Genomic DNA, 57,671 nt, shown 5'->3' on the forward strand with positions numbered 1-57,671 from the left:
TTGAGACTCATTGGCGTTCAGATTCTGCGAATTAATGAAGGATTCCAATGCGTCGCGGATGTCCTGCCAAAGCGCGTCGAGCTCAGCGGAGATCGCTTCGAGGGTCTCGAGGGCGGCCGTACGCGGCAGGCGCGAGATGATCTCCTGGTAGGCAAGCTGGATCCTGCCCCAGTTGCCGGGTACGCCTTCCTCAATGCCGGTCTCGATCATCTTGACGATGTCGCGGCGAATGATGGTGATCTTTTCACGTGCCACTCGTACGGCGCGACGCTCGGCGCGCGTCTGTTCGGCGAGCTCCTTGAACTCTGCGGCACGGGCAACCAGCGGCGACAGGTCAAAGCCGTAGGCCTGCTCGATTGAGCCCCCCTCCCCTTTCCGGGCAAAGCGCTTGCCGTTCGGGCTGTCGCGGCGGATGATCAGGCCGCACTCGACGAGGTTGGCGAGATGCCGGCGCAGCGTTGCCGGCGACATGCCGTTGGCACGCGCAATGAGCTGCTCATTCGACGGCCACACGACCAGCTGGCTCGCGCCGGAAAGCTCCGCGTCGGGGTGAAACGACAGCAGCGCGTCCAAGATCGCGAGTCCCCTGTCGGTTGCTCCAATCGCATTGCGCGCTTCCTTAATATCCCTGAAAACCTGCCACTTTTGCACRCTGGMAGTGCTGGCGACGTCCTTTGCCGCCATTTGCGCTGCAAGCATGCCGAGCGACAGCGACCGCCGCCCGAACGGCGTCGTTGCCAAATGCGTCTGCATCTTTCCCTCACCTACGTTGAGGCAAAAGAAACCTGCTCGCCAAAACGACGCACCGAGCCACCAGGACTCTTGACAGCGATTCGTGGATTTGCGATTCTCAGTGTTGCTACACGATCTGAGAAGGCTTCCGCGGCGGTGACGTTTCGGGGGCCTTTTCTTTTGCCGGCTACTGCTCCTTCAAACCAGTTTCACGGAATTCATCGTAGAGCGCCTGCAGGCGCTGCTGGATGAATGCTCCAAATTGCGGGTTCACGCGCTTGTCGAATGTGAGGACAAGCCGCCTGTCATTTTCCGATATCGAGACCGGCTTCGTGCCGTCCGGCGCAGTCCAGCTGGCCGGAACCGCCCGCGCCTTCACGGTGGCGAGCAGCTTGTGGACGGCGTTGAAGCGCTCGTCGCTCGACATCGAGGAAAATTCACTGTCGCCAATCAGCTTGCCGACGCGGCCGCGCTTCGCGCGGTCCTCAAGCATGTCGGCAAGCTCGGCCCAACGCTGCCGGCCGATCGACGGAGCCGAGCCGATGGCCTCGATGATGTCAGCCGGCACCCGCTTGACCAGGGCGATCATGCGCGAGAGCGCCGCCTTGTCGACGCCGAGCGCCGCCATGATCACGTCGCGCGAAAAGCCCCTCTCCTCCAGTCGCAGCGCAAAATAGCAGCGTTCGATGTAGCTCAGGTCCTGGCGGCTGTTGTTTTCCTGGCCCTGGCTGACGACGAGCTCCTCATCGCTGAGCTCGCGTACAACTGCCTTGACCTGCAGGCCCAGCTTTCGCACCGCGGAGAGACGACGGTGACCATAAGCAAGCTGGTAGCGGCCGGCCTCCGTCGGGTGCGGGCGCACGAGGATCGGGACCAGCTGGCCGTTCTCACGGATTTGCTGCACCAGCGCGTCCTGCTGCGCCGGATCGACGCCAAGGCGATCGACGACGATGGCGCTGTCGATCGTCGCCGGATCGAGCTCGACCACGACATGCCCCTGGCTCAGCTTTCGTTCGATTTCCTCGGCCCGCGTGGCACGCGAATTGATTGCTTCAAGCGACTGCGAGATCGCGCCGACCGGCGTCGACGGCGTAAGGTTAAGCCCAAGCAAAGGCCGCTCCAGCTGGCGCGGCTGCGGCTGCTGCACCTCGGCCGGTGCCGGGTCGGTGTTGGCGATCTCGAAAAGGTGCTTGCGCGCCATCTCTACTTCCGTTTCCAGGTCTTGCGGATCAGGTCTTCGATCTCCTCGTTGACCTTCGTCAGCGACTCCAGGGCGCGGTCATAGGTGCCGCGCGTGAACTGTGAGCGGTCCACTTCGTAAAGCGTCTGCTTGGTCAGCCCCGCATCCGAAATTGCGGTCGACTTCAGCATGGCGTTCTCGAGCACGCGGTTGCCGAAGATCGAGCGCATAAAGCCGGCCATCTGCGTCTGCGGCCCGTCGTTTGGCTCGAAGCGCGTGATCAGGTAGCGCATCCAGTCGTAGTCGGTATCGCCGCCCGCATCCTCCACCACCGCCAGGAGGTCGGAGGTCATGTGCAGGAACTGCGACATCGACATCACGTCGAGCATCTGAGGATGCACGGTGATCAGCACAGCGGTTGCCGCGCAGAGCGCCGACAGGGTCAGGAAACCGAGCTGCGGCGGACAGTCGATCACGACGATGTCGTAGGCGCTTTCGATGGCCGACAGCGCCTCGCCAAGCCGGCTGAAGAAGATCGTTTCCTGTGCACGGTCGGCGAGAACCTTTGCCGTCTCGTGCTCGAATTCCTGCAGTTCGAGATTACCGGGAATGACGTGCAGGCCGGGCGTGTAGGTCGCGCGGACGATCTCGGTGATGCTGCGGCGCTGGGGTCCATAGCGCAGCGCGCCGTAGATGGTGTCGCCGGGCGCGACGTCGAGCTCAGGTTGGTGGCCGAACATTGCCGAAAGGCTCGCCTGCGGATCGAGGTCGATCGCCAGCACGCGGTAGCCGCGCAGCGCCAGGTACTGGGCAAGGTGCGCCGATGTCGTCGTCTTGGCGCTGCCGCCCTTGAAGTTCATCACCGAAACGACCTGCAGCTTTTCCCCCGGCATACGGTGACGCACATATTTACGCATGCCGCCGGCGTCGAGCACCTGGCGGATAGCGTTGATGTCATCAACCGAATAGAGACGGCGGCCATTGGCCTGCGGCTGGGGCCCGTGCCCGTCCSCCACGATCTGGCGCAGATAGCCTTCGTGGATACCGATGAAGCTTGCAGCCTCACTTGGCGTGAACAGGCGCATGCTCTTCTGCGCGGTCGGCGGGAAGATGCGCTGCTGGTGCGCCTGCAGCTGCCGCGACAACTCAGCGGCGTCCGAGGCGATCATCTTCCGCAGATTTGGCGGGCTTGCCTCCGCGAAATTTGTCATATCCAACATGCCAACTTCGATCCGCGCTTTTTTTGCGAAAATTCTAGAAAATGCGCAGATGAAGATGCGGTGATTCTGCCCCTGGGGCAAACCCTTTTTCGTTAACGGAAAGTTAACGCCAATTTCGCGCTAAGGGCAGAGATTCATCCATGGAAACGGTCGCGAATACGAGCTCGTTGTACACGTACAACGTCCCCTCCCCTACTCCGAATAAGCGAAGGCCGGGAATTTCTCTCCCGGCCTTTGGTCAATCAACCCTTGGGGACGTGTTACGCGCCGAATCCGCGTGCAACCACCCGCGCCAGCCTCTCCGAGAACGCGCGTGGATCGACCGGCTTGTCGCCGTCGAGTATGCGCGCTTCATCGAAGAGCAGGTGTGCCACGTCCTGACGGAATGCGAGGTCGCCTTCGCCCTGCGCCGCCAGCTTGCGGATGCGCTCGTTGCGCGGGTTGATCTCGAGTATCGGCTTGGAGGCGGTTTCCAGACGACCGGCAGCACTCAGCAGCCGCTCGATCTGCCGGTCCGGTCCGTGCTCCGGCGCCACCAGACAGACTGCGCTTTCCGTGAGGCGGTCGGAGGCACGGACGTCGATGACGGCATCGCCCAGCGTCGACTTCATGAAGGCGATGAAGGTTGCCATCTCCGGCGTCATTTCTTCCTTCGGCTTTTCATCGCTGTCGGGCAGCGGGATGTCCTTGAGATCAGCCGTGCCCTGCGTCACCGATTTGAACGGCTTGCCCTCGAAGAAAGGCGCCGTCGAGACCCAAAAACTGTCGACCGGATCTGTCAGCAGCAGCACCTCGATACCACGCGCCTTGAAGCCCTCAAGCTGCGGCGAAGATTCAAGCCGCGCGCGGTCGTCGCCGGTCATATAGTAGATGGCCTTCTGGCCTTCCTTCATCCCGCCGACGTAATCGGCAAGACTGCGCCAGCCGTCCCCTGACGTCGTGGTGTGGAAGCGCGAGAGCTTCAGCAGCTGCTCCTTGCGATCCCAATCTTCGTAGAGGCCTTCCTTGATGACCGCGCCGAAGTTTTCCCAGATCTTCGTGAAGGTATCCGCGTCGTTCTCGGCCATCTTGGCAAGGTCGCCGAGGATGCGGTTGGTCACGCCCTTGCGGATCGCAGCGAGCAGGGGGCTCTCCTGGATCATCTCGCGCGACAAGTTGAGCGGCAGATCTGCCGAGTCCACAAGACCGCGCACGAAGCGCAGGTAGCGCGGCAGGATGTCGGCCTCGTCGGTGATGAAGACGCGGCGCACGTACAACTTCATGCGGCCCTTGCGGTCGGGATCGAACAGGTCGAACGGCCGCATGCTCGGGATAAAGGCGAGGACATTGTATTCCTGCCGGCCCTCGGCGCGGAAATGGATCGTCGCGGCAGGTTCGTCGAAATTGCCGGAAACGCTCTTATAGAAGTCGGTGTATTCCTCCGGCTTTACCTCGGTTTTCGAACGCACCCACAGGGCGCTGCCGTCTGCCACTTCGCGTTTTTCGCCGTCCGGCTTGTCGATCAGCGAAATCGGGACGGGAACGTGGCCGGACTGGTTCTTGATCAGCCGCTCGAGCTGGTACGGCTGCGTATATTCCTTGGCGTCCTCCATGAGGTGGAGGACGACACGTGTGCCGCGGGTAGGCGCCTCATCGAGTGCAACCTGTGCCACTTCATAGGAACCCTTGCCGTCCGACGTCCAGCGCCAGGCTTCCTGGGCGCCGGCGAGGCGGGTAAAGACCTCGACTTTCTCCGCCACCATGAATGCCGAATAGAAGCCGACGCCGAACTGGCCAATCAGTTCAGCGCCCTCGCCGGCCTTTGCCGCTTCAATCCGCTCCATGAACGCCTTGGTGCCGGAACGTGCGATCGTGCCGAGTGCCTCTACAAGGTCAGCGCGGCTCATGCCGATGCCGTTATCCTCGATGGCCAGCACCTTCGTGTCCGGATTCGCAACGACCGTGATGCCAAGCTTCGGATCGTCAGCGAGCAATTCGGGCCGGGCTATCGCCTCGTAGCGCAGCTTCTCGCAGGCATCGGCTGCGTTGGAAATCAACTCGCGCAGAAAGACGTCCCGATCCGAATAGACGGAGTGGACCATCATGTGCAGGAGACGCGCGACGTCCGCTTCAAATGATAGCGTTTCGGGCTCTTTGATTTCAGTGGTCATTCAAACACCTGAACTGTTTTCATCTGCGAAATGGCGCGCTCCAACACGCTCACCACCCCGCGCAAGTCGACCTGTGGAGCTTGCTGCCGGAGGCAGCAGCCCCGCCGTCAGGAAGGGGAGTTGTACACGTACAACTACTCCAGAGTGCCCGGAACCAATGCATGGCATAGCCCCCCGGCGAGCTTGAGCTAATTGGTCCCCAGCGCCGTTTCAAGTGCCACAAAACGTTGTAAACGCGCTCCATTCGCTGGGGAAGGGCGCGTGGCCGAACTCAATCGGTGGGGAAGGTGAGGACGACCCTGGTGCCGCCGTCTGCAACGACCTCGAGTGAACCATCAAGTTGCGCAACGAAGCCGTCAATGAGCCGCCTTCCCATGCCCTTCCGGTCGCCACTGGTGTCGTAGCCGTCACCGTCATCAACGACGGTGAGCTTCGCGCCGTCGCCTTCGCTGGTCAGTTTGACCTCAAGCCGCCCTGTCTCGCGCTCCCGGAACGCATGCTTGAACGCGTTGGAAACCACCTCATTGAGGAAGAGTCCCACGGGCAAGGCGCGGTCGCGCGAGATACTAATCGGCTCAAACGAGGTCGCCACATCAACGGCGCCGGGAAATCCGGCAGCGACCTCATTGACCAGCCGTTCAAGATAGCGCGCAAGGTCGAGCCGGTCGAACTGGTCGTTCCCGTAGATTTGCTCGTGCACCGCCACCATGGCGCCGATGCGACGCGCAAGATCGTCCTTGCTATCCTTCGGCATCGGCTGCAGCCGGATGAGTGAAGATACGGCCTGAAGATTGTTTTTCACGCGGTGATGAATCTCGCGCAGCAGGAACTCATTGTGCTCGAGCGCCTGGACGAGCTGCTTGCTGCGTGCTGCGTCCGCGCGCAACAGATGGATGATCCAGCCAACGCCGAGTACAAGCAAGCCGAGCATGGGCAGACCGACGGCCAGCCCGATCCGCAGGCTCGACCAGAAGAAGCGGAGAGCCTCAGACTTCGCGATTCCGGTCGTGGCAATCAGCGGCCAGCTTGCCACCTTTCGAAAACCCACAACACGCGGGATGCCATCCGTTGCCGAGGACGTGCTGTGATAGAAGCCGGCGTCTCCTCCCACAAGCTCCGTGAACAGGCGCGAGGTGCCTAGATTGATTGCTTGCGGCAGCTGCGGGTAGCGCGCGACAATCCAGCCGTCGGGACGGACGATCGCGACTGAGGAATCGGGGCCGAGGTCCATCGTTGCCCAATATTCACCCATGGTCCGCGTGGGGATCGCAATGCTGGCCGCTCCGTGAAACTCGCCATCGCGTGAGATGCGCCGGGCGACGACGAAAACTTGCTCGCCGCTCAGCCGCTCCTCTAGCTGCGCTGAGATGAAAAAGGCGGCCCCGTCGCGAAGGTGCTGGAAGTACTCGCGATCGGAAACGTCGATGCCAATCGCTTCCGCCATGCTCGACATTCGCAGCTGCCCGGTCTCGTCGTAAACGGAATACTGGAATCCATCCGGAAGGTCGGAGACGGCGTCGCGCAGATTGGCAATCGTTCCGGGAGAGGCCCGTATCGGATCCGGGCCAATGACGGCATCGATACGGCGCAGCGCCTGATCGCTCGCCTCCATCAGCCACTCCATGTGAGCGGCAACCACCTGCGCCGAAGACTTGGCGCGCGCTTCACTTAGTTCGATCGCGGCATTGTAGCTCTGCCAGATCATCAGCGCGCCGAGGATCGAAATGCCTGCGAGCATGATGACAGCGAGCCATATGGCTGCGATAGGGGCCCTGATCAGGTCGCCCAGGCTTCTTTTCTGCCTTTCCTCAATAAGCAGCGCCAACCGTTCCCCCTCATGCTACCCGGTTAGGGTGAGGGGAGGTTAGCGTGAAATGTCTGCAGAGTCTTGCATCTTTAGGAACAGGAACCGTAGCGCTCAGGAACCCTCGCCCGGCTGTCTGAGCCAGCCAGCGCCAAGCTTGACCTTGGCATTGTCGCCTACGTCGGGCCGCCCTGCTCCGACTGCCGCGGCGAACAATTTCACGTAGCTGACGACAGTGCCGGGGCTGTCCCAGTACTGGGCATCTTTCGGTGAGACCTTCAGCACCCTGATGTCAGGATCTTCCGGACTGTCCCACCAAGCCTTGGCCGGAGTTGACCAAAGTTCCCGTATCTTCTCGCGGTCGTTGGACACATGCGCGATGCCGGTGACGGCGACGTATTTCTGATCACCCGCATCGGCGAAGGCGAGCGCGACGTGCGGCTCAGCCTCAATCTCGTCGTCCTTGTGGCTCTTCACGTCCGTCAGGAAATAGATCGCGTTGGCGTCCCGATCAACGTGCGCCGCCATTGGGCGGGAGCGAATGTCTTCGCCTTCGCGTGTTGAAAGCATGCAGAAGCCGATCTTTTGCATCAGTTCCCACACGCGGTCGGTATCTTCACTTGTCATCTTGTCGTCCTTTCGCGCCCCCAAACACGAACAGGGAGACGGCGGAGTTGTTCCGCAGTTCGTGGCCGGGAGAATAAGATGAAGAAGTGGATGCCGCTCAGGCTACAGTAACGACGAGTGCGGTGCATGGACCATCGCCTATGCGACGGTACCAATGGGGCATGGAGGAATCGAACGAGATGGAGTCGCCCGCCTCCAACTCGTGCTCCTCGCCATCTACGGTAACCGCGATCGTTCCAGCGATCACATAGAGGATTTCTTCCGAACCGTGCTGGTGCGGATCGGTTTCAGGAGCACCGACCGGAAATTCAGCGACGAACGCTTCCATCTTGCGATCGGTGAGGGGGAAGTTGAGGCTCTCAAACAGATAGCTGGGATCAGGCGCGTTCGCAGGGATCGGCAGCTTCAGCCGTTCGGAATGCCGTGTCACTGCCACGCGCGGGCCGCTGCGGCTGAAGAAGTGATTGAGCTCGACGCCGAAAACCAGCGCGATGCGCGTCAGTGTCGGTAGTGTTGGAAAAAGCTGACCGCGCTCGATCTTCGACAACATCGCCGGCGACATTCCGGTGTGCTCGCCGAGCTGCACGAGCCCCATCTTCTTCTTGAGTCTAAGCGTGCGGATGCGGGGGCCGATCCGGTAGCGTTCAAGCTCTGATGTCAGGGTCTCGGAAAGCACGCAACAAATCTCCTTTCGCTCAGCGACAATGTAGGAAAGCGTCTTTTCTTCTCAAGAGAAACCTCTCGAATGTCACGACAACGTGAATTGAGCGAAAATCTTTTTGCTCCAGATGAAAGACCTCGGGAGCGCCCCATCAGCAAAGGAGCACTGACATGAACATGAAGTCCCCAATCGCCGCCGCCCTTATCGGCCTGGCCTACGTCCTTCCTGCCCAAGCGCAGGACAAGGACATCGTCGACACCGCTGTCGCAGCTGGCGACTTCAAGACGCTCGCCGCGGCGCTGGATGCCGCAGGCCTCGTGGAAACCCTGAAAGAGGAGGGGCCTTTCACCGTTTTCGCGCCGACCGACGCTGCTTTTGCCAAGCTCCCTGCCGGAACTGTCGAGGATCTGCTGAAGCCCGAGAACAAGGACAAGTTGGCAGCGATCCTCACCTATCACGTCGTTTCAGGCAAAGTGATGGCATCTGACGTCGTCGGCCTCGACGAAGCCAAGACCGTCAACGGCAAGTCGGTCGACATTGAGGTCGAAGGCAACAGCGTCAAGGTGAACGATGCCAATGTGACGGCGACGGACATCGCCGCCAGCAACGGCGTCATCCACGTCATCGACACGGTCATCCTCCCGCCGGAAGGCTGATCCAGTAGGGGAGGGGAGGAGAGGCGAGAAGAGGGGAGGGGGCCGCGGCTGCCTCCTTCCTTCTGCGACCAGCTAACGAAGGGCTTGGAACAACCTGCGGACGAGAAGGTTACCCGGCCATGGAGAAAGAAAACTCACGCCTTGGCAAAGGCATTGGCACGCTCGCCGTCATCGCCCTCATTGCAGCGAGCATTGTCGGCATCTTCCACGTCGGCATGTCCGACGACACCGGCAAGACGATCGTTGCTGTGCCGGTCAATATTCCCAACTAGCCAACGAAGGGGAACTGCCATCCCCCTTAGGGGTTGTCGGTCAAAGGAGCACGCCATGAACGACAACAACGAGTGGATGCATCCGCACACCGCGAACGAAGAACTGGTTCGCTATCTCGTCGAGAACTCAGATTTATCGCCGCTGCAGGCGAAAGATCTCGTCGCGAAATACGGTACGGATCGCGAGAAGCTAATTGAGGTAGCACGCACCATGAAGGCCGAGGGCTAGACCCGTCAGGCCGCCTGCAGACCCTGGCGCGCGAGCGCTGAGATCAGGTCAGTCTGCGTGACGATACCGACGATCTGCTCGCCATCTAGTACCGGAACCGCATCGTCGCGATCACCAGCAAGCAGCGGTAGCAGGGCTGCAACCGGCGCGTCGGCATGCACCGGGCGCGGCGTCTTCATTATTTCTGCGGCACACACGGCGCGCTTGCGCTGCGCCCAGGCCGGCAAGAACCCCGACTTGCCATTGGTCTGCACCTTCCTGCCCATCGCTCCCTCGATCAGGTCGAGCTGGAAGATCACGCCGCGGTAGTGCCCGTTCTCTACCACCGGCAGGGATGTGAACCCGCGTTCCATGAAGATTTCGGCGATCTTTTGCAGCGAGGTATCCGGGCTCACCGTCACGAGGTCACGCGACATGATGTCGGCCGCGCGCTGCGGCTTGATCCGGTGGCTTGCGGCCTTCATCTCCGCAACCAGCCGCGCAAGATCCTCGACGCCGAGATTCAACGACTGCCGGTAGCGGGCGAGAATTTCGGCAAGCTCCTCTTCACTGAGACCCAGCCGCGCTTGTGGTGCTGGATCATGTGTGCCGACCTTGTTTGCCTCGTTGAACTGGCGAAGCGGATAGCGGCGGCCGGTCAGCGGCGCATAGATCGCCGCAATGCAAACGAGAACGAGCGTGCCTAGTGCGACGGGCACGAATGCATAGCCGAAGCCGAGCGGCAGGATCTTCTCAGCGCCGATTGCTACCATCATTGCCACGGCACCGCCGGGCGGATGAGTCGCGCGGCAGATCGCCATCGTCACGATCGCGGCAGCAACCGCCAGCGGCACGCTCAAAGCGTGCTCCGGTACCAGATGACAAACGGCAATCGCCGTCAGCGCCGAGACGGTATTACCGAGGATCGCCGGCCAGGGCTGGGCCAGCGGGCTGTTCGGCGCAGCAAACAGGAGCACCGAACTCGAGCCAAACGGCGCGACCAGGTAGACGCCGAGCCACATGTCGCCGGAGAGCAGCATCGCGAGCCCCACGGTCGCCGCAATGCCGATCAGCGCGCCAATCCCTGCACGAACACCTTCGCGCAACGGCACGGCTGCACCCGGCCCAAGGGCCTTCAGATACTGTCGGGCGGAAAGGCTCGGGAAGCGACGCATTCGGTACCGGCGTTCCTGCGCAAGCGCGCAGCAGAAATATAAATCTTGTGGCGGTTTGACGTCTTCTACCAGCGACGAGCGGAATTGGAAGTGTCTCACTGCTCAATCGGCGGGCCAGGCCGGAAAGCTATTCCTCCCCGGTTGACAATGGTGCGGAACCGGTCAGCCTTTGAGCTGACAAGCTTGGGAGGAAGGCATGTCGGCGGAGGAGAGCTACGACTTCATCATCGTTGGCGCGGGCACGGCAGGATGCGTGCTCGCGAACCGGCTGACGGCCGACGGGCGCACCCGGGTTCTCCTGCTCGAGGCCGGAGGATCCGACAACTACCACTGGGTTCATATCCCGGTTGGCTATCTCTACTGCATCGGGAACCCGCGCACTGACTGGCTGATGAAGACGGCGTCTGAGCCCGGCCTCAACGGCCGGTCGCTGGTCTATCCGCGCGGCAAGGTCCTCGGCGGCTGCTCCTCCGTCAACGGCATGATCTACATGCGCGGTCAGGCGGCGGATTATGACGGCTGGCGCCAGATGGGAAATGTCGGCTGGGGCTGGGATGACGTTCTTCCCTATTTCATCCGCTCCGAAGACCACCATGCCGGCAAGAACCAATTCCACGGCACAGGTGGTGAGTGGAAGGTGACCAAGCAGCGCCTGCGCTGGGACATTCTGGAAGCCGTGCAGGAAGGTGCGAAGGAGTTCGGCATCATGCCGCGCTCCGATTTCAACGACGGCAACAACGAAGGCTCCGGCTTCTTCGAGGTCAACCAGAACAAGGGCATCCGCTGGAACACTGCCAAGGGCTTCCTCCGTCCGGCGTTGAAGCGTCCGAACCTGCGGCTCATCACCAATGCACTGACCGAGCGACTGCTGCTCGACGGCCGGCGTGTATTTGGCGTGCGCTTTCGCGTCGGCGATACGATCAATGAGGCGAGGGCGAATGCAGAAGTCATCCTCTGTGCAGGCGCGATCAACTCGCCGAAGCTGCTGGAGCTGTCGGGCATTGGCCGCCCGGACGTCATCCAGTCAATCGGCGTCGAGGTTGTCCACGAAAGCCCGGAGGTCGGCGAAAACCTGCAGGACCATCTGCAGATCCGCACCGTGTACAAGGTCAACGGCACGCTGACCCTCAACACGCTGTTCAACAGCCCACTTGGGAAGGCACGCATCGGCTTGCACTATGCGTTGATGCGCGCCGGCCCGATGTCGATGGCCCCTAGCCAGTTCGGCATGTTCACCAAGTCCGATCCGGCGCTCGAAACGCCCGATCTCGAATATCACGTTCAGCCGCTCTCGACGGACCGGCTCGGCGATCCGCTGCATCGCTATCCTGCGATCACCGTGTCGGTGTGCAACCTGCGGCCAGAAAGCCGTGGCAGCGTTCATGCGCAGACTGCGGCGCCGGCCGAACAGCCGCTAATCAAACTGAACTACCTGTCTGCCCAGCGCGACAAGGACGTAGCGCTTGCATCGGTCCGACAGGCGCGGCGCATCATGACGGCGAAGGCGCTCGCGCGTTTCAATCCCGAAGAAGTGCTGCCGGGACTGTCCATCGACAGGGATGACGAACTGCTGCAGGTAATCGGCAACATCGCAACCACCATCTTCCACCCGGTCGGCACCTGCCGGATGGGCGTAGATAACGAGGCGGTCGTGGATCCGCGCCTCAGGCTGCGCGGACTCGGCGGGTTGCGCATCGTCGATGCCTCGATCATGCCGAAGATAACTTCGGGCAACACCGCATCACCCGTGGTAATGATAGCCGAAAAGGCGGCCGACATGATCCGGGAAGACTATCGTGCTGCATAACCGACGGCATTCGATTGCCAGAGCCACAAACGTGAATTGTGGAAGGTGGCAGCAAACTTCTGGAAATTCTGCCTTGCATTGGCAGGGCAAATCAAGATTGTTATAAAACGTTACAATTCCGCCGGTGGGGGATGGACCGGCCAAGGGGAGGCACAGCGTGGACAGTACAATCCTCGCGTTCCTGATACAGGATGGCGTGACCAGTGGTGCGATCTATGCGCTGCTGGGGCTCTCGCTCGTCCTCGTATTTGCAGTGACGCGCGTCATCTTCATTCCGCAAGGGGAGTTCGTCGCCTACGGGGCGCTGACTTTGGCCGTGCTTGACGTCGGCCGGATCCCCGGGACGTTGCCGCTGCTGATGGGGCTCGGCATTGCCGCGTTTGTCTTCGACCTTGCCTCATTCCGGCAAAGCTTTCGACCGCAGCACCTCATCACCAGCGCGCTGGTGAACCTCGTGCTTCCCGCCATCGTTTACGGACTTGTGGTCACGGTGCTGCCGATGCAGCCGGGGCCGATTGTGCGCGCGCTGCTTGCGATCCTGATCATCGCGCCGATGGGGCTCTACATTTACCGCGTTGCCTTCCGGCCGCTGGCGAACGCGTCAGTGCTCGTGCTCCTGATCACCTCGGTCGGCGTGCACCTTGCCATGATGGGCCTTGGCCTGTTCGCCTTCGGCGCTGAGGGCCTGCGCGCCCAGCCTCTGATGCGTGGCAGCTTCTCCCTCGGCTTCCTTCCAATCCCGGCGCAGAGTCTCTGGATCTATGGCGCGACGATCGCGGCGATGGTCGGACTCTACATCTTCTTCGAGCGCACCATCCTCGGCAAAGCGCTGCGCGCCACTGCCGTAAACCGGCTCGGTGCCCGTCTCGTCGGCGTGCGCACGAACCTCACCGGCGGAACGGCCTTCGTCCTTGCCTCGACCATCGGCGCCATCTCAGGAGTCCTGATCGCGCCGATCACGACGATCTACTACGACACCGGCTTCCTCATCGGCCTCAAGGGTTTCGTCGCAGCGATCATCGGCGGCCTTTCCAGCTTCCCGGTCACGGCGGTGGCGGCGATCGGCGTCGGGCTCGTCGAGGCGTTCGCCTCGTTCTTCGCCAGCAACTTCAAGGAGATCATCGTTTTCTCGCTGCTCATTCCGGTGCTGATCTGGCGCTCGCTGACCACCGATCCGCATGAGGATGAATGACATGAAGGGTCTGAACATCACGCTCCCGGGGCTGGTCGCGATTGTCCTGCTGGCGGTAATTCCGCTGCTGCCCGTGCCGCCATTCATCATCACGCTGATGGACAATGTCGGCCTTGCCTCGCTGGTGGCAATCGGCCTCGTCCTGCTCACTGGCGTCGGCGGTCTCACCTCGTTCGGCCAGGCTGCCTTCTGCGGCTTCGGCGCCTATACGACGGCGCTGCTGACGACGAGCTACGGACTTTCGCCGTGGCTGACGCTGCCGGTATCGCTCGCGGTCGGCGCGCTGATCGCGCTGCCCCTCGGCCTCATCACCATGCGACTGTCGGGCCACTACCTGCCGCTCGGCACCATCGCATGGGGCATCGCCATCTACTACCTGTTCGGGCAGCTCGACTTCCTCGGCCGCTACGATGGCATCACCGGCATCCCGCCGCTGCAGATCGCGGGCTATCGCTTCCTCGACACCACGTCGATGTACTACGTGATCTGGGCGTTCGTGCTGATCTTTGCTTTTGGCGCGCGCAACCTGCTGGACTCCCGCGTCGGACGCGGCATCCGCGCTCTTCGTGGCGGCTCGGCGGCAGCAGAAGCCTTCGGCGTCAACACAGCGCGGGCAAAGCTTACGGTCTTCATCTTCGCAGCCATCGCCGCCTCGCTGTCAGGCTGGCTCTACGCCCACCTGCAGCGCACGGTGAACCCGACCCCATTCGGTCTCAACATGGGCATCGAGTACCTGCTGATGGCAGTCCTCGGCGGCGCCGGGCACATCTGGGGCGCGATCTTCGGCGCCGGTATCGTCCTTGCCCTCAAGGAACTCCTTCAGCGCTACCTGCCCTGGCTGGTCGGCCACAGCGGCAACTTCGAGGCGGTGTTCTTCGGCATCCTGCTGGTGATGATGTTGCAGTTCGCCCGCGACGGCCTCTGGTCCTTCGTGCTGCGCCTCTTGCCGGCGAGTGCTCCGAAGCCGAAGGCACAGCCCGGTACCGAAAGCCTGCCGAAGCGGGACATGCCGGCGCCCGGCACGCCGCTTGTCACGCTCGAAAAGGCGCGCAAGCAGTTTGGTGGGCTTGTTGCCGTCAACGACGTCAGCTTCGAGATCGGAGCCGGCGAGATCATCGGCTTGATCGGCCCGAACGGCGCTGGCAAGAGCACGACCTTCGACCTCATCACCGGGGTTACAAGCCTCAGCACCGGCCAGATCCGCATCAGCGGCCGTCCGGCAGGCGTGCATCGCCCCGGCGATGTCGCGCGGCAGGGCATCGCCCGCACCTTCCAGCACGCCAAGATCTTCCCTGACATGACGGCGCTGGAGAACGCGGCCCTTGGCGCACACCTGCGCGGCAGCGCAGGCGTGCTGCGCAGCTTCCTGCATCTTGAGCGCGGCGAAGAGGCCAAGCTTCTCGCCGAAGCCGACCGTCAGCTTGAGCGCGTCGGCCTTTCCGAGGTGCGCGACCGCCCTGCCGGCGACCTTCCGCTCGGTCAGCTGCGCATCCTCGAGATTGCACGAGCTCTCGCCCTCGATCCAAACCTGGTGCTGCTCGATGAACCGGCTGCTGGCCTGCGCCACGGCGAGAAGCAGCAGCTTGCCGAACTGCTGCGTAAGCTGCGCTCCGAAGGCGTCGCGATCCTGCTCGTCGAGCACGACATGAGCTTCGTCATGGAACTCGTCGACCGGCTGGTSGTGCTCGATTTCGGCACCGTGATCGCAAGGGGCGATCCGCATCAGGTGCGAAACGATCCCGCCGTGATTGCAGCCTATCTCGGAGGTGTCGCATGACCGCCCCGCTCCTGCAGCTGAAGGACATCCGCGTTTCTTACGGCCGTGCCGAGGTCGTCCACGGCATCTCGCTGGAAGTGGCATCTGGCTCGATCGTCTCCGTTATCGGCGCCAATGGCGCCGGCAAGACGACACTGCTCAACGCCACCATGGGCGTGATCCCGAGCAGCGGCACCATCCTCTATCGCGGCACTCCGGTGCCGCATTCGGTGGAAGGACGCGTGCAAGCCGGCATGTGCCTCGTGCCCGAGCGGCGCGAGCTGTTCACGACAATGTCCGTTGAAGACAACCTTGCACTCGGCGGCTTCCTGCGCACGGCAGACGAGCGCAGGGAAACGCTGGAGGATGTCTACAAGCGCTTCCCCCGCCTCAAGGAACGCCGCACGCAGATTGCCGGCACGCTTTCGGGAGGCGAGCGGCAGATGCTGGCGCTCGGTCGCGCGCTGATGAGCCGGCCCAAGCTGCTGCTCCTCGATGAACCGAGCCTTGGCCTTGCGCCGAAGATCGTCGCTGAAATCCTCGGAATCGTCTCGGAATTGCGCTCAACGGGTGTTTCGATCCTGCTGGTCGAGCAAAACGCGCGTGCGGCGCTCGAAATCTCCGACGAAGCCTATCTCGTCGAGCTGGGCGAGGTACGCCGTTCGGGCAAGGCAGCCCAAATGGCTGCTGATCCGGAACTGGTCGAAAGCTATCTCGGCGGCGGGCACTGAGCCCGCCTCGTTCCTTCATCAGGATAATGCCAAATGAAAAAAGGCCCGGGGTGATCCGGGCCTTTCTGCATCAACGCAGCTTTGATTATTTGATGAGATCGAAGCTGCCGTCGTTCTTCGGCGAGGCCGAGAGCAGCACGACTGCGCGGTCGTCGAGACCGAAGTGGTTGTCGGCGCTGAACTCGAACACGCCCTGGCTGGCCGGGAAGGGGCCGCCGCTCTCGATCGCGTCGCGCAGAGCATCACGGAACTCCTGGGTGCCCGGCTGCGCCTTCTGCTTCGCGATCGGGATCGCGCGCTTGAGGACAGCCATCGCGTCATGGACGTGTGCACCGAACTGAGTGCGGGTGCCCGCGCCGAACTTGGCCTCATAGGCAGTCACATAGGCGACGCCTTCTTCCTTGGTTTCGGAGGAGTCGTCCTGCAGCTCAGCAACCATTACCGGACCCGAGGCGAACACGGTGTTCTTGGCGGCCTCGCCAGCAATGCGCAGGAAGTCGAAAGTCACCGCGCCGTGCGTCTGGTAGATCGTGCCTTCAAAGCCGCGCTCGCGCAGCGCCAGCTGCGGCAGCGCCGCACCGGTGCCCGATGCGCCGACGAAGATCGCGTCCGGCTGAGCCGCGACCAGCTTGAGCACCTGGCCCGAAACCGACGTGTCCGGGCGCGCATAGCGCTCCTCCGCAATCAGTTCGAGACCGTACTCGGCGCCGATCGCCTTGAACTGGTTGACCCAGAGGTCACCGTAGGAGTCGGAGAAGCCGATATAGCCGACCTTCTTCACGCCATCGGCCTGCATCTTCTTGAACAGGTTGCGAGCGATCAGGCCGGCGTCCTGCGGCATGACGAAGGTGTACTTCGTTGCCGCGACATTAGGCGGAATCGGCGAGCAGGCGAGGTGTGGGATGCCGACTTCGTTGGCGACATTCGAGATCGCGATCGAGCCCGGGGTCAGCGCCGAGCCGACAATGACGTCCACCTTGTCGTCATTGGCGAAGCGGCGTGCGTTGGTCGTGGCGATGGACGGATCACCAGCGTCATCCAGCACGATCACGTTAAGCTTCTCGCCGTCGATCTCGCTCGGCCACAGCTCGACCGAGTTCTTGAGCGGAATGCCGAGCGCCGCACCGGAACCGGTCGACGAAACCGTCACGCCAATGGTAATGTCGGCCAGCGCCATGCCGCTCATCATGGTCGTGAGCATTGCCGCAGCCGCAAGGCGGCCGATTATCTTGTTCATGAGTTCCTCCCAGAATACCCAGCAAACGATACCGATTGCTGTTTGTTATCTTGCATATCTTTCTAAGGCGAAGTCAATCGCCGTCGTACGGCCTTGATCTCGCTCAAAGACCACGGCTATTTCAAGTGCCATCGGAGCCGATGCAAAACTAGTACCAGATGGTATAACTACAGTGGTTTCGATCGCTTGATTGGTGTCCCGCAAGGGAGTAGGGAGCTGCCTTTGGGGAACTGACGAGCGATTTCATGACCAACGCGTATCGACCGGGTATGAATTTCTGGAAACATATTTCGGATGAAAGCCGCGCAGCAGGGTCAGAGCGACTTGCTCGCATCGTCAAGGAGAACCTCGACGAGCTGGTCGGGAAATTCTACGACAGCTTCCTCGCCCATGAGGAAGGCAAGGCATTCCTCAACCACTCGGTCGTCACGAACCGCCTTCACAAATCGCTGCGAAACTGGCTGATCGAACTCGTCAGCGTCGACCCGATGGGGGACATGACGGAGTTCGACGCCCGCCAGGTCAAGGTCGGTGAGGTCCACGCACGTCTGAAGATTCCAAACCATCTGGTGATGGAAGGCATGACGCTGCTGAAGAGCGAGATTGCGATCAAGATCGCCGAGTTGGACATCGACCGCCGCTCCATCGCAGAGGCGATCATCCTGCTCGACGAATTGATCGACTATGCGATGCGTCACATGTCGGCGGCATTCCTGTCCGACACGAGCCGCCGCATTCAGACCGACGAGGCGTTCCGCCTGTTCTCGCTTGGCCAGGACGTCCATCTCGAGCGCGAAACTCAACGCGCCGCTCTGATGGAGTGGAGCCAGCAGGTGCTGTTCAACCTCTTCAGCAACGACTGCGGCGAGGTGACGAAGCTAGCCAACTCGCCGTTCGGCCTGTGGGTTCGCCACCGCGGTGCGATCCTGTTCCAGGGAGCGCCGCAGCTCGACGCCATCCAGAACCTGATGCACACGATCGATGACGAGGTGCTGAGCAAGGTCAGCGACGACCGGCCGGCCGGCGTTGCTGCGCTGCAGGTGCGGATCGAAGAGATCAAGTATCACCTCAACGACCTGTTCAACGCCGCGTCCAATGTGGAAAACGGCCGCGATCCGCTTACACGTACCCTCAATCGCCGCTTCCTGCCCTCGGTGCTCGGACGCGAGGTTGGTCTCGCCAAGCGAGAGAACCAGCCGCTCAGCGTCCTGATGATCGACATCGACCACTTCAAAACGATTAATGATGTTCACGGCCACCAGGCCGGCGACTCCGTGCTCAGCCACGTGGCGGAGATCCTCCTCAACACGGTACGCCCGAGCGACTTCGTGTTCCGCTACGGCGGAGAGGAGTTCTTGATCGTTCTGGTCGAGGCAACGGAGGAACAGGCGTTCGTCATCGGCGAGCGTATTCGCGCCCGTGTTGAAGAAAAGGCAGCTACCGTGATCGACCGCCCGGCTATTCCGGTGACGATTTCTGTTGGCGTAGCGGCCTTCGAGGGCCACCCGGATTATCAGTATCTGATCAATGCCGCCGACAACGCCCTCTATGTCGCGAAAAACGGCGGCCGCAATCGCGTCGCGGCTGCCTGACGGCAGCCGCCCCGCTACCCTCAGGCCATTGTGATCCTGATCAGGATCACGAACATGATGGCGGTAAAGCAGATTGCCGCCAGCGTCAGCGTCGGCACGAAACCGATGGACGAGATCCCGGTAGCGGCAGCAACGACGGCCAGAACCAGGACGACGAGGGACAACAGAACTCGGAACATTTAGCGACTCCTTTTATTGCAGCGCTTATGCCCGGGTTGCAGTGCAAAAAACAGGGCGACAAACTGTCTGCCCTGTGGATGTCCCTTGCATCCGACCTTCTTGTATACAATGCGCTTGCCAGTTACAGCTGCCCCGGTATGATCCGCTGGGCATGCCGGAAGCAACGTCCACCCAGGTCTGTTCTTCCAAGGCCTGTTTAAGTCACTGCGCCGACGGGGAGGGGACGTGCGAGACAAGACTGATTGGCTGCAGTCCGTACTGATCATCATTACGGGCATCATCGGCGCGTTCCAGATTGGCAAGGTCGCAATCGCCATTCCGCTCCTGCGCGAGGACCTGGGGCTGAGCCTGTTTGCCGCGTCCTGGGTAGCTGGCGCCTATGCTGCGCTCGGCGTTGTCGGTGGCATGGCGGCTGGTTTCGTATTCTCCTATTTTCCCCTGCGCCATGTCATCATTTTCGGTCTGCTTCTTATTTCCGGCGGCAGTTTCATGGGCGCGGCAGCGTCTGACGCGACCATTTTGATCTCCAGCCGCGTCATCGAGGGCATTGGCTTCCTCGGCGTCGTCATCGCCTGTCCGACGCTGCTGCGCAGCATGGTGACCCCGCGCACGCAGCAGATCGTCTTCGCCTTCTGGGCCGCCTACATGCCGGTCGGTGCCGCCGTCATGATCCTGCTTGGCCCGGCGCTGATGCAGGGAGACTGGCGATGGCTGTGGACCCTCAACGGAATTGTTGCCGCGGCGCATGCCGTGCTGATCTTCGCATTGCGCCCGAAAGAAGCGGTTGCCGTCGCGCGACGCGCGAGCCCTACGCTTGGCGATATCGCGGCCGTGTTCAAGGCAGGCACCCCGGTCCTGCTCGCCTTCACCTTCGCATTGTATACGATCCAGTACTTTGCGCTGACGACGTTCCTGCCCACGTTCCTCATCGAAAAGATGGGGCTATCGCTGGAGGCTGCCGGTACGGTCTCCGCACTGGCCGTGGTCGCGAACGCCATCGGCAACATTTCAGCGGGTTTCATCCTGCGCATGGGTGCGCCGCTGTGGAGCATCTTCGCGGTCGTCTTCACGACGATCGGTGTCTGCGGCGTCGCAATCTTCCATCCGTCGTCGCCGGTGGAGGTCTCCGTCACAGCCGCCGGTCTCTGCCTCGGCCTCGCGGCATTAATGCCCTCATCGATCCTCGTCACCATGCCGCGGCTGCTTTCCTCTAACCAGCAGCTCGCGCTCGCGCTCGGAATCGTCCAGCAGGCCTCCTCGATCGGCCAGCTCGGCGGCCCGGCGCTGCTTGCCTTCTGGACCGAGTGGCAGGGCTGGGACGGGGTTCCCTATCTTTTTGTGCTGATCGCGGCATGCGGGTTGACGATTGCCATGGTCGCCAGGAAGGCCCTGCGTTAAAGGCTCACTCCGCAACTGGACACGATCCGCGGCCCGGCAAACGCGGATCGTTTTCGCATGTTGTCCGTTAGCGCAAGGACGACCGGCGTATTTTTGGCGCCGGTGCATGCCCAAGGAGAACAAAGATGATGAAACGCTATCTGGCTGCAGCCGCCATCCTCCCCGCGATGTTCGCCGCGCCTCAGCTCGCATCTGCCGCTGACCTCGTGAACTACGGTGTTGTCGAAGCCCCGCAGGTGCAGGACCGGGATGGCGTGAAGATCGGCTATCTGGATTGCCGCGTGGGTGGTGGCGCAGGCTATGTTCTGGGATCCGCGAAGGAACTCGACTGCGTCTTCCAGTCTACAATCGGCAGCCGCGCGACCGAGCACTATGTCGGCACCATCCGCAAGGTCGGCATCGACGTCGGCTTCACCACCGAAGGACGTTTGATCTGGGCAGTCTTTGCCCCAACTGCCGGCTATCATCAAGGCTCACTCGCCGGCCTCTATTCGGGTGCCACGGTTGAAGCGACCGCTGGTGTCGGTGTGGGTGCAAACGTACTCGTAGGCGGGACCGAAGGTTCGGTCCACCTGCAGACCATCAGCGCGACTGGTCAAATAGGCCTCAACGCGGCAGCAACCGGCACCTCTGTCACTCTGAGCGCGGTCAACTGACCGGGGTAAAAACTAGGGTAACCAACGGGCGGCTTCGGCCGCCCTTTTTCATTGAGGCTTTCGAAGACGGACTGAACGACTGCCAGGTCCACGAGGGAACCTGACAGCCGTTCAGTGCGGACGGTTAGGCTTCTTATTATGGGTGGCGGGCCCTTCATAGGGTCCCGCCGGCAAGCACCCGGAGAACCACCTGAACGGGCGGGTTCAGGCAGAAGTTCCACGAGTACTATCAGGATACCCGCTGCGGGTGGCTTGCGGCTTGCCGCTGCGGGGCATTCGCAAATAGTCTTGCGACAATCCGATGGATTGTCCCGGCTGGCCTACCGGGATCCATGCAATTCGCGTATGCTCAGATACCCACCTGCCAGCCGCCATAAATCTCATCGAGGAAATTGCAGGCCTGCCCCAGCAGGAAAATCTTCATCGAAACACACTCCCATGCAGGCTTCACAGCCGCTTTCGACGGAAATTCCTGTTCCTCTTAGCGCCAAAACTGCGCGAACAAAAATTGCATTTTGCTTTGATCTTATGAGCAAAAGTTATAGTTCCGATACGGGACAAGTCACCGAAGTTGACCGCGTGCTTCAGAGAGGCCCTACGATCATCGGCGTCGAACTGCCGCGCCACGTCATCCGGTAGACCGCGCCCTGCCGCACCGCCTGTATGGCCGCAGGCCTCAGCGCGACGATGCAGATGCCACCGGGCTTTCTCACCGATGGATAGATGATGCCATTGAGGCCCGACGCACGAGCCTTTGCCGCCAGCGCATTCCCGACCGGATAGGCGCTCGCCTTGTCCAGCCCTAGTGCTGGATGGTCGGGCCGCTGGCGCAGATCAAGGAACTCACCCGCCAGGCTGCAGAACATCTCGGCATATTCGACGGTGGCGTTGAAGTCGCCGGCATCCGCCAAGGCGTTCGTCAGGTGGAAGCCGACTTCCGCCAGGCACGTCTCCACATCGAGCGCTGCATACCATGCGCCGCGGTTGGGTCCGTTGAAGCGGTTCGGCTGTTGCGGCTTGGCATACGCAAAGGACGCATTAATGAAGTGCGCGTGCGGCACGTCGTAGACGAGTTCATTGGCGGCGAGGTCCGAGATGCCGCGCTCCTGCGCGATCATCCGCGTGCTTGTCGCCTGCTCGATCTCAGCCAGCAGGTCGAGTTCGTCATCACTGTCGACGAGGGATTTAAGCACCGCCTCGCGCAGCCGGGCGGTAGTGACCAGCCGGACCGTCTTCGGGAACGCTTCCGTGACGACCGGGATGCCGTCGATATCCAATCAGAGCCCTCCGCGCACCGCATCGACATAGCGGCGCACGTCGAGCATCTGCGGGATGCCGCCCTTGATCATGGAATCGAGCGGACTCATCCGCGCAAACAGCGGCGCCTTGTTCTCCAGCTTGATCCAGCGATCGGCCATGTCGTCGGCAAACAGCAGATGCAGCCCCTTGTAGATGCCCACCAGCGCGGAAATGCGGGTCAGCTGGTCCTGGCTTAGCGACTTGGGCTTTGCCTCCTGCTTCATCCGCTCCCACGTGCTGATTGAAACGTCAAGCAGGGCAGCCGCCTGCTGGCCAGTAAGGCCCCACACGTCGGCCAGCCGTCGATAGGCCTTGAGCGCCACCGCCGATAACCGGGCCCGGTCAGCGAGGCTGGAGAAATCCTGCCGTTCGGTCTCTGGGGCAATGTGCTGCAAGGCAACGGACATTTCCGCCTCCGTCATTTGATAGTAGATATCCATATCATATGAGGGAGAAATGTCGAGTTACAAGTGGCGCACCGGGGCTGGCTCGATAATAGATGCCGCCGCGCTATGTTGCACACGTACAACCGGAGCATGCCATGAATTTCCTCACCATAGGGCCGGAAGATGCTGAAATGACTGTGCTTCTTGCCCATGGCGCCGGCGCGCCGATGGACTCGACGAGCATGAATGCGGCAGCCGAGGCGCTTGCCGCCGAAGGCTTTCGCGTTGCCCGCTTCGAGTTCGCCTATATGGCCGCTCGGCGCGACGGCGTGCGCAAGCCACCGCCGAAGGCAGAACTCGTCATGGACGAATACCGCCATGCGGTCGAAGATCTTGGGACACGGACGCCGCTTATCATCGGGGGCAAGTCGATGGGCGGTCGGGTCGCCTCGATGGTCGCGGACGAACTGCAAAAGGCTGGCCAGATCGCGGGGCTGCTCTGCCTCGGCTATCCGTTCCATCCGCCCGAAAAGCCCAATCAGCTGCGCACCGCCCACCTCGAACATCTCGCAACGCCTACGCTGATTTGCCAGGGGACGCGGGATCCGTTCGGTACCCGCGAAGAAGTCGCCACCTACAAGCTCTCAAAAGCCATCGAGATCCTGTGGCTGGAGGATGGCGACCATGACCTCAAGCCGCGGAAAAAGATCTCCGGTTTCAGCACTGCAGACCACCTGAAGACGTTCGCAGCGGCCGTCCGCGACTGGTCGCGGCGCATCGGCGCGGGATGAAGATCGCGACCTTCAACATCAACGGCATCAACCGCCGGCTGGGGAACCTGACGGCGTGGGTGAAAGAATCCCATCCTGACATTGTCTGCCTGCAAGAGTTGAAGGCAGCCGACGAAGCCTTCCCCGAAGGCGACCTCAAGAAACTGGGCTACGACTGCGCGTGGGTCGGCCAGCCGAGCTGGAACGGCGTCGCGATCCTGTCGCGGCTGGGAGAACCGGTCGTCACCCGGACCTCTCTGCCGGGAGATCCCGCCGACACGCACGCGCGCTACATCGAGGCGGCGGTTGCCGGTATCCTGATCGCTTCGATCTACGCGCCGAATGGCAATCCGCAGCCGGGCCCGAAATTCACCTACAAGCTTGCCTGGCTGGAGCGGCTAAGAAAACACGCGACAGCGCTTCGCAAGACGGGCGCTCCGGTCATCCTCGCCGGCGACTTCAATGTCGTGCCCACCGACTTCGACATCTACCCGACCAAATCCATGGACGATAACGCGCTGATCCAGCCGGAATCGCGCGCGGCGTTTCGCAGGCTCATCGGCCGAACCTGGACCGATGCACTGCGCCACCTCTACCCGGACGAGAAGATCTACACCTTCTGGGACTACAAGCGCCTGCGCTGGCAGCGCGACGCCGGCATGCGCCTCGACCATTTCCTGCTGAGCCGCAATCTTGTTGACCGGCTCGCGGACGGCGGCGTCGACCGTGACGTTCGGGGGAGGGAAGGGGCGAGCGATCACGCCCCTGCCTGGATCAGGCTGCGCCGTGTCTGATCAGTGGCGCGCGACGAGGTGCCCGCCGCCGATGTCGACCAGCTCGACGCGCTCCGGGCCCTCGCCGACCTTCCACACCGGGCTCGGGATCTCGCCCGAAAGCCGCAGGCTCGGCTCGCGCTCACGGCGCGGATCCGGCACCGGAACGGCAGCGAGCAGGCGCTTGGTATAGGGATGCTGCGGATTGCCGAACAGCTGCGCGCGCGTGCCCATCTCGACGATCTGGCCGAGATACATCACCGCAACGCGGTCCGAGATATTCTCGACCACCGCCATGTCATGGCTGATGAAGAGATAAGTGACGCCGATTTCCTTCTGCAGGTCGCGCAGAAGGTCCAGCACCTTCGCCTGGATTGACACGTCGAGCGCGGCCACGCTCTCGTCGCAGATGATCAGCTTCGGCTTCAGGGCGAGAGCGCGCGCTATGCAGATGCGCTGCCGCTGGCCGCCGGAGAACTGGTGCGGATAGCGGTTGTAGACGCTAACCGAAAGTTCGACGCGCTCGAGCAGTTCGCGGACGCGCGCCTTCTGTTCCTCCGGTGTGCCAATGCCGTGGATCACCAGCGGCTCGCGGATCAGCTCGCCGACGGTCATGCGCGCGTCGAGTGCCGCCATCGGATCCTGGAAAACGATCTGCAGGTCGCGGCGGACCGCCTTGCGCCCCTTCGCATCAAGATCGCCCAGCGCGCGGCCGTTGATCTCGATGCGGCCGGTGTGCGGCACGAGGCCGACCAGCGCCTTCGCCATCGTCGACTTGCCGCAGCCGGATTCGCCGACCAGCGAAAGCGTCTCGCCGCGGAAGATTTCGAGTGACACATGTTCGACCGCATGGACACGCGCAGCAACTCGACCGAGCAGGCCCTGGCGGATCGGGAAGTTGACCGAAACATCGTCGTAGCGGACCAGCACCTCGCGCTTGTCGAGCTCCGGGCGAGCTGCACCCGCACCGATGCGCGGAACCGCGGCGAGCAGGTCGCGGGTGTACTGTTCCTTCGGATTGTCGAAGAGCTCGATCGTCGGAGCTGCCTCCACCATCCGGCCCTTGCGCATGACGATGACGCGGTCAGCCATCTCGGCGACGACGCCCATGTCATGGGTAATGAGGATGACGGCGGTGCCGAGATCTTTCTGCAGGTCGCGCAGAAGGTCGAGCACCTCGCGCTGCACCGTCACGTCCAGCGCGGTAGTCGGCTCGTCGGCGATGAGCACCGCAGGCCGCAGCGCGATCGCCATAGCGATCATCACGCGCTGGCGCATGCCGCCCGAGAGCTCATGCGGATATTGCTCGAGCCGCTTTTCCGGCTGCGAAAGGCGCACGGCCTTCACTGCCTCCAGCGCACGGGCGCGTGCCTCCGCGACTGACAGCTGCTCATGGGTGCGGATCGCCTCCACCAGCTGGCGGCCGATCGACATGACCGGGTTCAACGCGGTCATCGGTTCCTGGAAAATCATGGCGATGCGCGCGCCGCGCATTGCCTGCATCTTCTTCTCGGGCAGGGTCGTGAGTTCCACATCGCCGAAGCGGATGGAGCCGCCCGTCACCCTGACGGCGGGTGCGGGCAAAAGCCCCATGCAGGCGAGCGACGTGATCGACTTGCCCGAGCCGCTTTCCCCCGCAATCGCGAGCGTCTCGCCCCGATGAAGATCGAAGCTGAGGCCCTCGACGAGCGGCACCAGTCCCTGCTCCGAACGGGCAGAGACCTGCAGGTCGCGCACCGACAGGACAACGTCGGTTGCTGCATCGACTACGGGAGAAAGCATGGCTGCGGTCATTCGAAAACGGACCTCGGGAAGTAGAAGCTGACCACGACGTTCGGCATGTCGACGATCTCGGAGATGCGAAGATCGCCGCAGGTCGAGACGAGCATGTAGGCGTCAACGGGATCGATGTTCTGCGTCTTGGCGAGCAGCTCGACCATGTTGGCGACGGCATCCTTCGCCGCGTTCCACAGATCCGGACCGACGCCGGTCGTGACCTCGTAGCCCTTGGTGTCGAGATGACGCGTGACCGGTCCAGGCGTCGTGAAGCGCGGGGTCTTCAGCGGCGTGTCCTTGATCAGGTCGAGCGTCAGCACGACGTCGAAGGGGCTCTCGATAGCGGTACCGCAGACCTCGCCGTCGCCCTGTGCCGCGTGGGTGTCACCCACGGAGAACAGCGCGCCCTCGACCTCGACCGGGAGGTACAGGACCGTGCCGGCGTTCAGGTCGCGGATGTCCATGTTGCCGCCAACGCGGCGCGGCGGAACGATCGTGTGATGGCCCTTCTCGGCGAGCGCGTTGCCGATGGTACCGGCGAACGGCTTGAGCGGCACGCGGCCGTGCTTGCCGAACAAGGCAGGTTCCATCGTGTTGGCGTCGAACTTCCACACCTGCAACGCCGGCTCGGTGAACTCGTCGGCGAGCAGGCCGAAGCCCGGGATATTCGCGGTCCAGCCGAAGCCCGCGCCGTCGCGAAGCTGCGGCGTGAAGCTTTCGATCGTGACCTTGAGCACGTCGCCCGGCTTGGCGCCGTCGACGTAGATCGGGCCCGAGACCGGGTTGATCTTGCCGAAGTCCAGCGCCCTCACGTCCTCGACGGTGGACTGGGGGCCAAGCTGGCCCCCAGAACTGTCAAGGCACTGGAACAGGATCGTCTCGCCCGGCGCAGCCGTCACGGCAGGGGTAAAGGAATTGTCCCAGCCGAAATGGTGCTGATGGGCATGGATCGTGTGCTGGCAGTGCTTGCACATGAGAGGACTACTCCTTGATGTAGACGTAGTCGTAGTTGATCGGGATCGAGACCGGATCGACGTAGAGCGCGTCGTCACCGCCCATGCGAGCCGACTTCAGCGTGAAGCGCTGCTCGTTGAAGACTGGTGCCCACGGCGCGTCTTCCATGACCTTCATGTAGATCTCGGACCACTTGGCCAGGCGCTCGTCGAGCTTCGCCGGATCGACCATGGAGTCTGCCTGGGCAGCCATCATGTCGAGTTCTTCGTTGCAGTACTTCGACCAGTTCCAGCCACCTTCGACCGCACCGGCGCAGCCGAGGATCGGGTAGTAGAAGTTTGCCGGATCCGGGAAGTCGGCGATCCAGGCCATGCCGCCCGACCAGATCATCGGAGCATTGCCTGCGCCACCGGCCTCGATGACGTTGGCCTGTGCCAGCGACTTGATCGAGGCGTTGATGCCGATCGCCTTGAGGTCCTGCTGGATCGCCTGGGCGATACGCGGGTTGGGATCGGTGTTCATCACGTAGAGTTCGGTCTCGAAGCCGTCAGCGTAGCCGGCATCGGCGAGGAGTTTCTTCGCGCCTTCCGGATCGTACTTGTAGCCTTCGTAGCCCTGGGTGTAGCCCGGCATGGACGGCGGCAGCGGCTGGGTCGCCGGCACGGCGCGGCCGTTGATGACCTGGATGATGCGGTCTTTGTTGATCGCCATGTTGACGGCGCGGCGCACCTCGACCTTGTCGAACGGAGCCTGCGTGACGTTCATGGTGATGTAGCCGGTGTGCAGCTGGCCGCCCTCGACGACCTGCGCCGCCTGTGCGGGGTCCTTCATGACCTCGACGAACTTTGCCGGCGGAATGCCGTCGCCCGGGATGTCGACTTCGCCGTTCTGCGCACGCAGCAGAGCAACGACCGGCTCCTGGCCGACCTCAACCGTGAAGCCGTCGAGATACGGAACGCCCTTGATCCAGTAGTCCGCGTTCTTCTCGAACACGAGGCGCTGGCCAAGGGTCCATTCGGTCAGCTTGAACGCGCCGGTGCCAACCGGCTTCTTGCCGAAGTCGGCGCCTGCTTCCTCAACGACTTCCTTCGGAACGACGAACGAGAAATTCAGCGCCATCACGTGCAGGAAGGTCGCGTCAGGGCGCGACAGCTTGATGACGACAGTGCCGGCGTCCGGAGCGGAAACGCCCGACAGGCTCTCAGCGGTGCCGGCAGCAGCCTCGTTGAAGCCCTCGATCATCGAGAAGAAGCCCTGGCCCGGCGACTGGGTGGCCGGGTTGACGACGCGGTTGAGCGAGTAGACGACGTCCTCGGCAACCAGCTCGCGGCCGTTGTGGAACTTGACGCCGGGTCGCAGCTTGAAGGTGTAGGTCACGCCGTCTTCGGAGATCTCGTAGCTCTCGGCGAGACCCGGACGCAGGTTGGTGGTGCCCGGCTCGTAGTCCATCAGGCCGTCGAAGACCGACTTGATCATCGACCAGTTCTGCCAGTCGTAGCCGATAGCCGGGTCGAGGGTTGCCACGTCGTCCTTGTAGGTAACGACCATGTTGCCGCCGTAGGTCGGCTCCTCGGCCTGAGCCGGCATGAAAGCCGGCAGGGCCATCAGGCTCGCCAGAGCGGTGGAGAGGATAAGCTTCTTCATAGGGCTTTACTCCTGTGGGTTGACGGGTTCAGCGCAGCTTGATGCGCGGATCAATGAGCGGCGAAATCAGGTCGGCGAGCAGGTTGCCGATGACGATGCCGAAAGCCGAGACGAGCGTGACGCCCATGATGATCGGGATGTCCACACGCTGGATCGCCTGCCAGGCGAGCTGGCCAATGCCGGGCCAGCCGAAGACGCTTTCAACCACCACGATACCGGACATGAACAGGCCGATGTCGATGCCGATCATGGCGATGATCGGCAGGATCGCGTTGGGCAGGGCATGGCCGAGGATGACCTTGCTGCGGCTCAGGCCCTTGGCGCGCGCGGTGCGGATGAAGTCGGCGCGCAGTACGTCGACCATCGACGAGCGCATGATGCGCGAGTACCAGCCGGAGCCGAGGATGCCGAGGGTAAGCGCCGGGAGCACGATGTGCGCGAAGGTGCCGTAGCCGCCGATCGGGAACCATCCGAGCCGTACCGCAAAGACGTAGAGCAGCAGCAGTGCCACGACGAACTGCGGCGCGGAGACGGTCAGGAAGCTTGTCAGCATAAGCCCGTTGTCGACGGTCTTGCCACGATTCAGCGCGGCGATAATGCCGAGCGGCAGACCGATCAGCAGCTCGCAGAAGATCGCGGCGACCAGCAGGATCAGCGTCGCCGGCAGGCGCGAGACGAGCAGCTGCGCGACCTCAGTCTTCTGCAGGTAGGAGCGACCGAAGTCGCCCTGCAGCAGATTGACCAGATAGTTCCCATACTGGACGAGGAACGGCTTATCGAGGCCGAGCTGCTGGCGGATGCTTTCGACCGTGGCGGCGGTTGCCGAACGGCCGGCAATCTGGCGCACCGGATCGGCCGGGAGCACGTAAAGCAGCACGAAGGTGATGAACGAGACGCCGAGCAGGATCAGCGCGGACTGGACAAGGCGTCGGAGAATATAGGCTGCCATCAGTCGCGCCCCTGCTGTGTCGGATCGAGAATGTCGCGCAGTGCGTCACCCACCAGGTTGAAGGCCAGCGCCAAGAGCAGGATCGCTGCGCCCGGGATGAAGACGAGCCACGGGGCCGACTGGAAGTAGGTCTGGTTCTCGAAGATGATGTTGCCCCAGGACGGAATCGGCGGCTGCACGCCGATGCCGAGGAAGGAGAGCGTTGCCTCGAGCAGCACGGTCGTCGAGATGCCGAGCGTGCCCCACACGATCAGAGTCGGGATGAGGTGCGGCAGGATGTGCCTGAAGAGGATGCGTCCGTGCCCGGCACCCAGCGTCTTCTCGGCAGCGATGTAGTCGCGTTCGGCGAGCGAGGATGTCTGCGTGAAGATCACGCGTGCGGTCTGCACCCAGTTCACGAAGGCGATCACCATCGCGACGATCCAGAGCGACGGCGAGAAAATCGCGGCCAAACAGATTGCCAGCAGCAGCGCCGGAAACGCCATCATCAGGTCGGTGAAACGCATCAGCACAGCGCCGACGACACCGCGGAAATAGCCGGCCGTTACGCCCACCAGCGTGCCAATGAAGAGTGCCACGCCATTGGCGACCAGGCCGATGACTAGGGAGGTCTGCGCGCCAAACAGCATGCGCGAGAACAGGTCGCGGCCGAGCAGGTCGGTGCCGAACCAGAAGGTCTCGTTCGGCGGCAGCGGCGCGCCCTCGATGGTCAGGCCGTCGAAGAACTGCTCATACGGGTCGTAGGGTGCGAGCCACTTGGCAAATACCGCGCCGCCCACGCAGATGAGGACGATCACCAGGCCCAGCAGCGCCAGCTTTCGCTGCATCAGCCTGCGCAGGACGGACGGTCCGCTTGGCGGCACGACCAAGGGTTCAGGCGAGATCGATGCGTCTGCCATCGTCGGTGCCCCTCTCGTTCGAATGGTTCGCAACCAGCCGCTCGGCGGCGGTTTCGATGGTGACGCGCCAGGCCATCGCGGTCTGGCGCAGAATGTCGTAGGCCTCGGCTTCGGTCTTGCCCTTCATGACGAACATCATGACGGCGCGGACGATCGTTTGGCGGGCAGAAAGCCGGTTCTGCAGGTCGGCGATAAGCGCCTCTGAGGCCTTGGCGCGATCGAAGTTGCTGCGCGCAACGAGCAGTGCCGCATAGACGCCCTTGTCGCTCATCGGCTTCAACAGCTGCGCATGCGCGCCCATCTCCATCGCCCAGCGCAAGCGGCCTGGCGCTTCGGAGCCGATCAGCGCGATCATCGGCATCGGCGACTGGCCGGGCGCCCAGGGAAACTGCTCGTCATGGCCCATGTCGGCATCATAGAAGATGAAGTCAGCTCCGATCGCCTCGGCCGGAAGCTCTGGCCAGGCCTCGCGCGCCTCAAGCCCGATGACGCCGAGCTGGCGGATAAGACCCTGAACCGAGGGATGCGGCCTGTGCAGGATCCAAGCCGTGGCGCCGCCGAGGTTTTCCGTCCTGATGCGGGTCATTTCACCACCTTCAGAGAGCTGCCCTGCGAGGACTGGGAGCGGTGCGTGAGATAGGGATCGGCGCGCAGCGCCGGCATGCGCTTGATCTCGCGGAAGCGGCCGCCCTCGAGCCGGGCGATGATCGCCGGCTGGGCCGCATGCAGGTGCGCCGGATCGACCCGCGGCGTGTGGCCGGCGCGGATGGCCGAATGCAGCAGCTCCGACAGCGGCAGCTTCTCGGCGCCCGGGCGTCCGTTGAGAAGTCTCGCGAGTTCATGCACGGCAAGGCGCGACATTTCGTGAAACGACCCGCCTCTGCCACCTGCCGGCTCGAACCAGGGGCCGACTGACACGAGGCCCTCGGCTGCGTCGCCTGCTGCGTCGATCTCGCATTCGGTGAAGTTGCAGGAGAGCACCGGAATGCCGTCGGCAAATTCGGCTTCCCGCTTCAGTTCGGCAAGACGCGCGAGAAATGCGTAGGAACTGTCGCCGACCAGCGAGTTGAGGATGAAGTCCGGCTTCAGGGCGCGGATGTCGTGGATGATGTGGTCGAGCTCGGTGTCGCCGAGCGCCAGATAGCGGTCGGCCAGCACCTGGCCATTCGCCGCGGCAATGCGCTCGCGCGCGATCTGCGCCATTTCCCAGCCCCAGATGTAGTTGGAGCCGACGAGATAGGCGCGGCTGCCGAGCGTCGGCAGCGCCCAGTCGAGCAGCGGCAGCAGATGCTGGTTCGGGCACGCGTGCATGTAGGCGACATGTTCGGATGCCTCGAAACCCTCGTAAGGGACCGTGTACCAGAGGACGCCGTCAAAGCGCTCAAGTTCCGGGATCACTTCCTTGCGGCTCGCCGAGGTGATGCAGCCGAAGATGTGGCGCGCTTCGGACGTACGCAGGATCTCGCGGCAGAGCGGCGCGTAGCGGTCGAGCCGACCTTCCGGGTCACGCTCGATGACGCGGAACGAGACGTCGAGGCTGGCGTCGGCGTTCACTTCCTCGACGCCCTGCAGCACACCCGTATAGGCGCCACGCGCCAGGGCGGCGTAGATGCCGCTGCGCGAGAACAGAACGCCTATGTCAATGACCCGCTTCATGCCGTGCCCAAAGTGAAAAACCCCGCACCGATCCACGCTCGGCGCGCGGTCGGGACGGGGCTCGGATGCCAATATTTGCAGGCAGTCTAGCGTCAGGCAGGCGCGTAGGGAAGTAGTATTGCGCCCAAAAGGTCTCAGATGCGCCACGTTCGGACTAAAATGGGCATCTGCAGCAACAAGATTGCGCAGTTGCACGAGCTCGCGCGTGTTCGCGCACAAAATTTAGTCAGTGCGGCACTGGATGACGCTGCGACAACTGTGAGGATATCCACAGGCCCACCCGGCGGATCGGCAAAATCTGCATAAGGAAACGGCGGGGAAAGACCCCGCCGCGCTTTTCTGATTCTGCTTTTCCGGCGTCTTAGTCGACGTCGTTCGCCGCCTTCACGTCGCGCTTGCCGACGAGGATCTCGCGCTTGCCGACGTGGTTTGGCGCACCAACCAGACCTTCCTTCTCCATCCGCTCTACCAGCGATGCGGCGCGGTTGTAGCCGATAMCGAGGCGACGCTGGATGTAAGAGGTCGAGCACTTCTTGTCGCGAAGGACCACCTTGACGGCTTCGTCGAACAAGTCGTCGCCGTCCTCGGACCCCATCGCGCTCTTGTCGAAGACCGGCGCGTCCTCTTCCTCCTCGATTTCCTCATCCTCGTCCGCCGTGACGGTATCGAGATATTCCGGACGGCCCTGCAGCTTGAGGTGGGCGACGACGCGCTCGACTTCCTCGTCCGAGACGAACGGGCCATGGACACGCGAGATGCGACCGCCACCTGCGGTGTGCAGCATATCGCCCTGGCCGAGCAGCTGCTCCGCGCCCTGTTCGCCGAGGATGGTTCGGCTGTCGATCTTGGACGTCACCTGGAAGGAGATGCGGGTCGGGAAGTTCGCCTTGATCGTGCCGGTGATGACATCGACCGAAGGACGCTGCGTTGCCATGATCAGGTGGATACCGGCGGCACGCGCCATCTGCGCCAGACGCTGGATCGCGCCTTCGATCTCCTTGCCCGCGACCATCATCAGGTCGGCCATCTCGTCGACGATGACGACGATGTACGGCATTGGCGTCAGGTCGATCTCCTGATCCTCATAGATCGGCTCGCCGGTGCCCTTCTCGAAGCCGGTCTGCACCTGCATTGTCACGACCTCGCCCTTCTCGCGGGCGATCTTGGCGCGCTGGTTGAAGCCATCGATGTTGCGCACGCCGAGGCGAGCCATCTTGCGATAGCGGTCTTCCATCTCGCGCACGGCCCACTTGAGGGCCGTGACAGCCTTCTTCGGATCAGTAACGACCGGGGTCAGCAGGTGCGGGATGCCGTCATAGACGGACAGCTCCAGCATCTTCGGATCGACCATGATCAGGCGGCACTCTTCCGGCTTCAGGCGGTAGAGCAGCGACAGGATCATCGTATTAATCGCGACCGACTTGCCCGAACCGGTGGTGCCGGCGACGAGCAGATGCGGCATCTTCGCGAGCTCGGCGATGACCGGATCGCCGCCGATCGTCTTGCCGAGGCAGACGGCGAGCTTGTAGCTGCTGTCGCGGAAGCCCTCGCACTCGATGAGCTCGCGCAGATAAACGGTCTCTCGGCTCTCATTCGGCAGCTCGATGCCAATGACGTTGCGGCCGGGAACCACAGCGACGCGGGCGGAGATCGCCGACATGGAGCGGGCGATGTCTTCGGCTAGACCGATGACGCGGCTCGACTTCACGCCCGGCGCGGGCTCGAATTCATAGAGCGTGACGACCGGACCGGGGTGAACGTGAATGATTTCACCTCGAACGCCAAAGTCCTGCAGGACGCTTTCGAGCAGATCGGCATTCTGCTCCAGTCGCTCCTGCGACATGTAAAAGCCCTGACCTTCCGGCGGTAGCTGGAGGAACTCCGCGGGCGGGAACTCGTAGTCATCACGCGAATGCGCAGCCGAGACCGGCCCCGCCATCGGCAGCGACGGCGCGCGCGTCATCGGCGCGACGGGTGCAGGAGCAGCGCGAACCGGCTCCGGAGCAGGGGCGGGCGCTTCTGCGACGACTGGGACCACCTCCGGCTCGCCCTGCTGTACAGCGTCAGGCTGATGAACCTCTTCCTGCTTTGGCGCTGACGGCGTCTGCGCAACGGCACACTCGATCACGCGGTAGAGCGAAGCGATATCCACCGGCTGCATCGGCACGACCCGGGCAGCGGGGGTCGGGGCGGGCTCCTGCGGGGGCAGCGGGGCCTGCACGACGACGGGCGCTGCTTGCGCCACCATTGCTGGCGGCACGATCGCTTCCGGCTCATCGGTCGAAACACCGACCGCGGGACCCGCCAGCTCAAAGAATGCAAAGTCGGAGAGGTACGACCACGCCGGCGCTGCCGGCTGCTGAGCCTGCGGCTGCTGCACCATGGGCTGCTGGACAGACTGAGAGGTCGCAACCTGCCGGACAACAGGAGCGGCGGCGGCAGGCTGCGGGGCGGGAGCCTCAGTCTGCACCACGGGAACTGCCGGACGCGGCGCGGGCTGGACATGCTGCACGGGTCGCATCGGCTGCGACGGGGGTACATAGGCCGGGTTTGCGTGAACCGCCGCTGCCGGGCGCACGACCTGTGCCTGTGGCTGGACCGGAGCCGGTGCGGGTGAAGGAATCGGGGCCGGAGCGACTAGCGCAGCTTGCGGCTCCTCCGAAACGTCTTGGACCGGCTGCGCGGGGGCGACCGGCATCATCGTACGAGCGGGAGCCGGAGCCGGCGCGAAGGGAGGACGCGCAGGTGAGGTCGTCTGCTGCGCAGGCTGCTGCTGTGCAGCCTTCTCTTCCGAGTTGCGACGCAGCATCCGGTCAGGCGTGCGGGTGAAGCGCACATTCGGCGCGATATAGAAGTAGTTGTCCCATGCCGGCGGCTGGGTGTCGTCCGCCGAAGCGGAGTCCTGAGACGCCTCTGAACGCGGCGGAAGCGCGTCGTTCCGCGCAACGATCTCCAACGGACTGGACCTGGGTGAACGCATGGAAGACATACTCATAGACTCACGACTGGATTGGCCCCTTGAGGGATAGGAAAGGTTGGTTAACAGGACCTTCCAAAATCGGTAAAAGTCTCTGGACTTCCTCCCTAAGCCGTAGCCACCCGCACAGAAGTTCCTTACCCTGCGTCAGGTGGGGAAAGACGTTGCCGATGTACATTAAACCTTTTTCCGCTTCGGAATATCATTCCAATTTTCGCAGCGGTCGTCTAAGGTTGGGCTAAATCAGTAAGTCGCGGGAGAGCCTATGAGTAGTGTGCTAGAGCGTTCGCTGGCCATTCTGGAGCTGCTGGCGAAGTCCCCAAAGGGGCTGGCACTGCGCGACATCGCCGACAAGCTCGAGATCCCGCCAAGCGGTACCCATCGACTGCTGAAGGACCTGGTACGGCTTGAATATGTCCGCCAGGACCGGGAGCACTCCGATTACTACCTCTCAACGAAACTGGTGGCTCTCGGGCTCAGCTATCTCAGCGACAGCGGCATCGTCGATCTCGCCCAGCCGGTGCTCGACCGACTCGCGGCTGAGAGCGGAGAGCTGGTGCGCCTCAGCATAGTCAGCGGACGGAATCTCACTTGGGTGGCGAAGTCGCAGGGCGCGCGCAACGGGCTCATCTACGACCCGGACATGGGCGCAGATGCGCATCTGGCTTCCTCAAGCTCCGGTATCGCCTGGCTAATGACGCTGAGCGACGAGCAGGCGCTTGAGCTCGTCGCAAAACAGGGCTTCGCCAAGCCGGGCGAGTATGGTCCCAACGCGCCTCTCACCATGCTCGACCTCCTCCAGCGCCTGAATGCCGCCCGCGAGGCGGGTTATGCGCTAACTCTCGAGACCTATGCGGTGGGGATGAACGGCATGGCCGCCCCCGTGCGCGAGGACGATGGCGAAGCCCGCGCGGTGGTGTCGATCTACGGCCCTGCAGTGCGGTTCACCGAGGAGCGGATGAGGGCACTTGCGCCCAATTTGCTGCGTGCAGCAGCAGAACTGTCCGTTGTCGGCAATGCTTCACCGCTGATGAAGCAGAGCTCCGCCGAGGTGTGATCTAGACTGCGGCTTGCACGCGCTCGGCCTTCTGGCCGACAAGAAAGCTCTCGCCGCTCGGGTCTGCGAAGAGGTGTTCCGGCACACTCGCGGCAGGACCATAGGTATTGCGGCAGTACGGGCACCGGGTTGCAGCCTTCGGCCGTTGGGCATGGCACGAGGGGCAGTACAGCAAGCGAGACAACTTCAACCTCCGAACGTCAGGACCAGCTACTTCCGCTGCGTCATGGGCGGCATGAGTTGCCGTGCGATTGTCACGAAATTTGGGCAAGGACGCCGCAGCTCGCACGGCGCCCCCGTCAAAACTCAAGCTTCGGCGGGCAGGCCCGAAAGGCCGATGCGCCTCGCTTCAGCCGCAGGCATCAGGCTCGCTTTGCGTACACGTCGCGCCTGCTTGCTGTTCTGAATGAGCCCAGCCCCAGTAGCCGCTTTCACGAAGCTGCGCTGGGCATCAGCGGCCGTGCGCCATCCATCGAGGGCATCGCGGCAGACGGTCATCGCGCTGCGCCAGCGGCGGCCGCGGGCCCACTGCGGCCATTCGCGCTCAAGGCACTCGAGAGCCTCGAAGCTCGTGGCGACCTTTCGTTCGCCACCACTCGGCATGCGCAGCACCACGGGGGATGGGAATGCAATATCAGTCATCACTTCCTCTCTGTGCAAACGTCAACAAGAGCAAGTAACCGGACGCTGGATCCGGCCATGACTGATCTGGGCCCCTGCCGCGCCGAGTTCAAGACCGCCGAAGGGAGGTGCAATCCGGCCAGATCGCGACAGGGCTTCCTCGCATGGTTAACACGCGCTAAACATCGGACATCTCAAGGCTGAACTGATTCGCAGGCATGGCAGCACCCCATTTCATTTCCCGCGGGCTCCAGGTTGCAGCCCGAATCGCGCGGCCTCTCGCTCTCGCATCGACTGCCACCCTTGCGATCGCCATCGCCGGCTGCGCTCAGCAACCCGTCCGCATCGAGGATTCGTCGCTGTCGCATGAGCGTGACCTTACAGCTGCACTGGCCCTGCCACCTCCCGGCGGCCCGGCAGTGGTCAGCGTCATCGAGCGCATCTTTGCCAACGCCATCCAGCAGGACATCGTGCTCGCAACCTCGTCCACCGTGCCCGGACAGAACACGCTGCGCGTCCAGTTCTTCGGGCCGATGGGCTCCAGCCGCGGCGACACGACGCTCACGGACTATCCGCCGACGGAAGGCTCGATCGGCCGAGAGATGCGAAGGGCGCTCCCTGGCATTCCGATGGTTCGCTCACCGCTCTTCGCCCAGAACGCTTACGGCCCGTTTGGATACGCGACGGGACGCAGCAGTTCCGGCGACCTCTGCGTCTACGCATGGCAGCGTCTTGCCGGAATGCGCTCCGACGCAACCGTAGCGACACGCGGTTCGATACAGGTACGCCTGCGGCTCTGCCAGACCGGGGCGACCGAGGAAGGGCTGCTGGCCGTCATGTATGGCTACACCATCAAGTCGGCAATTGCCGGCGAGACCTGGAACCCGTACGGCACGGCACCGGCGGCTGACCCCCGTTTGGGCACGACCGGTCAGCCGATCCACCCCAAGGGGATAACAGGAGCCGCGCAGATTACCGTTGCGGCACCCGTTGAGGAAAGGACGCCGAGGCCGACGCCACGACCGGCGGTTGCATCAGCGCCCGCTCAACAAACAGCTCCGATGCTTCCAACGGCTCCGGCAAACGCACCGATAGTGCCGCCGCCTCCGGGCACTGCAACACCGCAGGCTGTCCCGCAAGTGCCGCCGCCGCCCGGCTCAGGTAACTAAATCCCGAGCTTCCCCATGGTCAGCTTACTAACTTTTAACCATGGGTAAGCTTGGAAGATACCCGCTAGACGTCTCGCGACATTTTAGCGCCACAGTTGCGCTAGACCGAAAGCACGGCCACATTCGCGTGGCAAACACGTCATCAGGGCGCGGGTGTTATTATGAGTAATTTCGTTGTCGGCGTGGTGTGGGCTGTACTGGCCGCGTGCATGATTTTCATCGTGTCGCTGCCGATCAATCTCCAGACCCACCTGGTCCTCGGCGGCATCATACTCGCGATCATGATCACGATGAAGCTGCTGCGCCTCGACGGCACGTGGCGGGTCATCGCGCTCGCTCTCGGTGTCGCGATGGTACTGCGCTATGTCTATTGGCGCACGACCAGCACCATTCCGCCCACCAGCCAGCTGGAGAACTTCATCCCCGGCCTCCTCCTGTATATTGCCGAGATGTACAGCGTGATCATGCTGTTCCTCAGCCTCTTCATCGTCGCCAAACCGCTGCCGCCGCGCGCCCCCGCACTTGTCAACGACGAGGAACTGCCGCGTGTCGACGTCTTCATCCCGACCTATGACGAAAGCTCGCGCATGCTGGCCGACACCATTGCCGCGGCGAAGGCGATGGACTACCCGCAGGACCGCGTCACCGTCTGGCTGCTTGATGACGGCGGCACCGTGCAGAAGCGCAATTCCGACGACGTGCAAACCGCCCAAGCCGCACAGAAGCGGCACGTCGAGTTGCAGAAGCTGTGTGCCGATCTCGGGGCGAAGTACCTGACACGGGAGCGCAACGAGCACGCCAAGGCCGGCAACCTCAACAACGGCCTTGCCCATTCCGACGCGGAACTGATCGCAGTCTTCGACGCCGACCATGCCCCGACACGCAGCTTCCTGCGCGAGACGGTCGGCTACTTCAAGGAAGACCCGAAGCTCTTCCTCGTGCAGACCCCGCACTTCTTCCTTAATCCGGACCCGCTGGAGCGCAACCTGCGTACCTTCGAGAAGATGCCGTCGGAAAACGAGATGTTCTACGGCGTTATCCAGCGCGGCCTCGACAAGTGGAACGCCTCGTTCTTCTGTGGCTCGGCCGCGGTGCTCAGCCGCAAAGCGCTGGAGGAAACCAACGGCTTTTCCGGCACGTCGATCACAGAAGACTGCGAGACAGCCATCGAGCTGCATTCGCGCGGCTGGAACAGCATCTATGTTGACAAGCCGCTGATCGCTGGCCTGCAGCCGGCGTCCTTCGCCTCGCTGATCGGCCAGCGCAGCCGCTGGGCCCAGGGCATGATGCAGATCCTGCGCTTCCGCTTCCCGCTGCTCAAGCGCGGACTGACCCTGCCGCAGCGCCTCTGCTACATGTCATCGACGCTGTTTTGGCTGTTTCCGTTCCCGCGCACGATCTTCCTGTTCGCGCCGCTCTGCTATCTGTTCTTCGACCTTCAGGTGTTCACCGCCTCCGGTGGTGAGTTCTTCGCCTACACGCTGAGCTACATCGCCGTGAACCTGATGATACAGAACTACCTCTACGGTCGCTTCCGCTGGCCGTGGATCTCGGAACTCTATGAGTACATCCAGTCGGTGCATCTGCTGCCGGCGGTGGTTTCGGTGATGCTCAATCCACGCAAGCCGACCTTCAAGGTCACAGCCAAGGACGAGTCGATCTCGACCAACCGCCTGTCGGAGCTGAGCCGTCCGTTCTTCGTCATCTTCGCTGTCCTGCTGATTGCCGTTGGAGTTTCGGCCTGGCGCATCTATGCCGAGCCATGGAAGGCAGACGTCACCCTGGTCGTCGGCGGCTGGAACCTTCTCAACCTGATCCTCGCCGGATGCGCCCTCGGCGTTGTCTCCGAGCGTCGCGAGTGGAGCAGCACGCGCCGCATCAAGGTCAATCGCCGCTGCGAGTTCGGCCACGACAATGCATGGTTGCCCGCGACCATCGAGGACGTGTCGGTAAACGGCGCGCGCGTGCGCGTCTACGGCGCTGACACCCCCGATTTCGTGGCCCAAGGGACGACCGCCATCCGCTTCCAACTGCTTTCGGGCGCCGAAATTGGCGAACTGCCGATCGCCGTGCGCAACCAGTCCAAGGAAGGCGACACCTTCGTGCTCGGCTGCCAGTACGTCCGCTCGGCCGCAGATCATCACCGGTACGCCGCGGACCTTGTGTTCGCCAATCCGGAGCAATGGTCGCAGTTTCAGGAATCGCGCCGGCGCAATCCAGGCGTGGTCGGCGGAACGCTGTGGTTCCTGCAGCTTGCGTTCTACCAGACCTGGCGCGGCCTCACTTACCTCGTCCGCTATCTGCGGTCGTCGGAGCCAGCGCCACAGCCGCTCCCCCAACCGAGGAGCGCCCGGTGATGAAGCGCCTCCCACTCGCATTCCTCATCGCACTCTCGGCAACTACCGCGCTTTCAGCACAGCCGACACCTTTCGACATGACGCCGGAGCGGTCCGAGCTCGCTCCCGATTCCTCGCTCCCGCCAGAAGATTTGGGCATCGAGACTCCGGCACCACAGCCTGGGGACGTGCAGTCCGCCGAATTCCGCCGGCCGTTGCTGCCGACCGGTGACATCATGCTGCAGGGTGAAATCGCCTCGCGTAGCTGGGCGCTGCATCTCACCAATGCGCAGGCATCCGCTCCCATGCGCCTGCACCTCGGCTACAGCAACGCGATCGTCGTGGCGCCGGAAGTGTCGCGTCTGCAGCTCCTGATCAACGATTCCGTCGTTATCGAGACGCCGATCCGCTCGGCCGATGGCGTCGGCGTCATCGAGGTCGACGTGCCTGCGGGTCTGCTGCGCGCTGGCCGCAACGAGGTGTCGCTGCGCGTGAGCCAGCGCCACCGCACTGACTGCACCATCGACTCGACCTATGAGCTGTGGACCTCGGTCAATGCCGCTCAGACTTATCTCGTATCCGACGATCTTTCGCTTTCCAGGCTCTCGGCGGTCGAGGACCTGCGCGCCATAGCGCCGGACACTTCCGGCCGTGCCACCATCGCCATCGTGGCGCCCGGCATGTCGCGCAACGACATCGGTGCCGACATCCTGAAGCTCGCGCAGACCATCGCGCTCTACCAGCCCCTGCCAGATCTCAACTACGTCATCGACGCGGCACCCTCGGACGAGCAGGAAAATGCGAGCCTGCGCGTGTTCATCGGCGAACGCGATGAGCTTGAGGCACTCGGTGTCGACTTGCCGGCGGGGGCTACCGGTCCCATCGCAACGTTCGCCGAACAGCCGGACGGCATACCGACCTTCATCGTCAGCGGTCAGACGCGCGGCGAATGGCTAGAGGCGCTCGACGGCATGCTGGCCCCTCTCGACCGCTCCGCTGGTACCCGCCGCGAAGCCGTCACGACTGAAGCCTGGCGGCTGCCGAACGCGCCGATGATCTACGGCGCGCGCGAGTTGACCTTCAGCGAGCTCGGTGTGCGCTCCGAGAGCTTCTCGGGCCGCAACTTCAGCACCAGCTTCCAGTTCTCGGTTCCGTCCGATTTCTACGCCGGCTCCTACGGCGAAGCGCAGATCCTGCTGGATGCCGCCTATGCCCAAGGCGTTCTGCCGGGCAGCCTGATCAATGTCTACGTCAACGACTCGATCGCGATCTCGATGCCGCTCAACGACGATCGCGGCGCGGTTCTCGAGAAGCTGCCGCTGCGCATGACGATGCGGCACTTCAAGCCGGGCCTCAACGAGATCCGGGTCGTCGCGACGCTGCGCACCGCGGAGGATGAGGCTTGCGCGGCGGCTGGCCTGACGGGCGACCAGCCGCGCTTCGCGATCTTCAACAGCTCGCGCTTTGTCGTGCCGGCCTTCGCCCGCATCGGCCAAAGCCCGAACCTCGCTGCTCTCAGCGGCACGGGGTATCCGTACTCGCAAGCGGAACAGCCGGTCCCTGTCGTCACCGAGCGCAACGACGCGCCGACCCTGTCGGTAGCGGCGGATCTGCTTGCCCGCATGGCTCTCAGCGCCGGCCGCGCCATGCCGGTAACACTGACGACCTCGATAGACACGCTCCGCGACCGCGACGCCATTTTCATCGGCTCGATCAATACGATCCCGTCCCCGGTGCTGTCGCAGGTCAACGTCTCCGAGGAGGCACGCAGCCACTGGGTCGCCTCGCATGGCGGCGTCCCGCTTGCGACGGATGCCGCGCAGGCCGATCCGCAGGCCTGGCGCGAACAGATGGGCGCGCGCAACTGGTTCCGCGACATCGAGGAATGGTTCGACCGCACCTTTGAGCTGAACCTTAGCGACCTTCGCTTCGTCCCGTCCTCCGAGCCGCCGTTCGTTCCGTCCCGCCCGGCTCAGGTGATGGTCGCGCAAGGCATCAATCCGGCAGGCAACGGCGTTTGGACGCTGGTCTCCGCACCGGATACGCAGATGCTGCAGGAGGGCGTCAGCGCAATTTCAAGGCTACCCAACTGGACGCGTCTTTCCGGTCGGCTCGCCAATCTCGACAATGACGAGGAAACCATCAGCGCGCTGCCCGCAACCACGCAGAAGTTCGTCGAGACGCAGCCCGTTTCGATCAACAACTTCCGTCTCATCGTCGCGAATTGGCTGTCGAGCAACATCCTGTCATACTCCCTGGTGCTGGTGGCGACCTGCTTCCTTGTCGGCATCGCGACCTCCGCGCTGCTCTCGCGATCGGGGAGACGTCATTGATCCGCAAGCTGCTCCTGGCGCTCATTCTTGTGACCGGCATGGCACCCTCGCTCGCCAATGCGAAGATCACTTCCGAGGAATGGTCGGCCTACACCGATCGCTTCGTGTCGCAAGAAGGCCGGGTGATCGATGATGGCAATGGCGGCATCTCGCACAGCGAGGGGCAGGGCTATGGCCTCTTGCTCGCCTACCTTGCCGGCAACCGCGCCGATTTCGAGCGGATCTGGTCTTTTACCGAACGCGAACTCCTGCTGCGCGACGACAGTCTCGCCGCCTGGAAGTGGGAGCCATGGGCGACGCCTCACATCACCGACCTCAACAACGCCGCCGACGGCGACATCCTGATCGCCTACGCGCTGGCGCTTGCGGGTGCCGCCTGGCACGATCAGCGCTTTACCCGGAACGCGCGCACCATCGCGCGGGCGCTAGGGCGCACTTCGGTCTTCGAGCACCAGGGCGAGCTACTGCTGCTTCCCGGCGTCGGCGGCTTTGGCCCGAAGGCGCGCCGCGACGGACCGGTGGTCAACCCGTCCTACTGGGTGTTCGAGGCCTTCCCTGTCCTCGCACGCATTGCCCCCGAAACGGATTGGATGAGGCTTTCCGAAAGCGGCAAGCGGCTGATCCGCAAGACGCAGATCGGCGAGCGCAGGCTTCCGGCCGAGTGGGTCTCGCTGGCGAATGCGCCAAAGAGCGCGAACGGCTTTCCGGCGATGTTCGGCTACAACGCCATCCGCATTCCGCTCTATCTGATGCGTGCTCTGGAAAACGATGCCGAGCTGCTCCGCCGGCTGCGCGATGGCATGACCGGCCCTAACGGAGAAATCACCCTGATCGACGCCGTCAACGGCAAGATCGCTGCCCAGCTTGATGATCCCGGCTACCGGATCATCTCCGCGCTTGCGAGTTGTGTTGTCGATCGCGTGAAAATTCCTGAAGAACTTCGGAGCTTCCGCCCGACTGTTTACTATCCTTCCACTCTGCAACTTCTTGCACTGTCCCACATCAGGGAGGACCGGCCCGAATGTCTCTGACAACCTCGGTGAAGTTTGTCGCCATCGGTGCGGCCACTCTGTCGCTCTTGCTGGGCACGACCGCCTTAGCGCAGATCCGCCACTACTGGGACCCGAACGCTCCTATGGTGTCGCTGGAGGTGACCGGAACCACTCCGGCGGCTGCGGCAATTTTCGACGACGAGGCGGAAGCCGGCGAGCCTCAGCTGTTGGCACAAGCGGACATTCAGCCGGCACCGCTCGCGCAGCAGGCTCAGGATGCACCGCCGCCGGAAGTCGATGAATCCGCGCTGCGCTACTTCGCACGCCAGGGCGACAAGCGCCGCCTGGAGATCGAGATCGCGCGTCTGCGCGCGCTCTATCCGAACTGGACGCCGCCAGCCGATCCTCTTGCTACGCCGGTGAAAACCGATACCGCGCTGGAAGAAATCTGGCAGCTCTATTCGGAAGGCAAGCTCGGCGAAGTACGCCAGAAGATCGCCGAGCGCCAGGCGGCCGAACCGGGCTGGACGCCGCCGACGGACCTGACGGACCGGCTCGCGCTGGCCGAGGCGCGCGATCGCCTCATCAACGCTTCCAACCTCGATCAGTACGCCACAGTCATATCGGTAGCGTCGGACAACCCGCAGCTCCTCACCTGCAGTGAGGTTGACGTGCTCTGGCGCGTAGCCGAGGCCTTTGCCCGCACCGAACGCGAGCCCCGAGCCTACGACGCATACAAGTACATTCTCTCCAACTGCGACAACACCCATGAGCGCGTTGCGACCATGCAGAACGCCTCGCAGCTGCTGACGCAGACACACATCGCAGACCTGCTCACGCTCGAGCGGTTCGACAGCGATGGCAAGGGCGAGTTCGCCGCTATCCGCGACGATCTTGCCCGCGACGCGGTGGCCAAGGGCAGCAAAGATGCTGAAGCGGCGGTCCCCGCCGAGGAGCTGAAGCGCGTCGAGCGGCTTGCCGAGGCCGACAAGCGCCCGTCCGACGCACGCCTGCTTGGGTGGTACTATCTGCAGCGCAAGAACCACATCGAAGCGGAGAAGTGGTTCCGCATGGCACTCGACAGCGAGCCATCGGCTGACGCCGCCGAAGGACTGGCGCTGGCCCTGATCGAGCGAAATGCCTTCGCCGAAGCGGAGGAGCTGATGTTCCGCTGGCGCGGCACGAGCGACAACACGCGCGTTGTCTATCTCGCCGCAGCGGCAAACCTGCTTGGCACCGAACCGCGCCCGCTGCTGACGAGCGAGGTGCTTAACCGCATCGTCGCCGAAGTTGCCTCGTCACGCTATGTCGAGGGCGCCCGCCAGCTCGGCTGGTATTCCCGCGCCTTCGAGCAGCACACCACGGCAAAGGCCTGGTTCCTGACGGCGCTTTCCTGGAGCCCCGACGACGAGCCGTCGGCCTATGGGCTGGCACTTACCTATCACCTGTTCGGAGAGGCAGCCGAGCTTGCGGAAATCAAGCGGCAGTGGGCAGGACGCTCCGAGCGAATCCAGCTCGTCGGTGTGGCCGTGACGGAGCCGGCGCCGGTTGCACCCCGCCTCTCAACCGCTCAGGATCCGCTCGCTCTGGCGCCAACGCAACCAGCACCTCGCGCCGTCGTAGCAACCAACGTGCAGACAGCTCAGCCGGCCCAGCCAGTACAGCCTGTCCAGCCCGTACAGACGGTGCGCCGAACGGCACCTGCTGCGCAGAAAGCGGCGCCCGCCGCCTCCGCTTCACGTCGCAGCTGCGCCGGCCAGATCCATCCGGAAAGTCTCAGTCCTGAAGCTGCGCTCAACCGTGGCTGGTGTCTTATGGACGCAAATCGCCCGATCGAGGCGGCGAAGGCCTTTGATGTCGCATTGCGCAGCCGCAGCGAACAGGTTCGCCGCGACGCTTCCTATGGCCAGAGCCTTGCATATTTGCGTGCAGGTCTGATCGACAACGCCGCCGTTTCTGCAACGAGGGCGCCGCAGTCGCAGGCACGCGCCCAGGAGCTGCAGACCAACATCCTTGCCGAACGCGCCCTCGGGGCCTTCGAGCGCGGCCGCTATGTCGAAGCGATCATCGCGCTCGACCAGCGCGCCCAGATCGCGCCCGAACGCGTCGACCTGATGGTCCTGCGCGGCTACGCCTACATGAAGCTCGGGCGTCTCTCCGACTCCAAGCGCGTCTTCGAAGCCGCCGCCGGCACCGGCAGCCGGGATGCAATTCGCGGCCTCGCCGACCTGCGCAACCTGATGAACGGGGGGTAGGGGACCAAAGTACCCTCGCGGATGCTCCCCTCAACGGGCAGACCAATCGAGTTCAGCGCTTGTTGACCTCTTTGTGCTCCAATCCTTCGCGATGGCGAGGTGAGGGGCGCTGGGGAAAAAATGAATATAGCTGGACGGGTCGAGAGGGAGGGCCTGCGCGAGGCTGCGGACAGCGCCGCACGCGTCGCGGTACTCGTTCCCTGCTACAACGAAGAAGCTACCATCGGCAAAGTCGTCGCTGACTTCAGAGCCGTGCTCCCGGACGCCCAAATCTACGTATTCGACAACAACTCGAAGGACCGCACCATTGAAGTGGCGAGGGCCGCGGGCGCAATTGTCGGACGCGTACGTGGCCAGGGCAAGGGCCATGTCGTCCGCCGGATGTTCGCCGATGTCGATGCGGATGTTTACATCCTCGTAGACGGTGACGGCACCTACGACGCCTCCGTCGCGCCAATGATGATCGACGAGCTCCTGCAGAATGGGCTCGATATGGTCGTGGGTGTCCGCCACACCAAGGACGAGGCCGCTTTCCGCGCAGGCCACCGCTTCGGCAACCAGCTGCTGACGGGCTGCGTCGCGTTCCTGTTCGGTAGAAACCTCACCGACATGCTGTCCGGCTACCGAGTCCTGTCGCGACGCTTCGTGAAGTCGTTCCCGGCACATGCGACGGGCTTCGAAACCGAAACCGAGTTGACGGTCCATGCGCTCGAACTGCGCATGCCCGTCGCTGAGGTAGATACCGAATATCATGCGCGGCCGCCGGGATCGGTCAGCAAGCTGAACACCTATCAGGACGGCCTGCGCATCCTCTTCACGATCATCCGACTGCTTAAGGCGGAAAAGCCGCTGCAGTTCTTCTCGATCGGCTTTGTAGCCTGCGTGGTGGCTGCACTGATCCTCGCCGCGCCGGTCTTGATGACATACCTTGAGACTGGTCTCGTTCCGCGGCTGCCAACGGCGCTTCTGTCCGCGAGTCTGGTGCTGTTCGGGACGCTGCTGCTGGTCTGCGGACTAATCCTCGACACGGTTACGCGCGGACGCGCTGAAATTAAGCGCATGGCCTATCTCGCCCAGCCGAGCCCGTGGCAGAGACGGAGCGGATGAGCACCACGCTTGCGCAGTTCGCCCGTTTCGCGCTCGTCGGGACAATCGGATTCCTGACCGACGTCACGGTGCTTGTGATTGGGATGCGGCTAGGCGCGGGACCCTACATCGCCCGCGTCATCTCCTTCCTCTGCGCGGTTGCCGTCACGTGGCTGCTCAACCGCAGCTTCACCTTCAGGACAGGACCCGCTATGAAGTCGGCGGAACCCCTGAAATATCTTGCAGCAATGACGGCGGGCGGAGCGGCGAACTATTCCAGCTACAGCCTGGTTGTCGCGCTGTTCCCACACGAGCCCCTTGCGCCGGTAGCCGGAGTGGCAATCGGATCGATTGTCGGCATGGGCCTCAACTTCGCCGGCGCGAAGTGGTGGGTTTTCAACGCCTGAGGCCCCACTCCCGGTTGCGTTAGGCGTCCAGCCGACTGCTTTTGCACGCAAAATCAGCCGGGTGACCCTGCGCATCCCTCCCTATTCGTCAGCCTCATCTTGCGCCTTAGCGCATGAATGTGCGACATCGACGCGGTCAGTCTCCGAGAGAGGTCTTTGCTGCCACGGTGGCGCAAAAGGGAGACGGCGCATGTAGCCGTGGCATCTAGGGAGGTGGAATGAACCGCCGTGTTATTCTGGCACTGAGCGCCGCGCTGCTGATGGGTGCAACCGCAGTGCAGGCTCAGGACGCAGCCAAGATCGCCATGGTCGCCGAGCTTTCGGGCGCCGGCGCCCCGGCCGGCACGAACTGGCGTGACGGCATCAAGATCGCCATCGAGGAAATCAACGCCGCTGGCGGCATCCTCGGCAAGCAGGTCGAGGTTTCCGAATACGACACGCAGACCGACCCGCAGGTCTCGCGCGCGATGGTCCAGAAGGCCATCGACGAGGGTGCGTTCGCCATCCTCGGCACCATCTATTCGGGCTCGACCCTCGTCAACATGCTGGTCGCCCAGCAGAACGAGATCCCGCAGTTCGTCGGCTCGGAAGCTCCGACCATCGTCCAGAAGGGCAACCCGTTCGTGTTCCGCACCTCGTCGGGCTCGCAGAAGGGCGTTCCGGCTCTGGTGCCGTACTTCACCGACACGCTGAAGGCCAAGAAGGTCGCCGTCGCCTGGGTCAACAACGAGTTCGGCAAGGGCGGCCGTGACGTCTTCACCGCCGAGATGGAAAAGGCGGGCATTGAGATCGTCACCGACGTTCCCTCGGAGCAAGGCGCGACCGACTACGCTTCGGACGTCTCCAAGCTCAAGGAATCCGGCGCCGAGGCTGTGTTCGTCTACATGAACCAGGAAGAGGCTGCCCGCTTCCTGATCGAGGCGAAGAAGCAGGGTCTTTCTATGCCGCTCGTCGGCGAGGTGACCCTCACCGAGGCCAAGGTGATCGAGCTTGCCGGCGGCGCAGCCGAAGGCGCGATCGCGCATGTCGGCGTGACCGCGACCGCCACAGACATTCCGGGCATCGCCGAGTTCAACGAGAAGTTCGTTGCCCAGTTCAAGCGCAACCCGACCCATGACGCGATCAAGGGCTACATCGGCGCCTGGGCAACGAAGTACGTCACCGAGAAGGTCGGCGAGTTCGACGGTGCCAAGTTCGCCGAGACCATGAAGAACCTGTGCCTGCCGGTCGCCGAGTATCCGAAGATGCTGCTCGACACCTGCTGGGACGAAACCGGCGAAATGTCGCGTCCGAGCTTCATGGTTCAGGTCAAGGACGGCAAGCCCGTCGTCATCGGGACGGTTCCGGCGAACTGATCCCATCCCTGATGCAGTCGCGGCCGCCTGAACGGGCGGCCGCCCCTGCCTAAAGGACATCCCATGTCGCAGTTCCTGCAAGTTCTGCTCTCCGGTCTGGCCACCGGTTCGATCTATGCGCTCGTTGCCATCGGCTTCACGCTTGTCTGGCAGGCAGCCCAGACCGTGAATTTCGCGCAGGGCGAGTTCGTCATGGTCCCGGCCTTCTTCGTGCTGGTCGGCACCAACGTTCTCGGCTTCCCGCTCGCGCTGTCGCTGGGCCTCGCGCTCCTGCTCGCAATCGTGTTGCTCGGCGCCGTCTTCAAGAAGCTGGTCGTCGATCCCATCCTTCCGTCCGGCGGCATCTCTCTGATCATCGCCACCATGGCGCTCGGCATCCTCCTGCGCGAAAGCGTCAAGGAGTTCTATGGCGCCGAGGCACAGCCGTTCCCCGCGATGTTCCCGACCAACCCGATCAACGTGTTCGGCGCCGTCGTGTCGATGCAGGACATGCTGAATCTCTTGATTTCGCTGGCCGTCGTCGTGGTGCTGACGCTGTTCCTCAACCGCACGCGCACCGGCCGCTGCATGCAGGCTGCCGCGCAGAACCCGGCAGTGGCGGAAATTCTAGGCGTCAACGTCAAGCGTATGGTGATGTACGCCTTCCTCATCAACGCAGCCCTTGCCGCGCTTGCCTCGTTCCTCATCACGCCGGTCTACCTGGCCAAGTTCTCCAACGGTGAGACGCTTGGCCTCGTCGCCTTCATCGCGGCGATCGTCGGCGGCTTCAACCAGATCCGCGGCGCGCTTGTCGGCGGCCTCCTGATCGGCGTGCTCGACAACCTCGTCGCCACTTATGTCACGGCCGAATATCGCGCCGCGCTGCCGCTTATACTGCTGATCTTCATCATCCTCGTGCGTCCGCAGGGCATCATGGGCACCTCCGAGGGAAGGGCGGTCTGATGCGCGCGTATCTCCGTCCGCTCCTCATTGCCCTTCTACTGGTGCTGGCAATCCTCGCGCCGATCGGGCAGGGCAACTACATCACCTATGTTCTTACCTCGTGGCTGGTGTTCTCCATCGCCGCGATGGGGCTGAACCTTACCCTCGGCTATGCCGGCCAGATCTCGCTGGCGCAGGCCTCGTTCATGGCGATCGGCGCCTATACCAGTGCGCTGCTGACCCTTGCCGGCTGGCACTGGATGGCAGCGCTCGTTCCCGCGCTGCTGCTCTGCTTCGTCGTCGGCCTTGTGCTGGGCTATCCGGCGCTGCGGGTGAAGGGGCACTTCCTCGCCTTCGTGACACTTGCCTTCAACACGCTCGTCTTCCTGGTGCTGCGCAACGAAGACTGGTTGACAGGTGGCAACTACGGACTGTCGGGCATGCCGCGTCCGGACTTCGGCTTCGTCTCAACGATGAAGCAGCATAATTTTTACTACTTCACGCTGGCGATCACGGTCGTTGCCGCCGCGATCATGTGGTGGATTGTCCGCTCGCCCTGGGGCCGCGCCTTCAAAGCGCTGCGCGAAAACCCGATCCGCGCGGAAAGCCTCGGTGTCGACACGCGGCGCATCACTCTGCTCGCCTTTGCGATCGGCTCGACCTATGGCGGCCTTGCCGGGGCGCTGATCTCGCCGCTCGTTCAGTTCATCGAGCCCGGCTCGTTTGCGGTCGGCCACTCGCTGCGCATCCTGCTGATGGTCGTGGTCGGCGGCGCCGGCTTCTTCTTCGGGCCGTTCCTCGGCGCCGGCGTCGTCATCCTCCTGCCGGAGCTGCTGCGCTTTACCGAAGGCTACTACCTCATCATCTACTCGGCGCTCGTCATCGTGATGCTGGTGTTCACGCCAAGGGGACTGATCGGGCTGTGGGGAATGCTGCGCGACCGCTTCTTCGGCAAGCCGCAGATCCGCGCAGACGTGGAGCAGGGACCGAAACTGAAATGACCGCGCCCATTCTCTCGATCCGCAACATCACCAAGAGCTTCGGCGGCATCAAGGCCGTGCGCGGCGTCTCCTTCGACGTGCACAAGGGGGAAATCCTCGGCCTGATTGGCCCCAACGGCTCGGGCAAGTCGACGCTGTTCAACTGCATCCTCGGTCAGCTGCAGCCGGACGAAGGGTCCGTCGAGGTGAAGGGCGTGCCAGTGACGGGCATGCGCGCCAGCAAGCTCAACCGCCTCGGCGTCGGCCGCACCTTCCAGCAGCTGTCGGTGTTCCCGCAGATGACGGTGCTCGACAACATCATCGTCGCCGGCCAGGAGCATAAGGGTACACTAATCTCGCGCCTGTTCGGTCCCTCGGATGCCGGCCTGACGCAAGCTGCCGACCAGCTCATCGAGTTCTTCCGGCTGACGCACCTGCGCGACACGCCGGCGGGCTCGCTCTCCTACGGCCAGCAGAAGCTCGTGGATGCCGCCATGGCCTTCATGGCTGGACCGGACCTCGTTTTGCTCGACGAGCCGGCGGGCGGCGTGAACCTGACGATGCTCGCGCATCTCAAGGAGCGCCTCGTCGCCTACAATGCCGAACACGGCACGACCTTCGTCGTGATCGAGCACAACATGGAGTTCGTGATGAGCCTGTGCACCCGCATCGTGGTGCTGGCGGAAGGCGCCATCATCGCGGAGGGCTCGCCCGACGAGATCCGCGCGAACCAGACCGTCATCGACGCCTATCTGGGAGGCTGATCATGCTGGAACTCCAAGACCTCCACGGCGGCTACGGCAAGATCACGATCTTGAACGGCGTCTCGTTCAAGATCCCGAAGGGCACGATCACCACCGTGATCGGGCCGAACGGCGCCGGCAAGTCGACCGTGTTCAAGGCGATCTTCGGACTGCTCAATATCGACAAGGGCCGCATCCTGCTCGATGGAAAGGACGTGACCCGCAGCACGCCGCGGCAGATGATCGACTACGGCGTCACCTACGTTCCGCAGGGCCGCAACGTCGTGCCGCAGCTCTCGGTCTACCACAATCTCGAGCTTGGCGGCGTCACCGCCCGCGACCAGACCAAGGTGCGCGAGCGCATCGAAAAGGTGATGGACCAGTTTCCGATCCTGCGCGAGTTCCGCAACCGGAAGGCGATCGAGCTGTCCGGCGGCCAGCAGAAGCAGCTCGAAGTCGCGCGCTCGCTGCTGCTCGACCCGAAGCTCATCCTGATCGACGAGCCATCGATCGGTCTGTCGCCGAAGCTGGTGCAGGAGGTGTTCGCGACGTTGCAGCGCCTGCGCGACCAGGGCGTCACCATCCTGATGGTGGAGCAGAACGCCAAGTCCGCGCTCGCCATGTCCGACTACGGGCTTGTGCTCGAACTCGGCCAGACGCGCATGCACGACAAGGCCGAAAAGCTCCTCGCCGACCCGCGAGTCGGCCAGCTGTTCCTCGGCGGACATATCGAGGAGGCTCCCTCCGCCTAAGTGGGAGGGGGCCTCGATCTTCCTTTTCAGAATTCTGCTGAAGGAGATTGCGGCTCAGGCGGTCGCAATCTCGTGGATCTTCACGCCCGGCACGGCCTTCGCGGCAAGGTCGCAGAGATGGCGGTGATGGGTGAGATAGATCACCTGGCCCACCTGGCTCATCTGGCCGAACAGGCGGAGCACTTCCTCCGAGCGCGGCTCGTCGAACGTTTCCATGATGTCGTCGGCAACAAACGGCACTGACGGCCGCGCAGCCGCGAACTCCTCGTAGCCGGCAAGGCGAAGGGCGAGATAAAGCTGGAAGCGCGTGCCCTTGGACATGTCCATCGCCAGCTTCGAGCCGCCGCGCGCGGAAAGGCCAATCAGCGTCTCTCGGTCCTTCTCCGGCCGCGTTGCAAGGCCGGTGTATTCGCCGCGTGTCATCTGCCGGAACGCTTCTGAGGCACGGTTCATCATCGCGCTGCGGTGCCGGTCTCGATAGGCGCGGATCGCGTGCTCGGCAATCATGCTGCCGCTGCGCAGGCGCAGGTACCGCAGCGCCTGTTCCTCCATCTCAAGCAGAATCGTCCGCCGCTCGGCATCGATGCGGGCGACGGTGTCGTCACCGCCAATGGCATCAAGGCGGTCCTGCGCACGGGTGCGATCCGCAAACAGCGTCTTCGCGCGCTCATCCAGGTTCTCGATGCGGACCGCAAGCTCTGCCTGCTCGCGCTGCAGTTCGGCAAGATCAACGTCGGCAATTGCGGAAAGCGCGGCCTCAAGTGTTTCTTCCTGCGCCTCGGCAATGATCTGCCGCGCTAGCCGGTCGCGTTCCTCGACCAGGCGGTCGCGCTGCCCGGCAAGCTCCAGCGCCTGACGCAGCTCGGTAATCGACTCGACATCGAAAAAAGAGGTCATCTCGCTGCGGCGCGTCTCGTGCAGCGCAATCTGCTGTCCCAGTACTTCGCGTTCGTCCGCGACCGCCGCAAGCTCGGCCAGCTTTTCTTCGCGCCGCTCCTTCGTCTGCCTTGCCTCGTCCCGGCCCCGGATCAGGGCGCGGGCGGCATCAACCGGGCGCGACTGATCAAATGGCTCGCCAAGGGCATCGCAGATGTCGGAGACAGCATTCACGAATTCTGCGCGGTCTGCTTCCATCGCGTCGATGCGATGCTGCGTGCCGGCAAACTCCTTTAGCACAACGGGAAGTTCCGTCAGCGCATCGAGCAGCTCACGCACGGCGCCCGGTGCCTCGTCCATCCCGGCGAACCAGGTCTGATCGAGAGCGCTCTTCCAGCGGCGCTGCCACTCTACGGATGTTGCCCTCGCCTGATCGAGCTCCCGCTGGCGCGAAGCGAGGTTTCGCGTCAGGTCTGCAACCTGCTTCTCGATCGTTACCCGCTTGGTGTGCGCGGCGGTGTGCGCGGATATGAGGTTTTCCGCCGCCTGCACGAGTTCGGACAGGGCAAGGCCGCTGGCTTCCATGCCGGCATTCTCAAGCGCTCCTGACAGTGCCTCCCGTTCGGCTTCGGCGGCAGCACGAGCGTCATCGGCCGCGCGCTGCGCTGCCTGCAGCGCATCCCACGCGGCAACTGCCTTCGCGTGGTCGCGCGACCAGCGTTCGAAGGTGGCGAGAAGACCTGCGATGAGTGCTTCAGAGGGGAGGGGGAGCGCCGCCGGCGCTTCGGCCACGATCTCCGCCCTCAACTGCGCTAGCTCCTCATCCGCTTCGCTCAGCAGCGCGTCCTGCCGCTGGATGGCGGCCGAGGTGACAGCGCTTGCGGCGGTCAAAGCGCGCAGTTCCTCCAGCTCCTTGCTGGCCTTGAGCCGGGCATCAGCGGCCTCATCCACCGCATGCATACGCTGTTCGAAGTGCACTGCCGTCTCGCGGTCGAGCGCTTCGAGATGCTTTGTCCACGCGTCGTTGCGCTGGGCCATCAGCGCGCTCGCTTCCTCATCGCCGATGACGCTGCCCGCACTGCGCAGTGCCTCGATGCGAGCCTTATCTTCAGCGAGCCTCGTCTCAAGCTCACGCTTGCGGTCGAGCGCTGCCGCGCGGCGCTTCTGCAGGCTGTCGGCTGTCGAGCGCCATGCTTCAAGCCGCGCGGCATCCGGAAGGCGGATCGCCTTAACCTCATCGCCAGTGCCAGTCCATGGCTGCAGCGCACCGACTGCCTCCTCGTATGCCCGCACCTTCTCGGCAAGTGAACGTTCCGCGAGCCGTAGCTCGGCCGCAAGATCACCCTGCCGGATGCGGAGGAGAGACGCCTGCAGGCGGGCCACGGTAATCGCATCCAGCACGCCGCCCGCCTCCAGCCCCTTCAGCTCCGCCTGAGCGTCTTCCAGCACCTGTTCGCCGTTCTCGAACTCCTTCTCGGCGGCGCGGAGCGCAACATCGATGCCGTTCTTTTCGGCGAGAAGATCGCGCAGCATGCCGATCGTCGCGGCCGGAATGACCAGCGTTATCGCATCGTCCACGTCACGCTTGCCCAGCGCCGTCAGGATCAGGTCGACCCTGATCTTCTGTTCGGAAAGCTGCGACTTACGCTTGGGCAGGTCTTCCTCGGCCGTCGTATATCGTGCAGCCGCTTCCGACAGGCGCTCGATACGATGGTCGAGTTCGAGCAGCCGCTCGTCGACGGTGAGCGCATCAATCTCGTCGCGAATCCGCGCCTCACGCTGGTCGAGCCCCGCGCGTCTCGTTTGCAGCCGTGCTTCCGCATCAATGAGTTCGGGCAGCGCGTGCGACCACTCGGCCGGCGGGCGAGGAACGTCCGCATAGGCAGCAAGGTTCTCCTCCAGGCGGCGGTAATCGCCGGCCAGCGGATGCGCGCGCAGCATCCGCGCGATCTGCTCCTGGCGCGTGCGCGCCGTGCCGATCTCGCGCGTGACCTCCTCATAAGCGGCCTCGGCGCGCTGAAGCTCAGCCTTCAGCGAGGCATAGGCAGAGGCTTGGGTATCGATCTCGTCCCGGCGCGCCTTGATTTCGGCCATCCGGCGCTTGAGGCCGGCGATGGTGGTACTGCTGGCACGCTTGCGGAAGATGGATAGCGCCTCCTCCATCGTCTTCTCGAGCACGGCACTGGTACCCGCGAGCCCAGCGCTTGCCGAAAACAGCAGTTCGCCAAGGTCGCCGCGGCTTTCAAGGATCGCGTTGCCGCCGTCCTCCAGCGTCTGGTCGTCAAGCGAGAACATCATGCGGTAGGCATCGCGCGTGAGGCCAGCCAGCGGCACGCTCAGAACCGCCTCGTTGACCGGCTGGCCCTGCGCATCGAGCAGCGAGTTAGCGCGCTGCTTGACCCGCTTGAACTGGTGCGCCTCGCCGCCGAATTCGAGGCAGCCGCCCACCTCCATTGCCTTTCCCTGGTGCAGGAAGCCGTAACGAGTACGCTCCTCGATACCAAACAGGAGGTCGAGATAGGCCGACAGCGAGGTCGACTTTCCGGCCTCGTTGAGGCCGTAGACGATGTGCAGATCCGGCTTGTCGGACACGCGCTCGCCGAAGTCGATGGAATAGTCGGTGAACTTCCCGTATCGGGTCAGGTCGAGACGTCTGAGACGCATCAGGCGGCCTCGGGCGCCTCAAGCCGCAGGCGCGCCAGAATGTCCTCGCTGCCCTCTGCAAGCAGCTGATCGACCAGCGCCTCGAATTCGGCCTCGTCGCTGCCGCTGAAGCTGCGCGCCTCGGCCGGCAGATCGTCGCGGATTTCCTTTACCAGGTCGCGCACCGCGTCGCGCACGCCGTGCTGGCCGATGACAGTCTCCCGCATCAACTGGTGCAGTTCGAGTAGCGGGTCGGCGTTGTTGCGGCCCGATGCCGTCTCGGCAGGGGAGGAGGTTGCGATCTCCAGCTTTTCGATCCAGGTGCGGCCAAGTCCCTCGGCGCGCTGTTCGGCCTCGGCCAGCAGCAGGTCGCGATCGCGGCGCAGCGTCCATGAAAGCGATGTCGAGCCGATGATCCTGAGGCGCCCGACCAAATGGTCGGAACGGGTACGCGCGCGAGCATCGGCCAGAGCCTGCTCGACAAGTTCGACCGCCTCACGCCAGGTGACGGCCGAGGACAAGTCGGCATTGATCCGCTCGAACTGGGCGATGCTGGTGAGCCGTTCCTCAACCGTGACGCGGCGGTCATCATGGATGGTGACGAGCGAGACAGTCTTCTCGCCGCCCTCGTTGATGTCGCGGCCCTGCGGCATGCCCGGCATGATCACGGACCGTTCGCCCTCGTGCCGTGCGCGCGCATGCACATGACCCAGCGCCCAGTAGTCGAAACCCCAGCCGTGCAGGTCAGTCACCTTGCACGGCGCGTAGAGGTCATGGCCGTTCGCCCCGGCAAGGCTCGTGTGCATGATGCCGATATTGACCGCGTCGGGGAGGGGGCGGCGGTACTTTTCGAGCAGGCTTTCCGGCGCGTGGGGCTTCGCAAAGCTTAGCCCATGGACGTGGATGCTGAGATTGTCACGCTTGAGTTCTACCGCCTCGGCACGGCCACCGAATACTTTCACCGAAGGCGGGAACACCAGCTCCTGCGTGATGCGCGACAGAGCATCATGATTGCCGCGGATAACGAAGGTGGAGATCCCCGCCTCGTGCAGGCGCTGCATCTGCGTCGCCAGAAACCGCGCCGTCTTCATCGAGGTCTGATCGCCGTCATAGAGATCGCCAGCGATGATGAGGGCGTCGACACGCTCCTCGATACACAGGTCCACGATCGATACCAGCGCCTGCCGCGTCGAGTTACCGATCAGCTCGGCGAGGTCGCTGTTGCGCATCGCCAGCGAGCGCAGCGGTGAATCGAGGTGAAGGTCCGCCGTGTGGACGAAGCGAAATGCCATCGTGATGCTGCCCTCCATTCCCTGCAAGGTTCGGCAAGCACCGTAGACCGTTTCGCCGTGCCATTTGCGGCAGCGATCAGGTCATGCACAGGAAACCGCAAGGTTTCGGTCCGCTCGTACTGCCGTTTCCCGGAACTTTTCTGTCCGCCACGACTTAACCCGCTGCTATTGGACGAGAAAGGAACCAGCCATGTCCTGGAAGACTGAGGCTTCGGGCTCAACCATGAGCACCGGAGCGCCTGCACGCAGCGATCGAAATTCGCTGACGGTCGGGCCCGACGGCCCGATCCTCCTGCACGACGTCCATTTCCTCGAGCAGATGGCCCACTTCAACCGCGAGAAAGTGCCGGAGCGCCAGCCCCACGCCAAGGGTTCAGGCGCCTTCGGCGTCTTCGAGACGACCGAGGACGTGTCGCAGTTCACCAAGGCGGCGCTGTTCCATAAGGGCGCTCAGACCGAGATGCTCGCCCGCTTCTCGACGGTCGCAGGCGAGATGGGCAGCCCCGACACGTGGCGCGACGTGCGCGGTTTCTCGC

49 protein-coding genes (1 of these 49 running past the window's edge) are annotated in these 57,671 nt (G+C 63.3%); 26 read left to right on the forward strand and 23 right to left on the reverse strand.

Translation table 11 applies throughout. The features are described from left to right. From repC to L610_RS02150, 7 genes are all read right to left on the reverse strand, one after another. A partial coding sequence (repC, locus tag L610_RS02120; protein ID WP_144702040.1) for a plasmid replication protein RepC occupies nt 1-753 on the reverse strand: 753 nt, incomplete at its 3' end. A 166-nt stretch (nt 754-919) separates the two neighbouring features. Further along, the gene (gene repB, locus L610_RS02125; RefSeq protein WP_144702043.1) at nt 920-1,933 is read right to left on the reverse strand and encodes a plasmid partitioning protein RepB; all 1,014 of its coding nucleotides are present in this window, start codon (nt 1,931-1,933) and stop codon (nt 920-922) included. Nucleotides 1,934-1,935: 2 nt separating this feature from the next. After that, nucleotides 1,936-3,123, reverse strand: a complete 1,188-nt coding sequence (gene repA, locus L610_RS02130; protein WP_371712935.1) for a plasmid partitioning protein RepA — start codon at nt 3,121-3,123, stop codon at nt 1,936-1,938. Nucleotides 3,124-3,392: 269 nt separating this feature from the next. Next, nucleotides 3,393-5,282, reverse strand: a complete 1,890-nt coding sequence (gene htpG, locus L610_RS02135; RefSeq protein WP_144702049.1) for a molecular chaperone HtpG — start codon at nt 5,280-5,282, stop codon at nt 3,393-3,395. 271 nt (nt 5,283-5,553) lie between these two features. Next, the gene (locus L610_RS02140) at nt 5,554-7,020 is read right to left on the reverse strand and encodes a sensor histidine kinase (protein WP_144702052.1); all 1,467 of its coding nucleotides are present in this window, start codon (nt 7,018-7,020) and stop codon (nt 5,554-5,556) included. Nucleotides 7,021-7,200: 180 nt separating this feature from the next. Beyond that, nucleotides 7,201-7,713 carry a pyridoxamine 5'-phosphate oxidase family protein gene (locus tag L610_RS02145; RefSeq protein ID WP_024848907.1) on the reverse strand — a complete coding sequence of 171 codons (513 nt, stop codon included), beginning with the start codon at nt 7,711-7,713 and terminating at the stop codon, nt 7,201-7,203. A 97-nt stretch (nt 7,714-7,810) separates the two neighbouring features. Further along, nucleotides 7,811-8,389 carry a helix-turn-helix domain-containing protein gene (locus tag L610_RS02150; RefSeq protein WP_024848906.1) on the reverse strand — a complete coding sequence of 193 codons (579 nt, stop codon included), beginning with the start codon at nt 8,387-8,389 and terminating at the stop codon, nt 7,811-7,813. Between the two features lie 155 nt (nt 8,390-8,544). Here L610_RS02150 and L610_RS02155 point away from each other — a divergent pair, with 155 nt between their 5' ends. The 3 genes from L610_RS02155 (at nt 8,545) to L610_RS20105 (ending at nt 9,531) form a co-directional block, all read left to right on the forward strand. Further along, entirely contained in the window at nt 8,545-9,030 is a 486-nt protein-coding gene (locus L610_RS02155; protein WP_024848905.1) for a fasciclin domain-containing protein, read from the forward strand. Nucleotides 9,031-9,149: 119 nt separating this feature from the next. Continuing rightward, the gene (locus L610_RS20100) at nt 9,150-9,302 is read left to right on the forward strand and encodes a hypothetical protein (RefSeq protein ID WP_156941765.1); all 153 of its coding nucleotides are present in this window, start codon (nt 9,150-9,152) and stop codon (nt 9,300-9,302) included. Nucleotides 9,303-9,357: 55 nt separating this feature from the next. After that, nucleotides 9,358-9,531, forward strand: coding sequence for a hypothetical protein (locus L610_RS20105; protein WP_186441283.1), 174 nt, complete (start codon nt 9,358-9,360; stop codon nt 9,529-9,531). Nucleotides 9,532-9,536: 5 nt separating this feature from the next. Here the strand turns inward: L610_RS20105 and L610_RS02160 are convergent, their stop codons facing one another. Then, nucleotides 9,537-10,685: an HPP family protein gene (locus L610_RS02160; RefSeq protein WP_144702055.1), complete on the reverse strand. Its 1,149-nt coding sequence runs from the start codon at nt 10,683-10,685 to the stop codon at nt 9,537-9,539. Between the two features lie 196 nt (nt 10,686-10,881). Between L610_RS02160 and L610_RS02165 the strand changes: the two genes are divergently transcribed. The 4 genes from L610_RS02165 to L610_RS02180 all read left to right on the forward strand — a co-directional run bounded on the left by L610_RS02165 (nt 10,882) and on the right by L610_RS02180 (nt 16,171). Beyond that, nucleotides 10,882-12,492, forward strand: coding sequence for a GMC family oxidoreductase (locus L610_RS02165; protein ID WP_144702058.1), 1,611 nt, complete (start codon nt 10,882-10,884; stop codon nt 12,490-12,492). A 157-nt stretch (nt 12,493-12,649) separates the two neighbouring features. Next, entirely contained in the window at nt 12,650-13,684 is a 1,035-nt protein-coding gene (locus L610_RS02170; RefSeq protein WP_024848902.1) for a branched-chain amino acid ABC transporter permease, read from the forward strand. A gap of 1 nt (nt 13,685) precedes the next feature. Further along, entirely contained in the window at nt 13,686-15,461 is a 1,776-nt protein-coding gene (locus tag L610_RS02175; RefSeq protein WP_024848901.1) for an ATP-binding cassette domain-containing protein, read from the forward strand. Beyond that, on the forward strand, nt 15,458-16,171 hold the full coding sequence (locus tag L610_RS02180) for an ABC transporter ATP-binding protein (RefSeq protein ID WP_024848900.1): 714 nt from the start codon (nt 15,458-15,460) through the stop codon (nt 16,169-16,171). Before L610_RS02175 ends, L610_RS02180 begins: the two co-directional genes overlap by 4 nt. An 85-nt stretch (nt 16,172-16,256) precedes the next feature. Here the strand turns inward: L610_RS02180 and L610_RS02185 are convergent, their stop codons facing one another. Further along, on the reverse strand, nt 16,257-17,408 hold the full coding sequence (locus L610_RS02185; protein WP_024848899.1) for an ABC transporter substrate-binding protein: 1,152 nt from the start codon (nt 17,406-17,408) through the stop codon (nt 16,257-16,259). A gap of 245 nt (nt 17,409-17,653) precedes the next feature. On the opposite strand from L610_RS02185, the gene L610_RS02190 reads away from it, so the two are divergent. Further along, nucleotides 17,654-19,000 (forward strand): GGDEF domain-containing protein, encoded by a 1,347-nt coding sequence (locus L610_RS02190; protein ID WP_144702061.1) that lies wholly within the window; start codon nt 17,654-17,656, stop codon nt 18,998-19,000. A 20-nt stretch (nt 19,001-19,020) separates the two neighbouring features. Here L610_RS02190 and L610_RS20110 read toward each other — a convergent pair whose 3' ends face one another. Next, nucleotides 19,021-19,179, reverse strand: a complete 159-nt coding sequence (locus tag L610_RS20110; RefSeq protein WP_156941764.1) for a hypothetical protein — start codon at nt 19,177-19,179, stop codon at nt 19,021-19,023. A 226-nt stretch (nt 19,180-19,405) separates the two neighbouring features. Here L610_RS20110 and L610_RS02195 point away from each other — a divergent pair, with 226 nt between their 5' ends. Both L610_RS02195 and L610_RS02200 read left to right on the forward strand, forming a co-directional pair. Then, nucleotides 19,406-20,578, forward strand: coding sequence for a CynX/NimT family MFS transporter (locus tag L610_RS02195; RefSeq protein ID WP_186441285.1), 1,173 nt, complete (start codon nt 19,406-19,408; stop codon nt 20,576-20,578). A 128-nt stretch (nt 20,579-20,706) separates the two neighbouring features. Continuing rightward, nucleotides 20,707-21,234 carry a DUF992 domain-containing protein gene (locus tag L610_RS02200; protein ID WP_144702253.1) on the forward strand — a complete coding sequence of 176 codons (528 nt, stop codon included), beginning with the start codon at nt 20,707-20,709 and terminating at the stop codon, nt 21,232-21,234. Between the two features lie 584 nt (nt 21,235-21,818). Here L610_RS02200 and L610_RS02205 read toward each other — a convergent pair. Together L610_RS02205 and L610_RS02210 are read right to left on the reverse strand one after the other, a co-directional pair. Continuing rightward, nucleotides 21,819-22,511, reverse strand: coding sequence for an RES family NAD+ phosphorylase (locus L610_RS02205; RefSeq protein WP_144702066.1), 693 nt, complete (start codon nt 22,509-22,511; stop codon nt 21,819-21,821). After that, nucleotides 22,512-22,940, reverse strand: coding sequence for an antitoxin Xre-like helix-turn-helix domain-containing protein (locus tag L610_RS02210; protein ID WP_144702069.1), 429 nt, complete (start codon nt 22,938-22,940; stop codon nt 22,512-22,514). 134 nt (nt 22,941-23,074) lie between these two features. Between L610_RS02210 and L610_RS02215 the strand changes: the two genes are divergently transcribed. Next, nucleotides 23,075-23,710, forward strand: coding sequence for an alpha/beta family hydrolase (locus L610_RS02215; protein WP_144702072.1), 636 nt, complete (start codon nt 23,075-23,077; stop codon nt 23,708-23,710). Further along, on the forward strand, nt 23,707-24,483 hold the full coding sequence (gene xth, locus L610_RS02220; protein ID WP_144702075.1) for an exodeoxyribonuclease III: 777 nt from the start codon (nt 23,707-23,709) through the stop codon (nt 24,481-24,483). The genes L610_RS02215 and xth overlap by 4 nt, the downstream gene beginning before the upstream one ends. Here xth and L610_RS02225 read toward each other — a convergent pair whose 3' ends face one another. The 8 genes from L610_RS02225 to L610_RS02260 form a co-directional block, all read right to left on the reverse strand. Further along, nucleotides 24,484-26,244, reverse strand: coding sequence for an ABC transporter ATP-binding protein (locus L610_RS02225; protein WP_246658895.1), 1,761 nt, complete (start codon nt 26,242-26,244; stop codon nt 24,484-24,486). Between the two features lie 8 nt (nt 26,245-26,252). Beyond that, entirely contained in the window at nt 26,253-27,212 is a 960-nt protein-coding gene (locus L610_RS02230) for an acetamidase/formamidase family protein (RefSeq protein WP_144702081.1), read from the reverse strand. 7 nt (nt 27,213-27,219) lie between these two features. Further along, a complete protein-coding gene (locus L610_RS02235) occupies nt 27,220-28,836 on the reverse strand; it encodes an ABC transporter substrate-binding protein (RefSeq protein WP_144702084.1) in 1,617 nt (538 codons plus the stop codon). Between the two features lie 28 nt (nt 28,837-28,864). Next, entirely contained in the window at nt 28,865-29,785 is a 921-nt protein-coding gene (locus L610_RS02240; RefSeq protein ID WP_144702087.1) for an ABC transporter permease, read from the reverse strand. Next, on the reverse strand, nt 29,785-30,684 hold the full coding sequence (locus L610_RS02245) for an ABC transporter permease (RefSeq protein WP_024848887.1): 900 nt from the start codon (nt 30,682-30,684) through the stop codon (nt 29,785-29,787). The genes L610_RS02240 and L610_RS02245 overlap by 1 nt, the downstream gene beginning before the upstream one ends. Continuing rightward, nucleotides 30,659-31,270, reverse strand: a complete 612-nt coding sequence (locus L610_RS02250) for an ANTAR domain-containing response regulator (protein WP_144702091.1) — start codon at nt 31,268-31,270, stop codon at nt 30,659-30,661. Before L610_RS02250 ends, L610_RS02245 begins: the two co-directional genes overlap by 26 nt. Further along, nucleotides 31,267-32,340 (reverse strand): transporter substrate-binding protein, encoded by a 1,074-nt coding sequence (locus tag L610_RS02255; protein ID WP_144702094.1) that lies wholly within the window; start codon nt 32,338-32,340, stop codon nt 31,267-31,269. The genes L610_RS02250 and L610_RS02255 overlap by 4 nt, the downstream gene beginning before the upstream one ends. A gap of 361 nt (nt 32,341-32,701) precedes the next feature. Next, the gene (locus L610_RS02260; RefSeq protein WP_246658896.1) at nt 32,702-35,320 is read right to left on the reverse strand and encodes a DNA translocase FtsK; all 2,619 of its coding nucleotides are present in this window, start codon (nt 35,318-35,320) and stop codon (nt 32,702-32,704) included. A gap of 262 nt (nt 35,321-35,582) precedes the next feature. On the opposite strand from L610_RS02260, the gene L610_RS02265 reads away from it, so the two are divergent. Further along, entirely contained in the window at nt 35,583-36,374 is a 792-nt protein-coding gene (locus L610_RS02265) for an IclR family transcriptional regulator (RefSeq protein WP_144702100.1), read from the forward strand. 306 nt (nt 36,375-36,680) lie between these two features. Here the strand turns inward: L610_RS02265 and L610_RS02270 are convergent, their stop codons facing one another. Further along, nucleotides 36,681-37,016, reverse strand: a complete 336-nt coding sequence (locus L610_RS02270; protein ID WP_144702103.1) for a DUF982 domain-containing protein — start codon at nt 37,014-37,016, stop codon at nt 36,681-36,683. Between the two features lie 197 nt (nt 37,017-37,213). Here L610_RS02270 and bcsN point away from each other — a divergent pair, with 197 nt between their 5' ends. From bcsN to L610_RS02330, 12 genes are all read left to right on the forward strand, one after another. Beyond that, the gene (gene bcsN / locus L610_RS02275; RefSeq protein WP_144702106.1) at nt 37,214-38,164 is read left to right on the forward strand and encodes a cellulose biosynthesis protein BcsN; all 951 of its coding nucleotides are present in this window, start codon (nt 37,214-37,216) and stop codon (nt 38,162-38,164) included. A gap of 161 nt (nt 38,165-38,325) precedes the next feature. Continuing rightward, complete coding sequence (gene bcsA / locus L610_RS02280) at nt 38,326-40,521, forward strand: UDP-forming cellulose synthase catalytic subunit (protein ID WP_144702109.1); 2,196 nt, start codon at nt 38,326-38,328, stop codon at nt 40,519-40,521. Continuing rightward, nucleotides 40,521-42,833, forward strand: a complete 2,313-nt coding sequence (locus L610_RS02285; RefSeq protein ID WP_024848879.1) for a cellulose biosynthesis cyclic di-GMP-binding regulatory protein BcsB — start codon at nt 40,521-40,523, stop codon at nt 42,831-42,833. The genes bcsA and L610_RS02285 overlap by 1 nt, the downstream gene beginning before the upstream one ends. Next, the gene (locus L610_RS02290) at nt 42,833-43,864 is read left to right on the forward strand and encodes a glycosyl hydrolase family 8 (protein ID WP_024848878.1); all 1,032 of its coding nucleotides are present in this window, start codon (nt 42,833-42,835) and stop codon (nt 43,862-43,864) included. The genes L610_RS02285 and L610_RS02290 overlap by 1 nt, the downstream gene beginning before the upstream one ends. After that, nucleotides 43,855-46,080 (forward strand): tetratricopeptide repeat protein, encoded by a 2,226-nt coding sequence (locus L610_RS02295; protein WP_144702112.1) that lies wholly within the window; start codon nt 43,855-43,857, stop codon nt 46,078-46,080. The genes L610_RS02290 and L610_RS02295 overlap by 10 nt, the downstream gene beginning before the upstream one ends. A 120-nt stretch (nt 46,081-46,200) precedes the next feature. Next, on the forward strand, nt 46,201-47,187 hold the full coding sequence (locus tag L610_RS02300; RefSeq protein WP_144702115.1) for a glycosyltransferase: 987 nt from the start codon (nt 46,201-46,203) through the stop codon (nt 47,185-47,187). Beyond that, nucleotides 47,184-47,573, forward strand: a complete 390-nt coding sequence (locus L610_RS02305; RefSeq protein ID WP_144702118.1) for a GtrA family protein — start codon at nt 47,184-47,186, stop codon at nt 47,571-47,573. The genes L610_RS02300 and L610_RS02305 overlap by 4 nt, the downstream gene beginning before the upstream one ends. Nucleotides 47,574-47,791: 218 nt before the next feature. Continuing rightward, nucleotides 47,792-48,928: an ABC transporter substrate-binding protein gene (locus tag L610_RS02310; protein WP_024848874.1), complete on the forward strand. Its 1,137-nt coding sequence runs from the start codon at nt 47,792-47,794 to the stop codon at nt 48,926-48,928. A 63-nt stretch (nt 48,929-48,991) separates the two neighbouring features. Further along, nucleotides 48,992-49,870: a branched-chain amino acid ABC transporter permease gene (locus L610_RS02315; protein WP_144702122.1), complete on the forward strand. Its 879-nt coding sequence runs from the start codon at nt 48,992-48,994 to the stop codon at nt 49,868-49,870. Then, a complete protein-coding gene (locus L610_RS02320; protein ID WP_144702124.1) occupies nt 49,870-50,850 on the forward strand; it encodes a branched-chain amino acid ABC transporter permease in 981 nt (326 codons plus the stop codon). The genes L610_RS02315 and L610_RS02320 overlap by 1 nt, the downstream gene beginning before the upstream one ends. Continuing rightward, nucleotides 50,847-51,593: an ABC transporter ATP-binding protein gene (locus tag L610_RS02325; RefSeq protein ID WP_144702127.1), complete on the forward strand. Its 747-nt coding sequence runs from the start codon at nt 50,847-50,849 to the stop codon at nt 51,591-51,593. The genes L610_RS02320 and L610_RS02325 overlap by 4 nt, the downstream gene beginning before the upstream one ends. A gap of 2 nt (nt 51,594-51,595) precedes the next feature. Then, nucleotides 51,596-52,324, forward strand: coding sequence for an ABC transporter ATP-binding protein (locus L610_RS02330; RefSeq protein WP_144702130.1), 729 nt, complete (start codon nt 51,596-51,598; stop codon nt 52,322-52,324). A 54-nt stretch (nt 52,325-52,378) separates the two neighbouring features. Here L610_RS02330 and L610_RS02335 read toward each other — a convergent pair whose 3' ends face one another. Then, a complete protein-coding gene (locus L610_RS02335) occupies nt 52,379-55,864 on the reverse strand; it encodes an AAA family ATPase (RefSeq protein WP_144702132.1) in 3,486 nt (1,161 codons plus the stop codon). Further along, complete coding sequence (locus L610_RS02340) at nt 55,864-57,135, reverse strand: DNA repair exonuclease (protein ID WP_144702135.1); 1,272 nt, start codon at nt 57,133-57,135, stop codon at nt 55,864-55,866. Before L610_RS02340 ends, L610_RS02335 begins: the two co-directional genes overlap by 1 nt. Nucleotides 57,136-57,325: 190 nt before the next feature. Here L610_RS02340 and L610_RS02345 point away from each other — a divergent pair, with 190 nt between their 5' ends. Continuing rightward, nucleotides 57,326-57,671: the 5' portion of a catalase gene (locus L610_RS02345; RefSeq protein ID WP_144702138.1), read on the forward strand. It continues 1,166 nt past the right edge of the window; only the first 346 of its 1,512 coding nucleotides appear in the window; its start codon is at nt 57,326-57,328; the stop codon falls past the right edge of the window.

It is taken from the genome of Aminobacter sp. J44, assembly GCF_007829415.1.
In the GTDB taxonomy this organism is placed as follows: Bacteria; Pseudomonadota; Alphaproteobacteria; order Rhizobiales; family Rhizobiaceae; genus Aerobium.

Excerpts from the sequence above, each read along its gene's own strand:
- L610_RS02255 (WP_144702094.1), bottom strand. The coding sequence starts at position 32,340 with ATGAAGCGGGTCATTGACATAGGCGTTCTGTTCTCGCGCAGCGGCATC.
- bcsA (WP_144702109.1), top strand. The coding sequence starts at position 38,326 with ATGAGTAATTTCGTTGTCGGCGTGGTGTGGGCTGTACTGGCCGCGTGC.
- L610_RS02200 (WP_144702253.1), top strand. The coding sequence starts at position 20,707 with ATGAAACGCTATCTGGCTGCAGCCGCCATCCTCCCCGCGATGTTCGCC.
- L610_RS20110 (WP_156941764.1), bottom strand. The coding sequence starts at position 19,179 with ATGTTCCGAGTTCTGTTGTCCCTCGTCGTCCTGGTTCTGGCCGTCGTT.
- L610_RS02245 (WP_024848887.1), bottom strand. The coding sequence starts at position 30,684 with ATGGCAGACGCATCGATCTCGCCTGAACCCTTGGTCGTGCCGCCAAGC.
- L610_RS02155 (WP_024848905.1), top strand. The coding sequence starts at position 8,545 with ATGAACATGAAGTCCCCAATCGCCGCCGCCCTTATCGGCCTGGCCTAC.
- L610_RS02240 (WP_144702087.1), bottom strand. The coding sequence starts at position 29,785 with ATGGCAGCCTATATTCTCCGACGCCTTGTCCAGTCCGCGCTGATCCTG.
- L610_RS02140 (WP_144702052.1), bottom strand. The coding sequence starts at position 7,020 with ATGCTCGCAGGCATTTCGATCCTCGGCGCGCTGATGATCTGGCAGAGC.
- L610_RS02295 (WP_144702112.1), top strand. The coding sequence starts at position 43,855 with ATGTCTCTGACAACCTCGGTGAAGTTTGTCGCCATCGGTGCGGCCACT.
- L610_RS02335 (WP_144702132.1), bottom strand. The coding sequence starts at position 55,864 with ATGCGTCTCAGACGTCTCGACCTGACCCGATACGGGAAGTTCACCGAC.
- L610_RS02160 (WP_144702055.1), bottom strand. The coding sequence starts at position 10,685 with ATGCGTCGCTTCCCGAGCCTTTCCGCCCGACAGTATCTGAAGGCCCTT.
- L610_RS02340 (WP_144702135.1), bottom strand. The coding sequence starts at position 57,135 with ATGGCATTTCGCTTCGTCCACACGGCGGACCTTCACCTCGATTCACCG.
- L610_RS02330 (WP_144702130.1), top strand. The coding sequence starts at position 51,596 with ATGCTGGAACTCCAAGACCTCCACGGCGGCTACGGCAAGATCACGATC.
- bcsN (WP_144702106.1), top strand. The coding sequence starts at position 37,214 with ATGGCAGCACCCCATTTCATTTCCCGCGGGCTCCAGGTTGCAGCCCGA.
- L610_RS02180 (WP_024848900.1), top strand. The coding sequence starts at position 15,458 with ATGACCGCCCCGCTCCTGCAGCTGAAGGACATCCGCGTTTCTTACGGC.
- L610_RS02320 (WP_144702124.1), top strand. The coding sequence starts at position 49,870 with ATGCGCGCGTATCTCCGTCCGCTCCTCATTGCCCTTCTACTGGTGCTG.
- L610_RS02230 (WP_144702081.1), bottom strand. The coding sequence starts at position 27,212 with ATGTGCAAGCACTGCCAGCACACGATCCATGCCCATCAGCACCATTTC.
- L610_RS02285 (WP_024848879.1), top strand. The coding sequence starts at position 40,521 with ATGAAGCGCCTCCCACTCGCATTCCTCATCGCACTCTCGGCAACTACC.
- L610_RS02185 (WP_024848899.1), bottom strand. The coding sequence starts at position 17,408 with ATGAACAAGATAATCGGCCGCCTTGCGGCTGCGGCAATGCTCACGACC.
- L610_RS02225 (WP_246658895.1), bottom strand. The coding sequence starts at position 26,244 with ATGCTTTCTCCCGTAGTCGATGCAGCAACCGACGTTGTCCTGTCGGTG.
- repB (WP_144702043.1), bottom strand. The coding sequence starts at position 1,933 with ATGGCGCGCAAGCACCTTTTCGAGATCGCCAACACCGACCCGGCACCG.
- L610_RS02325 (WP_144702127.1), top strand. The coding sequence starts at position 50,847 with ATGACCGCGCCCATTCTCTCGATCCGCAACATCACCAAGAGCTTCGGC.
- L610_RS02265 (WP_144702100.1), top strand. The coding sequence starts at position 35,583 with ATGAGTAGTGTGCTAGAGCGTTCGCTGGCCATTCTGGAGCTGCTGGCG.
- htpG (WP_144702049.1), bottom strand. The coding sequence starts at position 5,282 with ATGACCACTGAAATCAAAGAGCCCGAAACGCTATCATTTGAAGCGGAC.
- L610_RS02305 (WP_144702118.1), top strand. The coding sequence starts at position 47,184 with ATGAGCACCACGCTTGCGCAGTTCGCCCGTTTCGCGCTCGTCGGGACA.
- L610_RS20105 (WP_186441283.1), top strand. The coding sequence starts at position 9,358 with ATGAACGACAACAACGAGTGGATGCATCCGCACACCGCGAACGAAGAA.
- L610_RS02145 (WP_024848907.1), bottom strand. The coding sequence starts at position 7,713 with ATGACAAGTGAAGATACCGACCGCGTGTGGGAACTGATGCAAAAGATC.
- L610_RS02310 (WP_024848874.1), top strand. The coding sequence starts at position 47,792 with ATGAACCGCCGTGTTATTCTGGCACTGAGCGCCGCGCTGCTGATGGGT.
- L610_RS02270 (WP_144702103.1), bottom strand. The coding sequence starts at position 37,016 with ATGACTGATATTGCATTCCCATCCCCCGTGGTGCTGCGCATGCCGAGT.
- L610_RS02165 (WP_144702058.1), top strand. The coding sequence starts at position 10,882 with ATGTCGGCGGAGGAGAGCTACGACTTCATCATCGTTGGCGCGGGCACG.
- L610_RS02315 (WP_144702122.1), top strand. The coding sequence starts at position 48,992 with ATGTCGCAGTTCCTGCAAGTTCTGCTCTCCGGTCTGGCCACCGGTTCG.
- L610_RS02215 (WP_144702072.1), top strand. The coding sequence starts at position 23,075 with ATGAATTTCCTCACCATAGGGCCGGAAGATGCTGAAATGACTGTGCTT.
- L610_RS02235 (WP_144702084.1), bottom strand. The coding sequence starts at position 28,836 with ATGAAGAAGCTTATCCTCTCCACCGCTCTGGCGAGCCTGATGGCCCTG.
- xth (WP_144702075.1), top strand. The coding sequence starts at position 23,707 with ATGAAGATCGCGACCTTCAACATCAACGGCATCAACCGCCGGCTGGGG.
- L610_RS02210 (WP_144702069.1), bottom strand. The coding sequence starts at position 22,940 with ATGTCCGTTGCCTTGCAGCACATTGCCCCAGAGACCGAACGGCAGGAT.
- L610_RS02190 (WP_144702061.1), top strand. The coding sequence starts at position 17,654 with ATGACCAACGCGTATCGACCGGGTATGAATTTCTGGAAACATATTTCG.
- L610_RS02250 (WP_144702091.1), bottom strand. The coding sequence starts at position 31,270 with ATGACCCGCATCAGGACGGAAAACCTCGGCGGCGCCACGGCTTGGATC.
- L610_RS20100 (WP_156941765.1), top strand. The coding sequence starts at position 9,150 with ATGGAGAAAGAAAACTCACGCCTTGGCAAAGGCATTGGCACGCTCGCC.
- L610_RS02300 (WP_144702115.1), top strand. The coding sequence starts at position 46,201 with ATGAATATAGCTGGACGGGTCGAGAGGGAGGGCCTGCGCGAGGCTGCG.